This window comes from Micromonospora hortensis (genome assembly GCF_022230935.1).
In the GTDB taxonomy this organism is placed as follows: Bacteria; Actinomycetota; Actinomycetes; order Mycobacteriales; family Micromonosporaceae; genus Micromonospora; species Micromonospora hortensis.
This window is the reverse complement of record NZ_JAKKFE010000029.1, coordinates 1-41,974: the sequence shown is the minus strand read 5'-3', so window position 1 is coordinate 41,974 and position 41,974 is coordinate 1. Positions and strand designations below refer to the sequence as shown.

Genomic DNA, 41,974 nt, shown 5'->3' with positions numbered 1-41,974 from the left:
CCTGGCCGGGATCTGGCGGGAGGTGCTGCGGGTGCCGTCGGTGGGTCCGGAGGACAACTTCTTCGCCCTGGGTGGGGACTCGCTGCACGTGATCCGGGTGGTGGACCGTGCCCGTAAGGCGGGTGTGGTGATCACGCCCGCGCAGTTCATCGCGCACCCCACCATCGCCGGCCTCGCGTCCGTTGCCGGTGGGTCGACGACCGCCGGTGCGGGTGGTGACGAAAGCCGCCGTACGCACCCCGGTGGGGTGCCGCTCGTCGCGTCGCACGTGGCCTTCGCCGAGCGGAACTTCGCCGACCCGCACAAGTACACGCACATCTTCATGTTCGAGGCGATGCGGTCACTCGACCCGGCGCTGCTGGAGCGGGCCGTGGCGGCGGTGATCACCCATCACGACTCGCTGCGGATCAGCTTCCCCCGGGCCGGTGGCCGGTTGTCGGTCCGGGTCAACGAGGCGTACCAGCCCACGCCGTTCACCAGCGTGGACCTGTCCGCCCTCGACCCGGCGGACCAGGAGGTCGCCTTCCGGCGCCTCGATCGCACCCTGCACCGCAAGCTCGACATCGAGAACGGGCCGCTGCTCCAGGTCGCCCTGGTCCGCTTCGGGGCCGACCGTCCCGAGCTGCTCGTGGTGATCGTCCACCACCAGTTGATGGACAACAGCTCCTGGGACGTCCTGATGGCGGATCTCCAGACCGCGTACCAGGCGGTGGAGGCCGGCGAGGAGCCGCGCCTGCCGCTGTCGACGGCGTCGTTCGCCGAATGGTCCCGCAACCTGGACGCGCTCGCCCGTGGCACGGAGTTGACCGAGGACATCGCGTACTGGACGGCGCTTGCCAAGGAACCTGTCCCGACCTGGCCGCTGGACCACCCCGACGGAGACGACTGCATGTCGTCGGAGGAGACGGTGGTGGTCGGGCTCGACGCGGAGGAGACCGCCGCGCTGCGCCGGCTGGTGCCGCAGGAGTACGGCCTGAGCGTCAACGACGCGCTGCTGGCCGCCACCCTCCAGGGCTTCACCGACTGGTCCGGTCAGTCGTCGATCCTGGTCGACCTCGTCGCCCGGGGTCGGGAGATGGGCGGTCAGGACCTCGACCTGTCCCGTGCCATCGGCCGGTTCTCGATGACCTCACCCCGGCTCGTCCGCCGACCCGAGAAGCCCGGCCCGAGGGCGCTGCTGGAGTCGGTCCGCGAGCAGATCGAGGCGGTGCCCCGGCGCGGCCTCTCCTTCGGCCTGCTGCGCTACCTCGGCGGGCATCCGGACGTGGCGGACGCGCTCGCCCCGCTCGGCAAGCCGGACATCCTGCTCAACAACTGGGGCGAGTTCGCCCACGAGCCCGAGGAGTCGCCGCTGCTCGGGCCGGCCATGGACGACTTCTGGCCGATGCCGAAGCTGCAACGCATGCACCGGCTCCAGGTGTTCGCGCGGTTCGCCGACGGTGAGCTCAGCCTGCACCTGAAGTACAGCAGCAACCTCAACGAGCGGAAGAGCATCGAGCGGCTCGCCGCCCTGACCCTGGCCGCCCTCCGGTCGTTCGTCCGGCCGGACGCCGACTGACCCGGACCAAGACCCGACGTACGCGGAAGGACCTCCGACATGGACCACGTGAAAGAGAGCTGCCTGTTCCCGGAGCGCAACCGGGTGGCCTGCATCGAGGCCACCTCGCCCGGCATCTCGCCGGCGGGATGGGCCACCGAGCACCTCGACCTGATCAACGACCGACTGGACAGCCACGGCGCTGTCCTGCTGCGCGGGTTCGACGCCCCGGACGCGCCGGCCTTCTCCGCCTTCGTCAAGGTCTTCGGCGAGGAGATGGCCGAGTACACCTACCGGTCCACGCCGCGCAGCAAGGTCGGCGACGTGTACACCTCGACCGAGTACCCGGCCAGCGAGGTCATCCCGCTGCACAACGAGATGGCGTACACCAGCGTGTGGCCCCGGCGGTTGTTCTTCTACTCGAACATCCCGGCCCAGACCGGTGGGGAGACCCCGCTCGCCGACAGCCACGCCGTCTGGCAGCGCATCCCCGCCGAGGTGCGCGAGCGCTTCGAGCGGCACGGTGTGCGGTACGTGCGCAACTACCGGGTCGGTCTCGGGGTGTCCTGGCAGGAGACGTTCCCCGGGATGGACCGGGAGGCCGTGCAGGAGTTCTGCCGCGAGCGGGGCATCACCTACGAGTGGTTCGACGACGGCGCGCTGCGGACCACCGAGACCTGCCAGGCCGTCACCGTGCACCCGGTGTCCGGGCGGACGGTCTGGATGAACCAGGCCCACCTGTTCCACGTCTCCAACCTGCCCGAGGCCACCCGGGAGGCGCTGCTGGAACTGCTGGCCGAGGAGGACCTGCCGCGTAACGCGTACCTCGGCGACGGCAGCCCGATCACCGACGCCGACCTCGCGGCCATCCGCGCCGCGTTCGACGCGGAGTCCCTGGCCTTCCCCTGGCAGCAGGGTGACCTGCTGGTCGTCGACAACATGGCGATGGCGCACGGCCGGTCCAGCTTCACCGGGTCGCGCAAGACGTTGGTGGCGATGACCGGGTCGTACGGCAGTCGGGAGGGGGCGTGAGCGGGCTCGCCGAGAAGATCGCCTTCCTGGAGTCGCACGGGGTGGCCGAGTTGGCGCACTCGGAGGCCAACCTGCTGGCGCACCTGCGCGGCGTGCACGACCTGCTGGCCCAGTGGGGGTCGCGGCAGGAGCTGTGCGACGCGGGGTTGTTCCACTCGGTGTACGGCACGGAGATCTTCCCGACCGGCGCGATCCCGCACGAGCTGCGGCCCGCCGTGCGGGAGCTGATCGGTGCGGAGGCGGAGACGCTGGCGTACCTGTTCGGCACCGTCACCCGCAGCGCCCTCTTCGACGCCGCCTTCGACGGCCCGCCGTTCCTGCTCGAGGACCGCTCAGGCGGTTGCGTCGGTGTCAGCGCCGGCCAGTACGCCGACCTCGCCGCCCTGACGGTGGCGAACTGGCTGGAGCAACGTCCCCGGTTCGCCGAGTCCAGCAAGTTCAGCCGCGCCCGCGAGTTCGACGCCATGCGCCGCTATCTGCCGGACAGTGTCCGTACCGCCCTGGAGCGCGCCTACGGGTTCGCTCCGCTCGCCCTCGCTGGAAACGAGTAGACGCACCGTGTCGACAACCACCACACCGGTCCGCCCGAGTGCCGAACAGGACGCGGGAGTGCTGTCCCGACTCTTCGTCCAATGGCCCTCGATCCTGGTGAAGGCGTCCCTGCGCCGACCACTGAAGCTGTCGGACAGCCTGACGCCGCCCCGGTACGACCACCTGGAGCGGGTGACCCCGGTCTTCGAGCGTGCCTGGGCCGCCCGGCGGGACCGTCCGGACGGGCTGCGGGGGGCCCTCTACCAGACCTACCGTCGGCGGTTCTGGTGGGCGGGCCTGATCTTCCTGGCCTACCAGACCTGCGCGACCGTCGGGCCGCTGCTGGTGCGGGAGCTGATCGCCTGGTTCGAGGGCGACGGCCGGGGCCCGGTGGTGGAGGGTCTGCTGATCGCCGCCGGCCTGGCCGGCTTCTACGTGTTGGACGCGTTGAGCCACAAGCACCAGTGGTCCGAGGTGTGGAAGACCGCGCACTCGATCACCGCGCTGCTGCGGACCGAGATGCTGCGCAAGTACCTGCGGATGGATCGCGGTGCCCGACTGGCCCACCCCTCCGGGGAGGTCATCACCCTCGCGTCGTCCGACGCCCGGAGGGTCGGGCGGGTCGCTTTCACGCACATGGCGTGGGCGGTGCCGCTGGGCATCGCCGGCTCCTGCGTGGTCCTCTGGGTGCTGCTGGGCTGGGCGGCGCTGGTGGGCATCGTCATCCTCATCGCCGGTCTGTGGCTGTCGCACGTGGCCAACGAGAGGGTCTTCGCGCTGGTGCCGGCGATCCGGGACGCGAACGGCGTCCGGATCGGGCTGGTCGGCGAGTACCTGGGGGCCATGCGGACGCTGCGCACCCACGGCTGGGAGGACGTCGCCGAGCGGGCTGTCGGCCGGGAACGCGCGACGCTCAACGCGTTGCTGGTCCGCCGGCAGAAGCGGCTCGCCACGCTCTACCTGGTGAACGCCGCCGCGCCGGTGCTGATGGTGATGGCCACCCTGGTCACGTACGCGGCTCTGGGCAACGAACTGAAGGCGGCGGACGTGTTCGCGGCGATCGCCGTGCTGACCGTCCTCCGGTCCCAACTGCCCGAGCTGGTGCGCTACCTGGACATGCGCAACGAGTGGCGGGTGGCGTTCGGGAAGGTGACGACCTTCCTGCGGGCCCCGGACACCGCCGAGGCGTCGACGGACGGCGACGCGCCGGCCGGGGCGGTCGACCTCGACGGCGCGTCGTTCACCTGGCCGGGGGCCGACGCGGACGCCCGGCCGGTCCTGACCGGCGTCGACCTGCGGGTCGCGCCCGGTGAGTTGATCTGCGTGCTGGGTCGGGTCGGCAGCGGCAAGTCCGCGCTGCTCGCGGCGCTGGCCGGGGCGCTGCCGACGGTCGCGGGTACCGCACGGGTCGGCGGCAGCGCCGTCTACCTGCCGCAGCGCCCCTGGATCATGCAGGGCAGCGTCGTCGACAACATCCGCTGCTTCTCGCCCGACGATCCGGACCGGTACGCGGCGGTCGTCCGCGCCACCGCCCTGGAGGCGGACCTGGCGGCGATGCCGGCCCGCGACGGCACGGCCATCGGCGAGCGGGGCGTCAACCTCTCCGGCGGGCAACGGCAGCGCATCGCGTTGGCCCGCGCCGCCTACGAGGACGCCGACGTCTACCTCTTCGACGACCCGACCAGCGCCGTCGACGACGCGGTCGCCGGCACCATCCTGGAAGCGCTGTTCGACGGGGTGCTCGCCGGGCGGACCCGGATCGTTGCCACCCACCGCCTCGACGTGGCCCGGCGGGCCGACCGGGTGCTGGTCCTCGACGGCGGCCGGGTGGTCGCGGCGGGCCGGTTCGCAGATGTCGCCGCGCAGATGCCCGACCTGCTGCCGGCCGTGGCCGCCGAGGCCGCGACGCCGTCCGACCCGGACGGCGCCGGGCTGGACGAGGTGGCCGAGGAGGTGGCTGCCGAGGAGGAGGAGACGGTCCGCGCCGGTCGAGTCGGTTCCGCCACCTACCGCCGTTACCTGCAGGTGCTGACCCCGGGCCTCCTCGCTGTCGTTCTGCTCGGCCTGGCCGTCGGCGGGCAGGCCGTCCTGGGCGGCTCGTCGTTCTGGCTCGGCCACTGGACCGAGCACGCCGGGCAGGACACGCTGTACTACGCGGGGGTGTTCGCCGCCATCGGTCTGGTGGCGCTCGTGCTGGATCGCGGGCTGTTCAGCTTCGCCTTCGCCCGAGGTGTGTCCGCCGGCCAGAACCTGCACGCGTCGATGTTGCACCGGGTCTTCCGGGCCCCGCTGTCGTTCTTCGACCGCAACTCCTCAGGACGCGTCCTGGCGCGGTTCTCCGGTGACATGGAGACCATCGACCTGGAGTTGCCGGAGACCACAATGGACACCCTCCGGGTCGCTGTCGGCCTGGTCGTGCCGTTGGCGGCGCTGGCCTTCACCAGTCCACTGATGCTGGTGGCGGCCCCGCTGCTGCTGGTGGTCTACCTCCGCTGGCAGCGGCTCACCAGGGCCAGCACTGTCGAGGCGTCCCGGCTGTCGAAGCAGGCGAACGAGCCGATGCTCGCGCTGCTCAACGAGGCGGTCGACGGGGTGACCTCGATCGAGGGCCGGAACAGCCGGGTGCGCGGCTACCAGGCCGCGTTCGGTGACCGGGTCCGCGTCGCGCACCACGCCGACTACACGGTCAACGCGCTGTCGCGGCACTTCAACCTGAAGCTCGACATGCTCGGCGCGGTCGTCCTGTTGACGTACGGGGTGCTGATCGTCGCCGTGGGCGGGATCGGCGCCGGGCTGGCCGGCGTCGGGATCAGTTTCGTGTACGCGCTGATGGAGGCGCTGGCCATGAGCCTGATGACGGTGCAGATGATGGACCTGTCGCTGGCGAGCTTCGAACGTGTCGACGACTACACCCGGCTGCCGGTCGAGCCGACCGACGGGCGATCGGCCCCGGCCGGCTGGCCCACCGCCGGCGAGGTCCACTTCGAGAACGTCACCCTGCGCTACGCCGAGGGCGGCCCGGCCGCGCTGAACGGCGTGTCGTTCGACGCCCCGGCGGGCAGCAAGATCGGCATCGTCGGCCGGACCGGCAGCGGTAAGTCCAGCCTGTTCACCGCGCTGCTGCGGTTCGTGCCGGCCGAGCACGGGCGCATCCTCGTCGACGGGGTGGACACCGCCACGCTGCGGCTGGCCGACCTGCGGGCCGCCGTCGAGGTGGTACCGCAGGATCCGGTGCTGCTGCCCGGCACCCTGCGGGACAACATCGACCCGACCGGTGCGTACCCCGACGCGGCGGTCACCGCCGTCCTCACCAAGGTGGGCCTCGCCGACCGGCTGCTCGGCGTGGGCGGTGGCGGTCTCGACGCGGCCCTGTCCGCCGACGGCGGGCAGCTCAGCGCCGGTGAACGGCAGCTGCTCTGCCTGGCCCGGGCGTTGCTACGGGACGCGAAACTGGTCCTCATCGACGAGGCCACGTCGAGCCTCGACGCCGAGACCGACGCCCGCATCCAGCGGCTGCTGGCTGTGGACCTCGCCGACGCGACGGTGCTCACCATCGCCCACCGCAGGGAGACCCTGGCCGGCGCCGACCGGGTGGTGACGCTCGACGGTGGGCTGGTGGCCCGGGTGACCGACCGCGATCCGGCCGGGGTGCTGGCCGGGGCGACGAGCCCGGTCGGGCAGCGAGCCGGCCAGCCGAGTCTCGGGGAGCCGGTCCAGTGACCGGATCGCGTGCGGTGGCCCCGGAGATGGACGCGTTCGTCCACTGGCGGGCCGCGCTGGCCGGCATACCCACCCTGGACCTGGTCACCGACCGGGTCCGCCCGGCCCGTCGACGCCAGCACACCGATCGGGTGACGCTCACCGTCGGCCCGGACACCACCCGACGGCTGCACGCGGTGAGCGCGGCGGTGGGCGTCGCACCCTCCGTGCCGTTGCTCGCCGCGGGGCAGGTGGTGCTGGGCCGGCACGCCGGCACCCGGGACCTGGCCACCGCGACGCCGCTGGACGGCGCCCTGGTGCCGTTGCGCGGCAGGTGGGACGACGACCCGTCGGCCGCCGACCTGTTCGCGCGGGTCGCCGCCGGGTTGCGGGCGGCCTCGCCGTACACCGGCGTCCCGCTGCACCGGGTGGCCGAGGCGCTCGGCCTGCCCCACGACCCGAGTCGTGCCGCGCTCTGCCCGGTCGTGCTGGGGGTGGGAGCGGCCCCCGCCACCACCGGCGCGGTGCCGCCCGACCTGAGCGTGCTCTGGGACGAGCCGCGGCCCGACGGGGCGTTCGGCGTCCTCGCCTACGACCCGGACCTGTTCGACAGCGCGACGGTGCGCCGGTTCGCCGACCACTACCTGACGTTGCTCGACAACGCCCTGACCGACCCCGAGGCGCCGATCTCCACCCTCGCGCACACGTCGGCGCAGGAGCGCGCGCTGATCGTCCGGTGGGGCACCGGCGGCGGTACGGCAGGTCCGCCGAGTGTGCCGGCGGCGTTTCTCACCCAGGCCGAGGCGACACCGGACGCCGTCGCTCTGGAGTACGACGGCACCACCCTCACGTACGCCGAGGTGCGCGCCCGGGCCGACGCCCTGGCGACCGTCCTGACCGGACACGGGGTCACCCCGGGCAGTGTCGTCGGCCTGGCGATGGGCTCGTCCGCCCAGTTCGTCGTGGCGATGCTCGCGGTGCTCGCCACCGGGGCGGCGTACCTGCCCCTGGACCCGTCCTACCCCGAGGCACGGCGGGAGTTCATGCTGCGCGACAGCGGGGCGCGACTGCTGCTCGCCGACGGTCCGGTGGCCGTTGTCGACGACCTGCCGGTGCTGCGGCTCGACCGGCTGGTGCTGCCCTCGGGACGGCCCGCGCCGACGTGGCCGCTGACGTACCCGACCCAGCGGGCCTGCGTCCTGTACACCTCCGGGTCGACAGGGCGGCCGAAGGGGGTCGAGACCACCCACGGCGGGATCGTCCGGCTGGTTCACCGTGCCGACTACTTCCCCGTCGGGCCCGCCGACGCGGTCGCACAGGCGGCCAACGTGTCGTTCGACGCGGCGAGCTTCGAGGTGTGGGGTGCGCTGCTCAACGGTGCGCGCCTGGTGGGCATCCCCAAGGACGACGTGCTCACGCCGTCCCGGCTGGGTCACCGACTCGCCGAGCACGGCGTCACGGTGCTGATGCTCACCACCGCCCTGTTCCACAGGTGCGTGGACGCCGACCCGGCGATGTTCGCCCCGCTGCGCGCCCTCTACTTCGGCGGCGAGCCGGCCGACGCCCGCCGGGTCGCCGCGCTGGCCGCCGCGCTGCCGGGGTTGCGCCTCGTCAACGGGTACGGCCCGACCGAGTGCACCACGTTCTCCAGCACCTGGGACGTGACCGACCTGCCCGGCGACGCGGCGCGGACCCCGATCGGTCGACCGATCGGTGGGGAGCTGCTCTACGTCCTCGACGACCACGGCCGGCTGACCGGCATCGGCGCTCCGGGGGAGCTGTTCATCGGCGGCGCCGGTCTCGCGCACGGGTACGTCGGCAGGCCCGACCTGACCGCCGAGCGGTTCGTGCCGAGCCCCTTCGAGCCCGGCGCCCGCGTCTACCGCACGGGTGACGTGGTGCGGTGGCGCGAGGACGGTCAACTGGAGTGCCTGGGCCGGGCCGACCAGCAGGTCAAGATCCGTGGTGTCCGGATCGAGCCGGACGAGATCGCCAGCACCCTCACCACCTGCCCGGGCGTCCGGGCCGCCGCCGTCACGGTGCACGGGGACGGCGACGAACGTCGGCTCGTCGCCTACGTCGTCCCGGACGACGCCGCGGTCCCGGCGGGTGAGCTGCGCGCCCACCTCGCGGCCCGGCTGCCCGAGGCGATGGTGCCGACCTGGTACGTGCCGCTGGCGGCGTTGCCGGTCACCCCCAACGGCAAGGTGGACCGCCGGGCGCTGCCCGCCCCCGACGCGGACCACGGCGTCCGGGCCGCCGACGGCGTGCCGCCCAGCGGCCCGATCGAGGAACTTGTCGCACGGACCTGGCAGGACCTGCTCGGCGTGCCGGTGGTGTCCGCCGCCGACGACTTCTTCGCCCTCGGCGGCCACTCGTTGCTCGCGGCGCAGATGGTGGCGCGGATCGCCGCCGCCGCCGGTGTGCGGCTGGGTGTCCGCGCCGCCTTCGAGGCGCCCACCGTCGCCGCGCTCGCGGCACGCGTCGCCGACGCCGGCCCGGACGACGCCCGCCCGCCGGTGCCGGCCGCCGGCCCCGGGCCGCACCCCCTGTCGTACGCCCAGCAGCGGCTGTGGTTCCTCGACCAGCTCGACCCTGGTCAGGCGGTCTACTCGGTGCCGCTGGTGCTCACCGTGGACGGCCCGCTCGACGTCGACGCCCTCGACGCCGGCCTGCGGGGGCTGGTGACGCGGCACGCGGCGCTGCGGACCCGGCTGGTGACGATCGACGGCGAGCCCCGGCAGGTAGTGGACGACGAGCCACCGGTCGCCCTCACCGTGGACGACCTGCGCGACCGGGCCGACCGTGACGAGCAGGCCGACGCCCTGCTGCGCCACGCCGCCGCCCGACCCTTCGACCTCGCCACCGGGCCGCTGGCTCGCTGGCATCTGATCCGGCTGACCGACGAGCACGCGATGCTCCTGATGACGTTGCACCACGCGGTCTGTGACGGCTGGTCGATCGGTGTGCTGATCCGTGACCTCGGCGCGTTCTACGGCGCCCGGACCATCGGCACGCCCGCACCGGTCCCGCTCACCGTCGAGTACGTCGACTACACCCGGTGGCAGCGCGCGCTGCTGGCCGGCGCCGCGCGGACGACCCAGCTCGCGTACTGGGTGGACCGGCTCGCGGGTGCGCCCGTGGCACTGGACCTCCCGACCGACCGTCCCCGCCCGGCCACCGTCCGGCACCGGGGGGAGACGTTCGACGTACGGCTGCCCGCCGCCCTGGTCGAACGCCTCGACGCGGTGGGACGGCGGCACGGCGTCACCCGGTTCATGGTGCTGCTCGCCGTGTTCCAGCTGGTGCTGGGCCGGTACGCGGACGTTCGCGACGTCAGTGTCGGCAGCCCGGTGTCCGGGCGCACCCGCTCCGAGTTCGACGACCTGGTGGGTTTCTTCGTCAACACGGTCGTGCTGCGGACCCGTTGGCAGGACACCGAGTCGTTCGTCGACGTGCTGGCCCGGGTGCGGGACGCGGTGCTCGGCGCGTACGAGCACCAGGACGTTCCGTTCGAGCAGGTCGTCGAGGCGGTCCGGCCACCACGCGACCCCAGCCGTACCCCGCTGTTCCAGGTCATGCTGTCGGCACAGAACCTGCCCGAGCGGACCGACGCGGTGCCCGGCCTGTCGGTCGGGGTGACCGAGTCACCCGGCCGGGTGGCGAAGTTCGACCTCACGGTGGCCTGGGACGAGGTGCCCAGTGCCACTGGCGAGCTGCGCGGCACCGTGGAGTACGACGTCGACCTGTTCGACAGGGACACCGCCGAGCGGCTGGCGCACAGTTACCGCACCCTGCTGGAGTCGGCGCTGAGCACCCCGGACGCCCCGGTGTCCACACTGGACCTGCTGCCCGGCCCCGAGCCGATCCCGCCGGTCGGCGGGGCGACCGACGCGCCGACCGCGTCGACTCTGCACGGCCTGGTCGCCGTCGCCGCGGCGCGCTGGCAGCAGCGCCCGGCGCTGGTGCAGGGCGACCGGCAGGTCAGCCACGCCGAGCTGGACAGCCGTGCCGCCGCAGTGCAGGCCCACCTGACCGCCCGGGGTGTACGCCCCGGTGACACCGTCGCCGTCCTGCTGGAGCGCAGCCCTGACTGGCCGGCGGCGCTGCTCGGCGTCCTGCGCGCCGGGGCCGCGTACGTGCCACTGGACCCGGCGATCCCGCCGAAGCGGTTGGCGCACATCCTCGCCGACTCGTCGGCGGTGTTGCTGCTCGGCTCCCGCGAGAACCACCCGCCCGCCGCCGACCTGCCGTTCGTCGCGATCGAGGACGCGTTGCTCGCCGCCCCGGCAGCCGCCGGCACGCCGGTGCCCCCGTCGGCGGCGGCGTACGTGCTCTACACCTCGGGCACCACCGGGCAACCCAAGGGCGTCCGCGTCAGCCACGGCAACCTGGTGCACACCCTGGAGGCGGTCGCCGGGCACTACGCGCTCACCCCCGCCGACCGGGTGCTCCAGTTCGCCGCGCTCGGCTTCGACGTGGCCGCCGAGGAGCTGTTCGGGACGCTGATCCGGGGCGGGGCCGTGGTGTTGCCGCCGGCCGGGCCGGTGCCCGGTCTCGACGAGTTCACCGCGATGGTCCGCCGGGAGCGACTCACAGTGCTCAACCTGCCGGCGTCGTACTGGCACGAGTGGGTGGCGGTGCTTGACCGTCACCCGCCCGCCTCCTGTCCGGACCTGCGGCTCGTCGTGGTCGGCAGCGAGCGGGTCGACGCGGGGCGGCTCGCCCAGTGGCGCGCCGCCGCGCCGGAGGTGCGCTGGCTCAACGCGTACGGCCCGACCGAGGCCACCATCACCGCCACCGTGCACGAGCCGGGCGGCGACCGGGAGCCGGTCACCGGCAGCGTCCCGGTGGGGCTGCCGCTGCCGGGCGTCCGGGCGTACGTCCTCGATCGTGGACTGCGGCCGGTGCCGCGCGGGGTCCCGGGGGACCTGTGGCTCGGCGGACCGGGGGTGACGCAGGGCTACGTCGGGGACCCGGCCCGCACCGCCGTCAGCTTCCTGCCCGACCCGTGGGGCCCGCCCGGCGGCCGCATGTACGGCACCCGGGACCGGGTCCGCCTCGGTGTCGGCGGGGTGCTCGAGTTCCTCGGCCGGGAGGACGGCCAGGTCAAGGTGCGCGGATTCCGGATCGAGTTGGGCGAGATCGAGGCGGCGCTCGGTGCCCACCCAACGGTAGGAGAGGCGGCTGCGGTGCTGCGCGAGGACGTGCCGGGCCGACCCACGCTGGTCGGCTACGTGACGCCCAGCGACGTGGACGTGGCGCTGCTGCGCGCGCACCTGGCCGACCGGCTGCCCGGGTACATGGTGCCGGCCACGATCGTCACGCTGGACCGGCTGCCACGCAGCGACCGCGGCAAGGTCGACCGGAACGCCCTCGCGCCGCCCGCCGCCCCGACCCCCGCCGGGGTGGGTGTGCCCGGCAGCGAGTTGGAGCGCGCGGTGGCGGCGATCTGGCGCGACGTGCTGGTGGTCGACGAGGTGGGCGTCGACGACAACTTCTTCGATATCGGTGGGCACTCGCTGCTCGTGATGCGGGTGCAGACGCGCCTGTCCGAGCGGCTGGGTCGCACGGTGCCGGTGGTGGAGCTGTTCCGCCACCCCACCGTGCGGGCACTCGCCCGGCACCTGGCGTCCGGGGACCGGACGCCGGCGATGTCTGCGGGGCACCACCGCGCCGAGACACGCGCCGCCATCCAACGGGCGCGCACACCGCGACGTCGGCCGGGCCGGCATCACGACAGGGGGGACGCATGATGACCGAGGAACGTACGCTGCCGAACACCGCCATCGCCGTCGTCGGAATGGCGCTCCGGGTTCCCGGGGCCGCCACCCTCGACGCCTTCTGGAGCAACTTGCGCGACGGGGTCGAATCCCTCACCACCCTCGACGACGCCGACCTGATCGCCGACGGTGTCGCACCCGAGGAGTTCAACCACCCCGACTACGTCCGTGCCCTCGGCGTCCTCGACGACCCGGCCGGCTTCGACGCCCGCTTCTTCGGGTTCTCGGCCCGTGAGGCGCAGCTGCTCGACCCGCAGCACCGGATCTTCCTGGAGTGCGCCTGGGAGGCGTTGGAGCACGCCGGTCACCCGTTCGACTCCACGACACCCGTGACAGGTGTCTACGCCGGGGTGGGGGAGAGCTCCTACCTGCTGCACAATCTGCTGCCCAACGCGGACCTGGTGGCCCGGGTCGGGGCCTTCCAGACCTCCATCGGCAACGACAAGGACTTCCTGCCGACCCGGGTGTCGTACAAGGTCAACCTGCGGGGCCCCAGCATCAGCGTGCAGACCGGCTGCTCCAGCTCCCTGGTCGCCGTGCACACGGCCGCGCAGGCGCTGCTGGCCGGCGAGTGCGACGTCGCGCTGGCCGGCGGCGCGACGGTCATCGCCCGCCGCCGTGGCTACCGGCACACCCAGGGCGGCATCCTCTCCGCCGACGGCCACTGCCGGGCGTTCGACGCCGAAGCGACCGGCGCGGTGGCCGGCAGCGGCGCCGGCGTCGTCGTGCTCAAGCGGCTCGCCGACGCGATGACGGACGGCGACCTGGTGCACGCCGTGATCCGGGGCTCGGCCGTGAACAACGACGGCGACCGCAAGGTCGGCTTCACCGCCCCGAGCGTGGACGGGCAGGCTGACGTCATCGCCGAGGCGCTAGCCGTCGCCGGGGTCGACCCCGGCACGATCGGTTACGTCGAGGCGCACGGCACCGGCACCCCGCTCGGTGACCCGATCGAGGTCGCCGCGTTGACGAGTGCCTTCGGTGACCTGCCGCCGGGCCGCATCGGGCTCGGCTCGGTCAAGACGAACGTCGGGCACCTCGACACCGCAGCCGGGGTCGTCGGTCTGATCAAGACGGTGCTGGCACTGCGGGCCGCCGAGATCCCACCGTCGCTGCACTTCCGCACCGCCAACCCCGAGCTGGCTCTGGACGCGAGTCCCTTCCACGTCGTCGCGGCCCGCACCCCATGGCCCGGCGGGGTGCGCCGTGCCGGGGTCAGCTCGTTCGGCATCGGCGGCACCAACGCGCACGTCGTCGTGGAGGAGGCCCCGACCCGCGCGGCGGGCCAGGAGAGCCGCCGGCGGCACGTGCTGCCCCTGTCCGCCGCCACACCCACCGCCCTCGACATGGCTGCCGACCGACTCGCCGCGCACCTGAGCGCCCACCCGGACACGCCGCTGGCCGAGGTGGCGTACACCCTGCAACGCGGCCGACGGACCCTGCCGTACCGCCGGACGGTCGTCGGCGGCAGCCCCGCCGAGGTGGTCGAGGCGTTGCGGCAACCGGCGGCCCGGCCGGCCGAGACCGCCACCGACCGCGCGGTGCTGTTCACCTTCCCCGGTCAGGGCGCGCAGCGCACCGGCATGGCCCACGCCCTCTACGTCGCTGAGCCGGTGTTCCGCTCCGAGGTGGACCGGGTCGCGGACCTCCTGACGCCGTTGCTCGACACGGACATCCGGGACCTGCTGTTCCCCGCCGACCAGCGGGAGACCGCTGCGGAACAGCTCCAGCAGACCCGGTACGCCCAGCCGGCGCTGTTCGTCGTCGAGTACGCGCTGGCGAAGCTCTGGGCGCACTGGGGCGTACGACCGGCGGGGCTGCTCGGGCACAGTGTGGGTGAGCTGGTGGCCGCCTGCCTGGCCGGGGTGTTCGCGCTGCCCGACGCGGTGCGCCTGGTCGCGGCACGCGGTCGGCTCATGCAGGCGGCCGAGCCAGGCGTGATGCTGGCGGTGCCGCTGGCCGAGGCCGAGCTGCTGCCGCTGCTCGACGATGTGCTGGACCTCGCCGCCGTCAACGGCCCCCGGCAGTGCACCGTTGCCGGGCCGCCCGAGGCCGTGGCGGCTCTCGAGGCCCGGCTGCGCGAGCGGGGGGTGGCCTCGACCCGGCTGGCCACCTCGCACGCGTTCCACTCCCGGGCCATGGCCGCCGCCGGGTCGGCGTTCGAGGCGGAGGTGGCCCAGGTGCCGCGCTCGGCGCCGGAGATCCCCTTCGTGTCCAACGTGACAGGTGCCTGGATCACCGCCGAGTCGGCCACCAGCCCCGCGTACTGGTCCCGGCAACTGCGGTCGACCGTCCGCTTCGGCGACGGCCTGGCGGCGCTGCGCGACGCTGACGCCGACGCCGTGGTGCTGGAGATCGGCCCCGGGCGGGTGTTGACCCGCCTCGCCGGTGGGTCGGCCGCCCGCGCGGTGGCGTCGCTGCCGTCGGCCGGTCGGGACGCCGACGCCGAGACGGAGCTTCTCGCCGCCGCCGGTGCGCTGTGGCGGATGGGCGTCGCGATCGGGTGGGAGGCGCTGCACGGTGACGTGCCGCCCGGGCGGACCGTCCTGCCGGCCTACCCGTTCGAGCGGGAACGCTGCTGGGTCGATCCTCCCCAGGACGCGGTGACGAGCCGGGCGGGTGCCGACGGGCTCGTCGTGCGCGGCTATCGCCGGGCCGGCGGTGCCGGGCCGGCGACCACCGGGACCGGTGCCTGGCTGGCCGTTGACGCTGGTCTGCCGGACGGCGTCGTCGACGAGCTACGCGCGGCGGGGGGCCGGGTGGTCGCCGCTGACCTCGATCCGGCGACCGGCGCGCTCCGCACGTCGCTGTCGCCGCAGGAGCGGATCAGCGGGGTGCTGCTGGCGGTTCCACAGAGCGACCCGGCACCCACGCTCGCGGCCCTGGGTGACGCGCTCACCAGTCGCGGCGACGCGTACGCCAGGGTGGTCGTCGTCACCGACGGCGCGCTCGACGTGACCGGCGCCGAGACGCTGGTGCCGCCGCGCGGCGTGCTCGCCGGTTGGGCGACCGGCGGCGTGCCCGGCACCCGGACGCTGCTCGACGTGCTTCCGGCCACGACGCCGGTGGCCGCCCGCCGCCTCGCCGCCTCGGTGGTGCGGGAGGTCAGGTGCGCGCACCCCGAGCCGGTGGTGGCCCTGCGTGGCGGGCACCGCTTCCTGCCGCACGTCACCGCAGCTCCGGCTGCCGCCCCCGAGCGGCACACCGGCGCCCGATACCAGCTCGCCGGCGACACGGTGGTCGGTGCCGCGTTCCGGCGGGCCCTCACCACCGCCGGTGCGAGCGTCGACGACCCGGGGGGTGCCGGTCAGCCCGGTCCGGTGACCGTGCTGGTGCCGGTGGACGCCCGCACGTCCGCCGACGAGGCCCTGGCCACGCTGGCCGCCGTGGGCGTCAGCGCGCGGGAGCCGGTCACCGCCGTCGAGGTGCACCTCCTCGGCGGTACGCCGGACAACCCGCTCGCCGGCCACCTCGTCGCGCAGGCGGCGGCACTGGGCCGGGAGTCCGACGCGGAGTGGGTGACCTACGGGTGGCCGGTGGCGGACCTGTCGGCCGTCGAACGGACAGCCGCCCGGGTGGTGGGCGGGGCGGCCTCCACCGGCCACGTGGTGGTCACAGTGCTCGACGAGACCGAGGACGGCGCGGCGGAGGACCCCGCCGAGGTCCACGCGGTCGAGGACCCCACCGAGCGTGAGGTGGCGGCGATCTTCGCCGACCTGCTCGGCGAACGGGACGTCGCGCCCACCGTCGGCTTCTTCGAGCTGGGTGGACACTCCCTGCTCGCCGCTCAGCTCGTCGCCCAGATCCGCCAGGTGTGCGAGGCGGACATCCCGCTGCGCGCCTTCGTCGCCGACCCAACGGTCCGTGGTCTCGCCGCCGCGGTACGCGCGGCCCGCGCCGAGGCCGGTGTCAGCGGCCCCGAGTCGTTGCCGGCCGTCGTGCCGGACCCGGCGTCGGCGCACCTGCCGTTCCCGCTGACCGATGTGCAGCAGGCGTACTGGATCGGCCGCACCGGCGTGTTCGAGCTGGGCAACGTCGGCATGCACGGCTACGAGGAGTTCGACGTCCCCGAGCTGGACGTGTCGCGGTTGCAGCGGGCGCTGCGCCGGCTGATCCGGCGGCACGGGTCGCTGCGTACCGTCGTGCTGCCGCACGGCGAGCAGCAGGTCCTCGACGAGGTACCGGACTACGTCGTCGTCACCGAGGACGTGCGGGGTCGCCCGGCCGCCGAGGTGCACGCGAGCTTCGAGCGGACCCGCGCCGCCATGTCGCACCAGGTGTTCGTGCCGGACCGGTGGCCGCTGTTCGAACTGCGCGCCACACTGCTCGACGAGGGTCGTGGGCGGGTGCACTACAGCATCGACGGCCTGATCACCGACGCCTGGGCGTCGAGCATCGTGATGCGTGAGTTGACCCTGCTCTACCACGAGCCGGACGCGACCCTGCCCGAGCTGGAGTTGAGCTTCCGCGACTACGTGCTCGCCGCGCGGGCCGCGGAGTCCACCGAGCGGTACCAGCGCGCCGCCGCGTACTGGCAGGAGCGGGTGCCGACACTGGCCCTCGCCCCGGAGTTGCCGCTGGCGGCCGACCCGCACACCATCGCTTCGCCCCGCTTCGCCCGGCTCACCGGGCAGGTGCCGGCGGACGAGTGGGACACCGTCAAGGCCGCCGCGTCCCGGCGCGGCCTCACTCCGACCGCGCTGCTGCTGGCCGCGTACGGCGAGGTGGTCGCCACCTGGTCGAAGAACCAGCGGTTCAGCCTCAACCTGCCGATGGCGCACCGGTTGCCGCTGCACCCGCAGGTCGACGCGATCCTGGGTGACTTCACCTCGGTGACGCTGTTGGAGATCGACGCGGGCGGTGCGGCGTCGTTCGAGAACCGCGCCCGGACGATCCGGGACCAACTCCTCGCCGACCTCGACCACGGACTGTTCAGCGGCGTGCGGGTCGCGCGGGAGCTGAAGCGGGTACGCGGTGACGCCGCCGCCGTCATGCCCGTCGTGTTCACCAGCCTGTTCGAGGGCATCGGCGGGCACCCGCAGATCGGCGAGGTGGTCTACTCCATCTCCCAGACACCGCAGATCTGGATCGACACCCAGGTGTACGAGATGAACGGCGCCCTGGTGCTGGACATCGACGCCGTCGAGGGTCTCTTCCCCGAGGGCATGGTCGCCGCCATGCACGCGGCGACGCTGTCGGTGCTGCACTGGCTCGCCGCCGACGAGGCGCACTGGGCCGACCCGGTGCCGTCGCTGGTGCCCCGCGCGGAGCTGGCCGCCCAGGCGGCGTACAACCGCACGGAGGCGCCGTTGCCGGTGGGCATGCTGCACGAGCCGTTCTTCGCCACCGCCGCCCGGGTGCCCGAGCGCCCGGCCGTGATCACGCCGACCCGGACGCTCACCTACGGCGAGCTGGCGGACCGCGCCCGCACGATCGCCGCCCACCTCGTCGGTTTGCGGGTACGCCCCGACGAGCTCGTCGCGGTGGTGATGGACAAGGGCTGGGAGCAGTGCGCCGCCGTCCTCGGTGTGCTCGCCGCCGGGGCCGCGTACCTGCCGATCGACCCGGACCTGCCGGACGAGCGGGTGCGTTTCCTGCTGACGCACGGCCGGGTGCGTGTGGTGCTGACCCAGGGGCGTCTGGCCGGTCCCGGGGCGCACCGGTTCGGCGACGTCGAGGTGTTGCGGGTGGACGAGCTGCGGGTCCTCCCGGCGGGCGCGCTGCCGGCGATCGACACCACGCCCCACAACCTCGCGTACGTCATCTTCACCTCCGGGTCCACCGGCCTGCCCAAGGGCGTGATGATCGAACACGAGGGCGCGTTGAACACCGTCGTCGACATCAACGAGCGCTTCCGGGTGGGCGAGGACGACCGGGTCCTGGCGCTGTCGTCGCTGAGCTTCGACCTGTCCGTGTACGACGTCTTCGGTCCGCTCGCCGTCGGCGGAGCGGTGGTGCTCCCGGAGGCGGCGGCACACCGCGATCCGGCCGCCTGGCTCGACCTCCTCACCAAGGCCAACGTGACGATCTGGAACTCGGTGCCGGCCCTCATGGAGCTGTTCGTCGAGCACCTCACCGTCCGGGAGGCCACCGGCGGCCTGCGACTGGTCATGCTCAGTGGTGACTGGATCCCGGTCGCCCTGCCGGACCGGATCCGGCAGACGCTCGGCGGGCCCGAGGTGGTCAGCCTCGGTGGCGCGACGGAGGCGTCGATCTGGTCCATCCTCTACCCGATCGGCGCGGTCCCGGCGGAGTGGACGAGCATCCCGTACGGGCGGCCCATGGTGAACCAGACCTTCCACGTCCTCGACGACGCGTTGCGACCCCGACCCACCGGGGTTCCCGGGCACCTGCACATCGGTGGTGTCGGCCTGGCCCGCGGCTACCTGCACGATGAGGCGCGGACGGCGGCGAGCTTCGTTGCGGACCCGGCCACCGGAACCCGTCTGTACCGCACCGGTGACCTCGGCCGGTTCCTGCCGAGCGGAGAGATCGAGTTCCTGGGCCGGGAGGACTTCCAGGTCAAGGTGCAGGGTTACCGCATCGAGCTGGGCGAGATCGAGACCGCCCTCGCCCAGCACCCCGAGGTGCGCGGCGCGGTGGTGGTGGCGCAGGGCGATCCGCGTGGCGCGAAGCGTCTCGTCGCCTTCGTCGTCCCCCGGGTCGCCGGTGCCGCGCCGACGGACGTGCGCGAGTTCCTCACGGGCAAGCTGCCGGGGTACATGGTGCCGGCGGCGTTCCACGAGATCGACGATCTGCCGCTGACCGCCAACGGGAAGGTCGACAGGCGACCACTGGTGGAGTTGGCCGACGCGGTCGAGGCGGACGACGTGCCGTACGTGGCACCCCGCTCCACCCTGGAGGAGACCATCGCCGAGGTCTGGGCCGGCATCCTGCGGGTCGACCGGATCGGCGTGCACGACAACTTCTTCGCCCTCGGCGGAGACTCGTTGCTGGCGATGCGGGCGGTGGTGCACCTGCGCAAGGCGTTCGACGTGCAGGTGCCGATCCGGGTGCTGTTCGACAGCCCCACCCTGGAGGCCGCCGCGTTCGCCATCGAGGACCACCTGCTCAGTGAGCTGGAGGAGATGTCCGACGAGGAGGCCAGCGCCCTGCTGGCCGACGAGCCGACGTACTAGGAGAGCCGTTCCGTGAACCGCCTCACCACCCACCCGCCCGGCCGCGCCCAGGGCTGGCTGGCCGCCGGGCCGCGCCGCCGCGTCACCCCCGCCGTCCGACTGATCTGCCTGCCGTACGCCGGTGGTGGGTCCTCGGCGTACCACGGGTGGCAGGAGCTGCTCGGCGACGACGTCGAGGTCTGCCCCGTCGAGCTGCCCGGGCGGCAGTCCCGCTGGCGTGAGCCGGCGTACACCGGGGTGCGGCAGCTGGTGGAGGCCCTCGCCCCGGCGCTGGCACCCGAGCTGGGGGTGCCCTACGCCCTGTTCGGGCACAGTATGGGGGCGCTGGTCTCCTTCGAGCTGGCCCGCGAACTGCGCCGCCGCGCGGTGCCGCCGCCCCGGGTTCTCTTCGCCGCCGGTGGCCTCGCGCCGACGCTGCGGCGTACCTTGCCGAACATTCACGACCAACCGGACGCGGTGGTCGTCGAACGGCTGCGTGAGCTGGGCGGTCTGGACGAGGAGATCCTGGCCGAACGCGAACTGCTCGACCTGCTCCTGCCCGCCATCCGCGCCGACTTCGCGCTCTGCGAGACCTACGAGTACCGGCCGGAGCCGCCGCTGAGCTGCCCGATCGTCGCCTTCGCGGGGGACCGGGACCGGGAGGTGCCGCCGGATCGGGTCGCGCCGTGGCGGGAGCAGACGTCTGCCGGGTCCACCCTGCACGTGCTGCCGGGCGGGCACTTCTTCCCGATGACGGCCCGGGACGCCCTGCTGGGCACCGTCCGGGCCACCCTGGCGGCGGGGAGTTAGACGGAGGGCGGGCCGGTCACCCGGCCCGCCCCGGCGATCAGCGGATCTCGGTGGTGTCCTCGGGGCGCGGTTGGCCGCGCGGTGGGGCGGACCAGGGTGATTCGCCACCCACCCGGCGGGGCAGCGGCTCGGTCGGTGTCGAGTCGGCCGGGTAACCGAGAGTGAGGGGCGCGGTGTCGCGCTCCGCGGGGGTGGGGGCCGGCCAGTCGGTCAACGTGAAGTCGTCGTTGCGGGGGCCTCCGTCCGACGCGGGGGTGGGTGCCGCGGCCGGTTCGGTCGCCGGGCTCGGCCACTGCCGCCAACGCTGTTGGCTGAAGGTCGCCATCAGCAGTAGCAGGCCGAGCAGGAAGAGCGTGCCGTTCTCGACCGGCAGTCGCAGCGGCAGAGGATCGCCGAACACCTTCCACTCGTGCGGGATCGCATCCCGCACCGAGAAGGGCGCCACGAACATCCCGACGTACGGGGTGACCAGCAGCGCACCGGCCACCAACGGGCCCAGCGGCGAGAAGCGCAGCGTGCCGAGCAGGCCCAGCAGGACACCGCCGACACCGAGGTACACGGCCGGCTCGATCAGGTTGGCGGTGTTGAACGTGCCGATCTCCACCCAGCGGTCGACCGTCCGGCTCGACCCGTCCTGCCCCAGTGTGACCAGCACCCAGGTGATGGGCGCCACCACCAGCCCGGCGAGGAAGCTCCAGAGATGTCGCATCCGCGCACCGTACCGTTTTCGACATGACTGAGCACCTCTCCGCCGCTCCAACCGGCAAGCCGACGTCGTACTCGCGCGTCACTCTCAGCAAGATCATGACCGCGGTGGACGTCAACCTCTACGGCACCGTGCACGGCGGAGTTCTGATGAAGTTCGTCGACGATGTGGCCGGTGCCGCTGCCGCCCGACACAGCGGCGGGACCGCGGTGACCGCGGCGATCGACGAGATCGTCTTCTCCGAGGCGGTCCGGGTCGGCGACCTGGTGCACGCGCACGCCCAGGTGAACTGGACCGGCCAGACCTCCATGGAGGTGGGCGTGCGGGTGGTCGCCGAACGGTGGGACTCGGCCGAGGACGCGCCGGTCCGGGTCGCCACCGCGTACCTGGTGTTCGTTGGCGTGGACGTGGGTGGGGCGCCTCGCACGGTCCGCCCGGTGCTGCCGGAGACCGCTGAGGACGAGCGCCGGTACAAGGAGGCGGAGATCCGCCGCGCGCACCGGTTGGCCCGCCGCCGCGCCATCCAGGCCCACCGCGCCGGCTGACCCACATGAGGTGGCGGGTTGGAGTGTGGGACGGGCACGCGTCGGTTGGCCTACCCGGTGCGCAGAATGGCGCTTCGAGGTAGGGCAAGATGGCGCCACGGCCCAGTCACAGTGTCGTGTCGGGCCAGGGGGAGGGTGGAGCAGTGGGTGACATGCTGTGGACGCCGCCGGCGGACGTACGTGAGCGGTCCCGGATCGGTGCCTACCTGCGCTGGCTGCGGGAGCACCGCGGGTTGGACTTCGCCGACTACGACGCGCTGTGGCGCTGGTCCACCACCGACCTGGACGGGTTCTGGCGTTCGATCTGGGACCACTTCGAGGTGATCGCGCACACTCCGCCGTCCGCCACCCTGGCCGAGCGGGGGATGCCCGGCGCCCGTTGGTTCCCCGACGCCACCCTCAACTACGCGGAGAACGTGCTGCGGATGCCGGGGCGGGCCGACGACGACCCGGTGGTGATCTCCCACGGGCAGACCCGCCCGCCGGACACGTTGAGCGCCGGTGAGCTGCGCGAGCAGGTCCGCCGGGTGTCGGCCGGGCTGCGCCGGCTCGGCGTCACCGCCGGTGACCGGGTGGCGGCGTACGCCCCGAACATCGCCGAGACGTACGTGCTGCTGCTGGCCACCGCCAGCCTGGGAGCGATCTTCTCGTCCTGCGCGCCCGAGTTCGGCACCCGCAGCGTCACCGACCGTTGGCAGCAGATCGAGCCGACGGTGCTGGTCGCGGTGGACGGCTACCGGTACGGCGACAAGCCGGTGGACCGGCGCGCCGAGGTCGCCGCGATCCGGGCCGCCCTACCGTCGCTGCGTCACACCGTCAGCATCGGCTACCTCGACCCGACGGGTCCCGCGCCCGAGGGCGCGCTGGGCTGGGCCGAGCTGGCCGCACCCACCGACGAGCCCTTGACGTTCACGCCGGTGCCGTTCGACCACCCGCTCTACGTGCTGTACTCCTCGGGCACCACTGGGCTGCCGAAGCCGATCGTGCACGGCCACGGCGGCATCCTGCTGGAGCACCTGAAGATGCTCGCCCTGCACCACGATCTGGGCCCGGCCGACCGGTTCTTCTGGTTCACCACCACCGGCTGGATGATGTGGAACTTCCTGGTCTCCGGCCCGGCGGTGGGGGCGGCCATCGTGCTCTTCGACGGCAACCCGGGGGTCCGTGCTGAGCCGGGCCGGCCGGCCGAGCCTGACCTCGGCGGGCTGTGGCGGCTGGCGGCGGAGACCGGGACGACGTACTTCGGCACCTCCGCGCCGTACCTGTTGGCCTGCCGTAAGGCCGGGTTGGTCCCCCGGGAGGTCGCCGACCTGTCGACGCTGCGGGGCGTGGGTTCCACAGGTGCGCCGCTGCCCGCCGAGGGCTTCCGCTGGGTGTACGAGACAGTGGGCGACCACGTCCAGCTCCAGTCGCTCTCCGGTGGCACCGACGTGTGCACCGGTTTCGTCGGCGGGGTGCCGCTGCTGCCGGTGTACGCCGGTGAGATCGCCTGCCGGGCGTTGGGCGCCAAGGTGGAGGCTCGTTCCGCCGACGGCACGCCGGTCATCGGTGAGCTGGGCGAGCTGGTGATCACCGAACCGATGCCGAGCATGCCGGTGGGCTTCTGGAACGACACGGACGGCACCCGCTACGCGGAGGCGTACTTCGGCGTCTACCCGGGCGTCTGGCGCCACGGTGACTGGATCACCATCAACGAGCGGGGTGGCTGCGTGATCACCGGCCGCTCCGACGCCACCCTCAACCGCGGTGGGGTGCGGCTCGGCACCGCCGAGTTCTACTCGGTGGTGGAAGGGCTCGACGAGGTGGTCGACTCGGTCGTCGTGCACCTGGAGGACGACGAGGGCGGCGCCGGTGAGCTGCTGCTCTTCGTGGTGCTGGCGGAGGGTCTGGAGTTGGACGACCCGATGCGCGCGAAGATCTGCCGTGAACTGCGCACGGCGCTCTCACCCCGGCACGTGCCCGACGAGATCCACCAGGTGCGTTCGGTGCCCCGCACCCTCTCGGCGAAGAAGCTGGAGGTGCCGGTCAAGAAGATCCTCACCGGCACCCCGGTAGACCAGGCGGCGGCCAAGGGTGCCCTGGTCAACCCCGAGTCCCTCACCGCCTTCGCCGCCCTGGCCCAGTCCCGCGCGACGTCCTGACCCCCGTCCCCCCGCGATCTTGCACTTTCTGTCCCGACCTAAGGGGCATCCCACCCATCTCGACAACCGAAACTGCAAGATCGCCGGGGCGGGGCGGGGCGGGGGCGGTTACGGGAGGGTTTGGGTGACCTTTTCGGTGGCTTGGCGGCTGGCCAGGCGGGCCGGGTCCTGGTTGGCGCAGAGGACGACTGTGGCGGCCCGGGTCAGCGGGGCCAGCAGCCAGTCGACCGGGTCGGGATAGCGGGTGGCGTCAACCAGGACCCGCGCGCCGGGCTCGATGCCCAACTCGGTGGCGCGGGCCTCGGCGCGACTCAGCAGGTGCGCGTCGGTGGGGCCACTGCCGGACTGCGGCGTGAAGTGGTCGCCGTGGGCGCGTACCTCGACGACGTAGTCGGCGAAGCCGGGCGGCACCTGCCGAAGCGGGGCGGCGAGCGGGGCCAACCCGAGGGCGTACCGCTCGTCGGCGGACCAGGACTGCGCCTCGTCGAACTGGTCGGCGGCGGCGAAGAGCACCCCCACCTCGCCCGGCGTGTCGACGACGCTCAGCTTGGCCGACCAGCAGGCCAGCAGCACCGCCGCGGTTTGCCAGTGTGGCGGCAGCAGCACCCCGGCCGGGGTGCCCGGCGCGAGGCCGACCTCGTCGACGAGGAGATTCGCGGTCTTCGCCACCCAGTTCGCCACTGTGACGCCGGAGAGTTCGGTGCGGTCGCCGGTGGCGTCGTCGTACCAGGTGAGCAGCGGTCGGGTCGGGTCGGTCGCGATCGCGTCGGCGAACACCCGGGCAATGTTGTCGGCCATCGGCGCGAACGATACGCCAGTGCGGGCCGTACTCGATGACGATGACAAGTCGGCGTACCGTCGGGTCGCAGTCAGCGTCGGCCCCGCGCCCCGGCGTAGGCTTTACCCCCGGAGTGTTGTTCCCCACAGGCCCGCCAGTTCAAGGAGTCGCCCCGTGACCGCCGGTCGCCCGCCCCGCGTGCTCATCGACGCCACGAGTGTCCCCACCGACCGTGGTGGTGTCGGTCGATACGTCGACGGTCTGCTCGGTGCCCTCGGCAAGGTGTGCGGGTCGGGGGTGGAGCTGGCGGTGGTCAGTCTCCGCACCGATCTGGAGAGGTACACCCGCATGCTGCCGGGCGCGGAGATCATCCCGGCCCCGGCCGCCGTGGCGCACCGCCCGGCCCGGCTCGCCTGGGAGCAGACCGGCCTGCCGCTGCTCGCCCAACAGGTGGGCGCAGAGGTGCTGCACTCGCCCTTCTACACCTGCCCGCTGCGGGCCGGGTGTCCGGTCACGGTCACCGTGCACGATGCGACGTTCTTCACCGAGCCGGAGCATTACGACAAGTCGCGCCGCACGTTCTTCCGCAGCGCCATCAAGACCTCGTTGCGCCGCGCCGATCGGGTGATCGTGCCCAGCAAGGCCACCCGGGACGAGCTGATCCGGCTGCTCGACGCCGACCCGACGCGGATCGACGTGGCCTACCACGGCGTCGACCAGGCTGCCTTCCACGCTCCCACCGAGGAGGAGAAGGCCCGGGTACGCGCGCGTCTGGGGCTGGGCAACAGCAGCTACGTCGCCTTCCTCGGTGCCAAGGAGCCTCGAAAGAACGTGCCCAACCTGATCCGTGGGTGGGCGCGGGCCGTGGCTGACCGGGTCGACCCGCCGGCCCTGGTGATCGCCGGTGGGCAGGGGCACGACGAGGACATCGACCGGGCGGTGGCCGAGGTGCCGTCGCACCTGCGTCTGCTGCGCCCCGGCTACCTGCGCTACGCCGACCTGCCGGGTTTCCTCGGCGGTGCCCTGGTCGCCGCGTACCCGTCCTACGGCGAGGGGTTCGGGCTGCCGATCCTGGAGGCGATGGCGTGCGCCGCCCCGGTGCTCACCACGCCCCGGCTCTCGCTGCCCGAGGTGGGCGGCGACGCGGTCGCGTACACCTCGGAGGACCCGGAGCAGATCGGCATCGACCTGGCCGCCCTGCTCGACGACGAGCAGCGGCGGTTGTCGCTGGCGAAGGCGGGGTTCGATCGGGCCAAGGAGTTCACCTGGGAGTCCAGCGCCGAGGTGCACATCGCGGCGTGGAGTCGCGCCCGTTCCTGACCCTCCGCGCCGTCGCGGGTGACCCGTGCCACTTTGGGCAGGTACGTCGGGCATGATGTGCGGATGCTCTATGCGGTCATTCCGGCAGGTGGCAGTGGCACGAGGTTGTGGCCGTTGTCCCGCGCTGGCCATCCCAAGTTCCTCCACCCGCTGACCGGCACCAGCGCCTCGCTGCTCCAGGCGACAGTCGAACGGCTCGCGCCGCTGACCACACCGGATCGGACCCTTGTGGTCACCGGTGCCGCGCACGTCGCGGCGGTGGCGCGGCAGCTGACGGTGCTGCCGGAGGAGAACATCCTGGTCGAGCCCTCCCCCCGGGATTCCTGCGCGGCGATCGCGTTGGCTGCCGCGGTGATCGCGGCGCGTGACCCGAACGCGGTGATGGGCAGCTTCGCTGCCGACCATCTGATCCGCGACCCGGACAGCTGGGTCCGCACTGTCCAGGAGGCGGTCCGCGGGGCAGAGCAGGGCATGCTGATGACCGTCGGGATCACTCCGACCCGTGCGGAGACCGGTTACGGCTACCTCGAGACCGGCGATCCGACCGAGGGTGTGCCGTGGCGACAGGTGGCCGAGTTCAAGGAGAAGCCGGCCGCTGAGGTCGCCGAGGCGTACGTCCGTTCGGGCCGGCACCTGTGGAACGCGAGCATGTTCGTGTGGCGGGTGGACGTCTTCCTCGCCGAGCTGGCCCGCCAACAGCCGGCGCTGCACGCTGGCGTCGCCGCCATCGCCGCTGCCTGGGGCACCCCGGAACAGGACGACGTCCTCGGCGCGATCTGGCCGACCCTGCCGAAGATCTCCGTCGACTACGCGGTGATGGAGGGCGCGGCCACGGCGGGTCGAGTCGCGACGGTGCCGGGCGATTTCGGCTGGAACGACGTCGGTGACTTCCACACCCTGGGCGACGTGCTGCCGGCCGACGACGCGGGCAACGTGGTGCTCGGCACGGAGGCCAAGCCGGGCGTGCTGCTACGAGACAGCAGCAACCTCGTTGTCGTTCCGCAGTCGGGTCGGTTGGTGGCAGTGCTCGGTCTGCGCGACCTGATCGTGGTGGACACCCCGGACGCGGTGCTGGTCTGCCCGCGCGACCGGGCGCAGGACGTCAAGGCCCTGGTCGACGAGCTCAAGGAGCGAGGCGAAGAGGGCTACGTCTGAGCGCGGCGAGTGCCGGCGCGACCTGTTGCGCGGTCCCGCCGGCCAGTGGTTCGGGGAGCTGGTCCGGTGGGAACCAGCCCAGCGCCTCGGCCTCGTCGCTGACCTGCTCCACCGCCGAGGGCGGAGCGATCACCGCGAACCGTACGTCGTGGTGCGCCGAGCCGCCCTGGCACTGAACCGGGTGCACGTCCACGTCGATCGGCACCGGGTCGATGCGCAGGCCGGCGATTCCGGACTCCTCGGTGGCCTCGCGGAGGGCGGCGGCGACAAGGGTCTGGTCGACCGGCTCACAGTGCCCGCCGAGCTGCACCCACCACCCGAACTTGACGTGCAGGCAGAGCAGCACCCGCGAGCCGGTGGAGTCCAGCACCAACGCGCTGGCGGTGACGTGCCCGGGCCGGTGCTGCCGACTCATCGCGATCGGACCGGCGGCGAGCAGCGCGAGGGTCCGGTCCCGCGCTTCGGCAGCACCCGGGCTGGTGGGCTGCCAGCCCTCCAGCAAGGCGACGGCGTCGGTGTGCAGCGCCCGGTACGTCTCGGGGTCGCTCGTCTGGGCGGTCGGGCCGGTGATCACGGTGTCGGGCACCCCGCCACTGTACGAGCGTGTGCTCCGTACGCTGGCTCGGTGACAGTGCGACTCGTCGAATTCGTGGTGGCCGGTAACGAGGCCAGCGATCTGCTGCCGGTGCGGTCGGCGGCGCTGCTGCGCGCGTACGGTGCCCGGCGGGGCTTCTGGACGGTGCTGGACGAGGGGCCGGTGGAGCGCTGCCTCGCGCTGCTGTTGGAGCGCGACGCCGGGGAGTGGACGGCAGTGCACGTGCGGGCGGATGCCGGTGTGGAGAACGGGCGAACCGAGGACGGTGAGGCGCTCGCCCATCACGACGGCTGGGTGTACGTCTTCGGTTCCCACTTCGGCTCGAAGGCTGGCCCGCTGCGACCTCGGCGCGCCTTCGTGGCCCGGTTCCGCGAGGACGACGCGGCGGTCGGGCCGGTGCCGGTGCACGTGGTACGCAACTCGTTTCGACTGCACCGGGTGGTGAACGACGCTCTCGCCGCGGCGCCGCTGACCCTCCTGCCGGCGGGGGAGCGGGTGCGGGAACGGTTCATCGTGGAGACGCTGGCCCGGGGGACCGTCCGGGAGAAGAGCTGGGTGAGCCGGTTGGCCCCGGACGACCTGCCGTTGAACGTGGAGGCGGCGGCGTTCACCCCGGCCGGGACGGTGCTGCTCGGGCTGCGTTTTCCGGTCACCGACGCCGGTGAGCCGATCCTGGTCGAGGTGGCCGGTGTGCCGGGCATGTTCACCGCCGAGCGGGCGTGGCCGCGGGCGTTGGGCGCGTACGTGTTGACAGGTGTCACCCCGCCAGGGCAACTGACCGGCTTCCGCGCGATCACCCCGACGGCGGACGGCGGGTACGCGGCCGTGATCGGCTCGATCGACGCGCTGGGCAAGGGGTCGGTCCTGCTCGACGACCATCCGGGCGGGGGCGAGGTCACCTCGCGGCACGTCCGCTTCCGGCTCACCGGTGGCGAGGCGGACGCCGGGCGGCGGCTCGTCGGGGAGCAGGTGGCGGACCTGGCCCCGTTTCACCACGTCGAGGGGGTGGCGGAGCTGGACGGACTGTCGTTCTACGTCACGGACGAGGACCATCGGGTCGCGCTCTGGGTCGGCTGAGCCGGCACCGGGGGCGGGATGACCGGACGGCACCTCTGCGGAACAAGGGCCGCAGACCCTCGTGGTGCCGTCCGATCACCGGGGCCTCCCCGGTCCCGGTGCCCGGCAGCACGGGCGTCAAGGACGCACGGCGCCGTGTTCGGGCATGGGAAGCATGCCGAACCGGCCCCGGAGGCGTCGAGGTTTTTCAGTCCAGGCTTAAAGATGGAGGTTACTGCCAGCCAGGTAGAGTCGAACGGTCATCCGGCATCCCCCTGCCGGCGACACAGGAGCGCTCCATGCTGAAGATCCACTTTTCTGGGGAGGACATCCTCCGGACCCGGGTGGCGCCGGCGGCGGACCCGGTCTGGGAGCTGGTCCTCAGCCTGCACGTGCTTCGCGGCCGCACCCGCGACCCGCTGACGGCCAACTGGCGGCGCAGCGTGGCCCGGGACCTGCGCCAGGACTCCGCGTCCGAGCAGCTCCGCCTGCTCTTCGCGCTGAACCCGCCGCGTGGCTACTTCCCGGACTTCCTCACCCCGTACGCCAGCGTCGAGGGCTTCGAGGCCGGGCTGGACGCGCTCCGCCGTACCCCCACCGAGTTGCTGCACCGGGACCTGAGCGTGCTGGCCGCCGAGAACCAGCTGCCTTCCTCGGCGGCCGCGCTCGCTCGCGGTGAGGTGTCGGCGTTGCACCACCTGGCCGAGTCGATGGAGCAGTACCGATCGCTGGCGATCAGCCCGTACTGGGGCCGGATCCAGGCCGCGGTTGCGGCGGACCGCACGCGGCGGGCGCGGGCGCTGCTCGACGGCGGCGTCGAGGGCCTGCTCAGCAGCCTTCGGCCGACGATGCGCTGGGAGAGCGGGGTGCTGGAGGTCCACAGCTACCCGCACAGTCGGGAGCTGCACCTGGACGGCCGTGGGCTGCTGCTGGTGCCGTCGTTCTTCTGCGCGGCCACCCCTGTCGCACTGCTCGACCCGGCGCTGCCACCGGTGCTGGTCTACCCGGTGGACCGGCTGGGTGCCCTGGTCTCCGCCGACGCCGGCGCCGCGTCCGGTGCTGCCCGCGAATCACTCGCCGCGCTGCTGGGCCGCACCAGGGCAGCGGTCTTGCAGGCCAGCGACGAGGGCTGCACCACCGGCGAGGTCGCCCGCCAGCTCAACATCTCACCGGCGGCGGCGAGCCAACACGCTACGGTGCTGCGCAACGCTGGTCTGCTGGTCAGCCACCGCGAACGCAACAGCGTGCTGCACACGTTGACCCCGCTCGGCCGGGCCATGCTGGACGCGTGACCCGGCCGTTCGTACCGGCCGAGGGCGGTTCTACAGGGCGAGCGCGGCGCTCGCCGGGCTGCCGGGCGGTGGCGGCAACAGAGTCGACCCGACGCCCTGGGCGGCCAATGCGACGCGCAGTCGGTGCAGGTCGGCGCCGAAGCGGACCAGACCGAACGGCTCGACGGGCGTCGGGGCCGAGCCGAGCAGCAGGTCGGCGCCATCCGGCCACCCGGGCATCTCAGCGACCAGGCCGGCGCGTACCTCGGCCTCGTCGACCAGTGTGAAGACCGTGCCGGGGGCGACCAGCCCGGCGACCTCGTCGATTGCCCGTCGCACCGCGGTCAGGTCGGCCGGTGTCGGGCCGGGGCCGTCGGTCAGGGTCGCGGCGTCGGAGAGCCCGGCGGCGTGGGCCTCGGCGGTACCGAGCGAGAACAGGTCCTGTGCCGCGTCGCGGATCAGCGCCCGCGCGCCACCGGCGTCGTCCGAGACGGTGGCCGGCAGGTAGCCCCGCACCACCGCGACGGGGACCTGATCGCACTTGCCCTTGATCAGTTCGCCGGCACCCGCCAGCTCGTCCACCACTGCCATCTGGGTCAACTGCAACTCGTTGCCGTACGGGTCGACCTCGCCCCGGTGGTCGCGGATGGCCGGCATCCCGGCCACCCCGAGCGCCACGTCGGTGAGCCCGTTGCGCCAGGGCCGGCCCATCGTGTCGCTGATGATCACGGCCAGGTCCAGGTCGTATCGCTCCCGCAACGCGTCGCGCAGAGCCCGTGCCGAGGCGTCCGGGTCGACCGGCAGCAGCACCAGTTGGGTCTTGTCCACGTTCGACGCGTCGATCCCCGCCGAGGCCATGACGAAGCCGTGGTGGGTCTGCACGATCCGGGTAGCCCCCCGGCTGGCGACCACCCGGGCGGTCTCACCGGCCAGGACCTCGTCCCGGGCTGCCAGCCGTTCCGGCCCGTCCGCCGGCACGTCGACCAACCGCCCCTCGGCCTTGGAGACGATCTTGCTGGTCACCACCAGCACGTCGCCGTTGCGCAGCCACGGCGCGGCGGTAGCGATCACCGCGGCCAGGTCGTCACCCTCGGTCACGTGACCGATGCCGAGCACCGGCAGGATCTCCAGCCTCACGTCAACTCCACCGCGGCGCGGACCATGGCCGCCGTCGCCGCCTCGTCGGTCATCCGCAGCGGCACCGCGCGGACCGTCACCTCGGGCACCACAGTGCCCGCGTCCTCCTCGGCCACCAGCCAACCGTCGAGCAGGCCGCCGCTCGCCCGACCGCCGTAGAGCCGGCCAACCCCGGCCGCGCTGCACTCCGTACCGAGCACGGCCAGGCAACGGTCGGCCATCCCCCGCACCGGCGCGCCGCCGATGATCGGCGAGACACCCACCACCGGCGCCGGGCCGTCCGCCACCGCCGCACGCAGCCCCGGTACGGCCAGCACCGGCGCGACGCTCACCACCGGGTTGCTCGGCGCGATCAGCACCAGGTCGGCCGAGGCGATCGCGTCCAGCACCCCGGGGGCCGGCTTCGCCGTCTCCGCGCCGACGAACACGAAACGGTGGGTGGTGATGTCGGCCCGGTACCGCACCCACCACTCCTGGAAGTGGATCGCCCGCTGGCCCTGGTCGTCCTCCACCACGGCATGGGTCTCCAGGCGGTCGTCAGTCGCCGGCAACAGGCGTACGCCCGGCTCCCAGCGGCTGGCCAGCGCCTCGGTCACCGCGCTCAACGGGTAACCGCCGTTGAGCATGGTGCTGCGGACCAGGTGGGTGGCGATGTCCTTGTCGCCGAGGCCGAACCAGGTCGGCTCCGCCCCGTACGCGGCCAACTCCTGTTTGACAGTCCAGCTCTCGCCGACCCGACCCCAGCCCCGTTCCGGGTCGGCGCCCCCGCCGAGGGTGTACATGACGCTGTCCAGGTCGGGGCAGATCTTCAACCCGTGTAACCACAGGTCGTCGCCGACGTTGACAACGGCGGTCACCTCCGCGCCGACGTCACGGGCGTACGCCCGGACCCCGAGCAGGAACCGGGCGCCGCCGATGCCGCCGGCCAGAACCACGATGCGCATGTCGACCATCCTCGCGCACGTGACGCCTCCGATCCGTCGGTGGCCCCAGAGACTAGGCTCACGTGCGCCCTGTCCGTTGATGCCCCGAGGGGGAGCTCGTGACCAGCCCCGCCGAGCCCGCGTCCGCCGACGCGACGCAGGCCCGCCAGCTGACCAAGCCGCTACGGGAGCTCGCCGCGCTCGCGCTGCTTGGCGCCAACGCCGTGTTCCTCTTCGTGGGCCTGCTCCGGCTCATCGCCCCGAACGACTACGGCTCCTTCACCGACCGCGCGGGCAGCGCCTTCTCCGCGTTCGTCGGGGTGGAGGCGGTGGGCCTCCCGCTGCTGGCGGTGCTGCTGGCCACGCACATCTCGCCGGTGCTGGCGAAGGCGAAGCTGATCACGCAGACAGCCGTCGTCGAGTACGCGGTCAGCGCACTGTTCGGCACGCTGACCATGCTGATCTGGACGGTGGGCCGGCTGGCCGAGGCCGAGGTGCTCGATGCGCTGCTCGGCGTGCTCACCCGGTTCGCCTGGATGGTGATCTTCGCGATCGCCGCCTGGGTGGTCTACACCATCTGGCGCGCCCACTACTACGTGCCGCGGCCCAAGCCGCAGCCTGGCGTCTACGGCCAGCCCCAGCCGGGCTGGCCGCAGCAGCAGGGCGGTTGGCCTGCCCCGGGTCAGCCCGGCGGCCAGCCGCAGGGCGGATGGCCCGCTCCCGGCCAGCCTGGCGGACACCCGCAGGCTGGTCAGCCTGGTGGCTACCCGCAGGCTGGTGGTTACCCGCAGGCCGGTGGCTACCCGCAGGCCGGCCAGTACGGCCAGCAGTCGCCGCCGTTCCAGGCCCCGCAGTCGGCTCCACCGCACCCGCAGTCCGCTCCGCCGCACCCGCAGTCGGCTCCACCGCACCCGCAGTCCGCGCCGCCGTTCTCGCAGTCCGCGCCGCCGTTCCCGCAGTCCGCGCCGCCGACGAACCCCGCCCCCCAGTCGGTGCCGCCGTCCCCGGCCGCGCCGCCGCCGTTCGGGCAGCCTCCGTCGGCCGACCCGACTCAGGCGATCCCGCGCCAGTCCGCAGACCCGACCGAGGTCATTTCCCACCCGGCCGACCCGGACACCGACCGTACCCAGCACATCAAGCCCAACGACCACCCCGACCAGCCCCGCTGATTCCGCCAACCCCGTCGGCCCCCACCAACCCCCGTCGATCATGAAGTTATTGCCCGATCACGCGGCGTGTCGTGGCAATAACTTCATGATCAACCGGGAGGGCGGCCGGGAGGTCGGCCGGGGGGTGCCGTTTCCCACGGTGCGGGCTGGGACTGGTTGGGTCGCGTCGGGCTGCGCATAGGGTGAGTGGATGGTTGATCGCACCCACTCCGGCCCGAGCGATGCGAGCGTGCGGCGGGCCCTGGGCCGGGCCGCGAACGGGCGGGCGCTTGATGTCGACGAGGCGACCGCGCTGCTGTCCGCTCGTGGCGACGCGCTCGACGAACTGCTCCGGCTCGCCGGGGGAATCCGCGACGCCGGGCTGCGCGAGGCCGGGCGGCCGGGTGTGGTCACGTACTCCAAGAAGGTCTTCATTCCGCTGACCCGGCTCTGCCGGGACCGCTGCCACTACTGCACCTTCGCGACAGTGCCGCACCGGCTGCCGGCGCCGTTCCTGGACCGCGACGAGGTCCTCGCGATCGCCCGGGCCGGTGCCGCGCAGGGCTGCAAGGAGGCGCTGTTCACACTGGGTGACCGGCCGGAGGAACGCTGGCCGGCGGCCCGGACCTGGTTGGACGAGCGCGGTTACGACTCCACCCTGGACTACCTGCGCGCCTGTGCGGTGGCGGTGCTGGAGGAGACAGGTCTGCTGCCGCACCTCAACCCCGGGGTGCTGTCCTGGTCGGAGCTGCAACGGCTCAAGCCGGTCGCGCCGAGCATGGGCATGATGTTGGAGACGACAGCGACCCGGCTCTGGTCCGAGCCGGGTGGCCCGCACTTCGGCTCGCCGGACAAGGAGCCGGCGGTCCGTTTGCGGGTGCTCGAGGACGCGGGGCGGGTCGGGGTGCCGTTCACCACCGGCATCCTGATCGGCATCGGGGAAACCTCGGCGGAGCGGGTGGACGCGCTCTTCGCGATCCGCCGCGCCCACCGGGAGTACGGGCACCTCCAGGAGGTGATCGTGCAGAACTTCCGCGCCAAGCCGGACACGGCGATGCGCGGCATGCCGGACGCGGAGCTGCACGATCTGGCCGCCACTGTGGCGGTGGCCCGGCTGCTGCTCGGCCCGAAGGCCCGGATCCAGGCCCCGCCGAACCTCATCGCCGGCGAGTACGACCTGCTGTTGCGCGCCGGCATCGACGACTGGGGTGGCGTCTCCCCGCTCACCCCCGACCACGTCAATCCGGAGCGCCCCTGGCCGCAGATCGACGAGCTGGCCCGGCACACCGAGCTGGCCGGGTTCACGCTGCGGGAGCGGTTGACGATCTACCCCGAGTACGTGCGCGCGGGTGACCCGTGGCTCGACCCACGGTTGCTGCCGCACGTCGGCGCCCTGGCCGATCCGTCGACGGGCATGGCTGTCGAGTCGGCGATGCCGCAGGGACGACCGTGGCAGGAGCCGGAGGAGGTGTTCGGCGGGCGGGTCGACCTGCACGCCACCATCGACACCACCGGCCGCACCGACGACCGGCGCGGCGACTTCGACAGCGTCTACGGCGACTGGGCCGAGGTCGCTGGCAAGGTCACCCCGGAGGCGACCGCCCGCCGGGCTGGCGTACCCGTGGCACCGGCCGGGAGTGGTGCGGACCGTGACCTGGCGGCCGGTCTGCGGCTCGCCGCCGACGACCCGGCGGCCCTGCTCGACCCCGCGCACACCGAGGCCGCGCTGGCGTTGTTCGGCGCGGACGGGCCGGCGCTCGACGAGGTGTGCCGCCTCGCCGACGACGTGCGCCGCGCGGTGGTCGGCGACGACGTCACCTACGTGGTCAACCGCAACATCAACTTCAGCAATGTCTGCTACGTGGGCTGCCGGTTCTGTGCGTTCGCGCAGCGTGAGCGGGACGCCGACGCGTACCGGCTCTCCGTCGAGCAGGTCGCGGACCGGGCCGAGCAGGCGTGGGCCGCCGGCGCCAGCGAGGTGTGCCTCCAGGGCGGCATCGACCCGAAGATGCCGGTCACCGGGTACGCCGACATCGTGCGCGCGATCAAGGCCCGGGTGCCCGAGATGCACGTGCACGCGTTCTCGCCCATGGAGATCGTCACCGCCGCCGCGAAGGCCGGGGTGCCGATCCGTGAGTGGCTGCTCCAGTTGCGTGAGGCCGGGCTGGACACCATTCCGGGCACCGCCGCCGAGATCCTCGACGACGACGTGCGCTGGGTGCTGACCAAGGGCAAACTCCCGGCCGCCGCCTGGGTCGAGGTGGTCAGCACCGCGCACGAGCTGGGCATCCGGTCCAGCTCCACGATGATGTACGGCCACGTCGACCACCCCGGGCAGTGGCTGGCGCACTTCCGGGTGCTGGCCGGGGTGCAGGACCGCACGGGCGGGTTCACCGAGTTCGTGGCGCTGCCGTTCGTGCACACGAATGCTCCGATCTATCTGGCGGGTATCGCCCGACCCGGGCCGACCTGGCGGGAGAACCGGGTGGTGCACGCCATGTCCCGGCTGCTGCTGCACGGCCGGATCGACAACATCCAGTGCTCCTGGGTGAAGCTCGGCGACGAGGGCACTGTCGCGATGCTCCAGGGCGGCTGCAACGACCTCGGCGGCACGCTGATGGAGGAGACCATCTCCCGGATGGCCGGTTCCGACAACGGTTCGGCGCGTACCGAGGAGCAGTTGCGGGCCATCGCGAAGGCCGCCGGTCGTCCGGCGCGCAAGCGGTCGACTGCGTACGGTCACGCCCGCCCCTGACGTCGAACCTTTCCCCGCCCCCGGCCGTACCACGCGATGCCGGTGGCGGTCGCGGCGAGGACCGCCGCCGGTGTCCCCTCAGGGGCCCGGCGGCGTCGCGAGACGGCACCGGACCCGTCCGTCTCCGCGGGCGCGCTCGCGCCACCGCCGGAAAGGTTGCCCATGACCAGTGATCAGCGGAAGCGGCAGTGGCCGCGACTGACCCGCCGGCAGACGTTGACCGCCGCGGCCAGCGCCACCCTCGGCGCCGCCGCGCTCACAGTGCCGGGCCTGTCGGCCGCGCAGAACGCCCCCGGCGCGGCCGGACGAGCCGACGAACCGATCGTCGTGCACCTGCGTGACGCCGCCTCGGGAACGATGGACGTCTTCGTCGGTGAGACGCGCATCGAGGTACGCGACCGCGGCCTGGCGGACCGGCTGCGGCGCGCCGCCCGGCGCTGACCCGACCCTCCGCCCCGCCATCCTGTCCCCGCCCAGTGAGGTTGGTCCGTCATGTCTTCCCACCGCGAGGCCCCGGAGATAGCCAAGGATCCGGTCGCCGACAGCTCCGACCTGTACGCGTTCGTCAGCCCCGACAAACGCGACACGGTCACGTTGATCGCCAACTACGTGCCGTTGCAGCTCCCCTCCGGGGGCCCGAACTTCTTCGAGTTCGGCGACGACGTGCGGTACGAGATCCATATCGACAACGACGGTGACGGTCGTCCGGATGTCACCTACCGGTTCGAATTCACCACCGAGATCACCAACCCGAACAGTTTTCTCTACAACACCGGTCCGATCGATTCGCTGGACAGCAAGAACTGGAACCGGCGGCAGTTCTACAGCCTGACCAGGGTGGCCGACGGCCGCGAGCACCGGTTGGCGCACAAGCTGCAGTGCCCGCCGTGCAACGTCGGCCCGCTGTCCACCCCGAAGTACGCCGACCTGGTGCGGCAGGCCACCTACTCGCTGTCCACGGGGGAGCGGGTCTTCGCCGGGCAACGCGCCGACGGGTTCTTCGTGGACCTCGGGGCGATCTTCGACCTCGGCACGCTGCGGCCGTTCCAGCAGCTGCACGTCGCCGGGAAGAAGATCTTCAAGGCCGAGGGGGAGCCGGTAAACGCCACCGACCGGATGAACGTGCACAGCATCGCGGTGCAGGTGCCGCTGGAGCGGGTACGTCGGCGCGCCAACCGCTACGGTGCCGCCGATCGGGCGTCGGTGATCGGGGTGTGGACGTCGGCGTCACGTCGGCAGGTGCGGGTGCTCGGCGACCGGGGCGGAGCGGACACCAGCACCGGCCCGTTCACCCAGGTCTCGCGGTTGGGAAATCCGCTGTTCAACGAGGTCATCGTGCCGATGTCCAAGAAGGACCTGTGGAATTCGCTGCCACCGTCGGAGGACAAGCGGTTCGCCCAGTTCGTCGAGCAACCGGAGCTGGCCGCGTTGCTGCCGGCGCTCTACCCGGACGTCTTTCCCAACCTGGACAAGCTCACCAAGGCGAAGAAGGCCCGAGCCGACCTGGTGGCGATCCTGCTCACCGGCGTGCCCGCCGGGCTGATCGACGGCTTCACCAACGCCACCGGCGACGTGCAGGCCGACATGCTGCGACTGAACACGGCGATCCCACCGACCAGGCGGCCGGACCGGTTCGGGGTGCTCGGTGGCGACCTGGCCGGGTTCCCGAACGGGCGGCGGGTCGGCGACGACGTGGTCAGCATCGCGTTGCGGGCCATCGCCGGGGTCACCGTCCCGCTGGTGGACAAGACGTTCAAGCCGGACGCGGCGGCCGCCGCTGTCACCCCTGGGCTGAGCGCCGCCGACGTGACAGCGCCGTTCCTCGGAAACTTCCCCTACCTGGGTACGCCGTACGACGGGTTCAACAACCCGCCGGCGGCGTCCTGATCGGGCCGGGGGCGAGCGAATGCACGAGCACGCGTACGGGCCGTCGGAGACCGGGACGGTCGTCCTCGATCTGGGCGGTGACACCGGTGCCCTGATCGTCTACACGGGCCCGGATCTGCACGGCCGGGAGATCGAGATCAGTCGCGACGACGACCGGCGGGTCCACTCGGCGGTGCGTGAGCGTCGGGTGCGGGACGGCTCGTTCCACAGTGCGGTCTATCCCGATCTGCCGAGCGGAATGTATACCGTCTGGTGGGACGATCGTACGCCCGCCGGCACGATTTCTGTCCATGGTGGAGAGATAGCCGAGTTTGCCTGGCCCAGCAGTAGTTTTGGGGTCGCCGGCTGACCCCGGAACCTCGTTTTCACCACCGCGCCCTGTCCACATTGTGGACGGGGCGCGAGTGCTGTCCGCGGCTTGACGGGCAGTCTGCGCCGCGCCGCGTTAACCTGTCCCCCACCAAGATCAGCTTAGGGGTGGAGGTCTCTGGTGCCGTCCGGTCGGCGACTCGTCGGAGAAGCGCCACGGCAGAAAAGTCGGGCAACTCGCCGGAGAGGGCGTTACTCGGCCGGGGTCTGAATCGATAGGGCAGGTTGCGAGGCTGGACGGCCCGAGTGGCCGGCCGGGGGTGTCGGGAGGGCGACTCCATTATCAAGTTTGGCTTGACGGCGCACGCATTACACGCGTGTAATTTGAATGGGGTTGTTCGCACGGAACGCAACAAAACGGGACCGGACGGACAAGCACGCCTTTCGCGTGGGGGGTTGCAGCGGCGATGACGCCGGTGCGCGACAAGGAGGCATTTGATGGACGGCCAGCTTGAGGTGGCCGACCTGCTCGGAAACGCGCCGGAGTGGCAGGAGCGGGCGTTGTGCTCGCAGACCGACCCCGAGGCGTTCTTTCCCGAGAAGGGCGGCTCGACCCGCGAGGCGAAGCGGATCTGCTCGCGTTGCGAGGTCAAGACCGAGTGCCTCGAATACGCACTGGGTCACGACGAGCGGTTCGGCATCTGGGGTGGGCTCTCCGAGCGGGAGCGGCGCAAGTTGAAGCGGCGGGCCGCCTGAGCGGTGCAGGTCCGGGCGGTGTGGGTCTGCGCGGGGGGCCGCCTGAGCGGTGTGAGGTCGAGGCGGTGGGGGCCGCCCGACTCTCCGCTCGGGGGTTGGCTCAGGCTCGGGGGTTGGCTCAGGCGAGCTCGTCCGGGTCTACCCCGAGAAGGTTCGCCACCTGTTCGATGATCACGTCATGGACGAGATCGGCGAGGTCCTCACGGTCCATCGCCCGGAACTCCAGGGGCCGCCGGTACAGCACGATCCGCGGCGGCACCTCCTGCCGGCCCGGGCGGCCGGGCAGCAGCCGGGCCAACGGGACCTCGCCGTCCTCCAGCACGTCCGAGTCGTAGACGTTCAGGTCCGGCGGGACGTCCTCGACCGCGAACTCGACCCCGGCCAACTCCTTGGCGAACCGACGCTCCAGCGTCTCGACGGTGTCCAGGACCAGGTCGTCGAAGACCTCGGCCTTGGTTCGCGCCAACGGTACGGTGGCCGGAACCAGCCGCCCGCGCAGGCCGCGCCCGTGCCGGTCACGATGCGCACGCCGGCCGGAGCCGGGGCGGCGGTGTTCCGGGCTCGTCATGAGGCAAAGGGTAGCGCCCGCGTCGGGCTGGTCAGCGGCAGCGCCGCTCTCGTGGCGCGGCGCGCCCAGGACGGTCGACTGTGATCACCATGACGGGCGTGTCGCAACGCGAAGCGATGCGCCGGACCCGGTAATGGAGATACCCTGCCGCACGTGAGGTCACCACGGCGCTGCTCCCGTAACGGCTGCCCCCGGCAAGCGGTCGCCACATTGACCTATGTCTACAACGAGTCGACAGCGGTGGTGGGGCCGCTGGCGGCGTTCGCCGAGCCGCACACGTACGACCTGTGCGAGCCGCACGCCCGCAGCCTGACCGCGCCGCGGGGCTGGGACGTCGTCCGGCACGAGGGCGAGTTCGAGCCACCGCCGCCCACCACTGACGACCTGGTCGCGCTCGCCGAAGCGGTCCGCGAAGCCGCCCGCCCGGCCCCCCGCCCCCCGGAGCCGGACCAAAACCGTCCCGAGAACCCCCACCAGACCGGCCGCCGAGGCCACCTCCGGGTAATCCCCCCCAACCACTAACCCCGCACCCCCCAGCCCCCGGCCCCCGCCCCCCTCGCGCCCCCGCCCCGCCCCCTTCCCGGGGTTGATCAAGAGGTTTCGGTCATTAGCCGGCGCGTTTTTGACGCAAACCTCTTGATCAACAGCGGTGGGTGGGTGGGTGGGTGGGGTTAGAGCTTGGTCCAGGCCTCGGTTAGGACCGTGCGGAGGATCTGCTCGATCTCGTCGAAGTGCTGCTGCTCGGCGATCAGGGGTGGGGCCAGCTGGATGACCGGGTCGCCCCGGTCGTCGGCCCGGCAGTAGAGACCCGCCTGGAACAGGGCGGTCGAGAGGAAGCCGCGTAACAGGCGCTCCGACTCGGCCTCGGTGAAGGTCTCCCGGGTGGTCTTGTCCTTGACCAGCTCGATGCCGTAGAAGTAGCCGTCGCCGCGGACGTCGCCGACGATCGGCAGGTCGTACAGCTTCTCCAGGGTGGCCCGGAAGGCGTCCTCGTTGGCGCGTACGTGCCCGACCAGGTCCTCGCGGGCGAACACCTCCAGGTTGGCCAGGGCCACCGCGCAGGAGACCGGGTGCCCGCCGAAGGTCACCCCGTGGGCGAACATGCCGGTCTCGGTGAGGAACGGTTCCATCAACCGGTCGCTGGCGATCATCGCGCCGAGCGGGGCGTAGCCGGAGGTGATGCCCTTGGCAGTGGTGATGATGTCCGGCTGGTAGCCGTAGCGCACCGCGCCGAAGTACTCGCCCAACCGCCCCCAGGAGCAGATCACCTCGTCCGAGACGAGCAGCACGTCGTACGCGTCGCAGATCTCCCGTACCCGCTCGAAGTAGCCGGGTGGTGGTGGGAAGCACCCGCCGGAGTTCTGCACAGGCTCAAGGAAGACCGCGGCGACAGTGTCCGGCCCTTCCCGTTCGATGGCCCTACCGATCTCGTCGGCGGCCCAGCGGCCGAACGCCTCGGCGTCGTCGCCATGCTCGGGCGCCCGGTAGAAGTTCGTGTTCGGCACCTTGATCGCGCCCGGCACCAGTGGCTCGAAGTCGCTCTTGATGCCGGGCAGGCCGGTGATCGACAGGGCGCCCATGGAGGTGCCGTGGTAGGCGATGTACCGGCTGATCACCTTGTACTTGTTGGGCTTCCCGGTGCGCTTGAAGTAGGCGCGGGCCAGCTTCCACGCCGCCTCGACGGCCTCGGAGCCGCCGGTGGTGAAGAAGATCCGGTTGAGGTCGCCGGGGGTGAGCGCCGCGATCCTCTCGGCAAGCTCGATGGCCTTCGGGTGCGCGTACGACCAGAGCGGGAAGTAGGCCAGCTCGCCGGCCTGCTTGGCGGCGGCCTCGGCCAGTTCGGTACGGCCGTGGCCGGCGTTGACAACGAAAAGCCCGGCGAGCCCGTCCAGGTAGCGGCGACCCTGCGCGTCCCACACGTACGCTCCCTCGCCGCGCACGATGGTCGGCACCTCACCGGCGGAGTAGCTCGCCATCCGGGTGAAGTGCATCCAGAGGTGGTCGGTGGCGTTGGCCATGTCAGCCCCATCGGTCGTCGGGCCGGTCAAAGGGGTGAGGCCGGCCGCTCTGCCAACGGTTATCGCACAGTCTCAACCTCGGAAGCAAGTGTTATCGGCGGTATCACGGTCGGTTGGCGACGGATTTAGCGCACAGGCGTCATGGATGCAACGGAATCCGTACTGCCGCGGACTGGTTGATCGACGGCCGGCTGGAGGCGGAGGTGTGCTGGTGGCTGCCTTTGGAGCTGAATCGTTTGCGGCATCGCGGCCGTCCTGTCGAGGCCGCGCCATGTGCCCTCCCGGATTCGCGCCTCCCGGCTCGCGCCTCCCGGCTCGCGCCTCCCGGCTCGCGCCTCCCGGCTCGCGCCTCCCGGCTCGCGCCTCCCGGCTCGCGCCTCCCGGCTCGCGCCTCCC

The 41,974-nt window shown here is 72.5% G+C and carries 27 protein-coding genes; 20 read left to right on the top strand and 7 right to left on the bottom strand.

The window, feature by feature from the left end:
- The 7 genes from NIE111_RS21485 to NIE111_RS21455 all read left to right on the top strand — a co-directional run.
- On the top strand, positions 1–1,558 hold a 1,558-nt coding region (locus tag NIE111_RS21485), incomplete at its 5' end, for a condensation domain-containing protein (protein ID WP_238686091.1).
- 39 nt (positions 1,559–1,597) lie between these two features.
- Positions 1,598–2,569, top strand: a complete 972-nt coding sequence (locus tag NIE111_RS21480) for a TauD/TfdA family dioxygenase (RefSeq protein ID WP_238686090.1) — start codon at positions 1,598–1,600, stop codon at positions 2,567–2,569.
- The gene (locus NIE111_RS21475; RefSeq protein WP_112582443.1) at positions 2,566–3,120 is read left to right on the top strand and encodes a DUF6817 domain-containing protein; all 555 of its coding nucleotides are present in this window, start codon (positions 2,566–2,568) and stop codon (positions 3,118–3,120) included. The genes NIE111_RS21480 and NIE111_RS21475 overlap by 4 nt, the downstream gene beginning before the upstream one ends.
- Before the next feature lie 7 nt (positions 3,121–3,127).
- Positions 3,128–6,820, top strand: a complete 3,693-nt coding sequence (locus NIE111_RS21470) for an ATP-binding cassette domain-containing protein (RefSeq protein ID WP_238686089.1) — start codon at positions 3,128–3,130, stop codon at positions 6,818–6,820.
- Positions 6,817–12,555, top strand: a complete 5,739-nt coding sequence (locus NIE111_RS21465) for a non-ribosomal peptide synthetase (RefSeq protein WP_238686088.1) — start codon at positions 6,817–6,819, stop codon at positions 12,553–12,555. The genes NIE111_RS21470 and NIE111_RS21465 overlap by 4 nt, the downstream gene beginning before the upstream one ends.
- A complete protein-coding gene (locus tag NIE111_RS21460) occupies positions 12,555–19,721 on the top strand; it encodes a hybrid non-ribosomal peptide synthetase/type I polyketide synthase (RefSeq protein WP_238686087.1) in 7,167 nt (2,388 codons plus the stop codon). The genes NIE111_RS21465 and NIE111_RS21460 overlap by 1 nt, the downstream gene beginning before the upstream one ends.
- A 12-nt stretch (positions 19,722–19,733) precedes the next feature.
- A complete protein-coding gene (locus tag NIE111_RS21455; protein WP_238686086.1) occupies positions 19,734–20,510 on the top strand; it encodes a thioesterase II family protein in 777 nt (258 codons plus the stop codon).
- 37 nt (positions 20,511–20,547) lie between these two features.
- Here the strand turns inward: NIE111_RS21455 and NIE111_RS21450 are convergent, their stop codons facing one another.
- Positions 20,548–21,219 (bottom strand): hypothetical protein, encoded by a 672-nt coding sequence (locus NIE111_RS21450; protein ID WP_238686085.1) that lies wholly within the window; start codon positions 21,217–21,219, stop codon positions 20,548–20,550.
- Between the two features lie 23 nt (positions 21,220–21,242).
- On the opposite strand from NIE111_RS21450, the gene NIE111_RS21445 reads away from it, so the two are divergent.
- Together NIE111_RS21445 and NIE111_RS21440 are read left to right on the top strand one after the other, a co-directional pair.
- Positions 21,243–21,761, top strand: a complete 519-nt coding sequence (locus NIE111_RS21445) for an acyl-CoA thioesterase (protein WP_196928284.1) — start codon at positions 21,243–21,245, stop codon at positions 21,759–21,761.
- A 143-nt stretch (positions 21,762–21,904) separates the two neighbouring features.
- Positions 21,905–23,902: an acetoacetate--CoA ligase gene (locus NIE111_RS21440; RefSeq protein ID WP_238686084.1), complete on the top strand. Its 1,998-nt coding sequence runs from the start codon at positions 21,905–21,907 to the stop codon at positions 23,900–23,902.
- 108 nt (positions 23,903–24,010) lie between these two features.
- On the opposite strand, the gene NIE111_RS21435 is transcribed toward NIE111_RS21440, so the two are convergent.
- On the bottom strand, positions 24,011–24,700 hold the full coding sequence (locus NIE111_RS21435) for a TIGR03089 family protein (RefSeq protein ID WP_238686083.1): 690 nt from the start codon (positions 24,698–24,700) through the stop codon (positions 24,011–24,013).
- Positions 24,701–24,854: 154 nt separating this feature from the next.
- Here NIE111_RS21435 and NIE111_RS21430 point away from each other — a divergent pair, with 154 nt between their 5' ends.
- Both NIE111_RS21430 and NIE111_RS21425 read left to right on the top strand, forming a co-directional pair.
- Entirely contained in the window at positions 24,855–26,000 is a 1,146-nt protein-coding gene (locus NIE111_RS21430) for a glycosyltransferase family 4 protein (RefSeq protein WP_238686082.1), read from the top strand.
- A 63-nt stretch (positions 26,001–26,063) separates the two neighbouring features.
- Positions 26,064–27,155 (top strand): mannose-1-phosphate guanylyltransferase, encoded by a 1,092-nt coding sequence (locus NIE111_RS21425; protein ID WP_238686081.1) that lies wholly within the window; start codon positions 26,064–26,066, stop codon positions 27,153–27,155.
- Here the strand turns inward: NIE111_RS21425 and NIE111_RS21420 are convergent.
- The gene (locus NIE111_RS21420) at positions 27,124–27,741 is read right to left on the bottom strand and encodes an NUDIX hydrolase (RefSeq protein WP_238686080.1); all 618 of its coding nucleotides are present in this window, start codon (positions 27,739–27,741) and stop codon (positions 27,124–27,126) included. The genes NIE111_RS21425 and NIE111_RS21420 overlap by 32 nt on opposite strands.
- Before the next feature lie 39 nt (positions 27,742–27,780).
- On the opposite strand from NIE111_RS21420, the gene NIE111_RS21415 reads away from it, so the two are divergent.
- Complete coding sequence (locus NIE111_RS21415) at positions 27,781–28,827, top strand: DUF4185 domain-containing protein (protein ID WP_238686079.1); 1,047 nt, start codon at positions 27,781–27,783, stop codon at positions 28,825–28,827.
- Positions 28,828–29,105: 278 nt separating this feature from the next.
- Complete coding sequence (locus NIE111_RS21410) at positions 29,106–30,098, top strand: ArsR/SmtB family transcription factor (protein WP_238686078.1); 993 nt, start codon at positions 29,106–29,108, stop codon at positions 30,096–30,098.
- A gap of 30 nt (positions 30,099–30,128) precedes the next feature.
- On the opposite strand, the gene NIE111_RS21405 is transcribed toward NIE111_RS21410, so the two are convergent.
- Positions 30,129–31,214 (bottom strand): coenzyme F420-0:L-glutamate ligase, encoded by a 1,086-nt coding sequence (locus tag NIE111_RS21405; RefSeq protein ID WP_238686077.1) that lies wholly within the window; start codon positions 31,212–31,214, stop codon positions 30,129–30,131.
- Positions 31,211–32,158, bottom strand: coding sequence for a 2-phospho-L-lactate transferase (cofD, locus tag NIE111_RS21400; protein ID WP_238686076.1), 948 nt, complete (start codon positions 32,156–32,158; stop codon positions 31,211–31,213). The genes NIE111_RS21405 and cofD overlap by 4 nt, the downstream gene beginning before the upstream one ends.
- Before the next feature lie 98 nt (positions 32,159–32,256).
- Between cofD and NIE111_RS21395 the strand changes: the two genes are divergently transcribed.
- The 6 genes from NIE111_RS21395 to NIE111_RS21370 all read left to right on the top strand — a co-directional run bounded on the left by NIE111_RS21395 (position 32,257) and on the right by NIE111_RS21370 (position 38,992).
- Entirely contained in the window at positions 32,257–33,306 is a 1,050-nt protein-coding gene (locus NIE111_RS21395) for a hypothetical protein (RefSeq protein ID WP_238686075.1), read from the top strand.
- A 190-nt stretch (positions 33,307–33,496) separates the two neighbouring features.
- Positions 33,497–36,040 carry a bifunctional FO biosynthesis protein CofGH gene (locus tag NIE111_RS21390; protein ID WP_238686074.1) on the top strand — a complete coding sequence of 848 codons (2,544 nt, stop codon included), beginning with the start codon at positions 33,497–33,499 and terminating at the stop codon, positions 36,038–36,040.
- Between the two features lie 162 nt (positions 36,041–36,202).
- Complete coding sequence (locus NIE111_RS21385; RefSeq protein ID WP_030486799.1) at positions 36,203–36,481, top strand: hypothetical protein; 279 nt, start codon at positions 36,203–36,205, stop codon at positions 36,479–36,481.
- Positions 36,482–36,532: 51 nt separating this feature from the next.
- Complete coding sequence (locus NIE111_RS21380) at positions 36,533–37,927, top strand: DUF4331 domain-containing protein (RefSeq protein ID WP_238686073.1); 1,395 nt, start codon at positions 36,533–36,535, stop codon at positions 37,925–37,927.
- 19 nt (positions 37,928–37,946) lie between these two features.
- Positions 37,947–38,276 (top strand): phospholipase, encoded by a 330-nt coding sequence (locus NIE111_RS21375; protein ID WP_238686072.1) that lies wholly within the window; start codon positions 37,947–37,949, stop codon positions 38,274–38,276.
- Between the two features lie 458 nt (positions 38,277–38,734).
- Entirely contained in the window at positions 38,735–38,992 is a 258-nt protein-coding gene (locus NIE111_RS21370) for a WhiB family transcriptional regulator (RefSeq protein ID WP_007455784.1), read from the top strand.
- A gap of 118 nt (positions 38,993–39,110) precedes the next feature.
- Here NIE111_RS21370 and NIE111_RS21365 read toward each other — a convergent pair whose 3' ends face one another.
- Positions 39,111–39,560, bottom strand: a complete 450-nt coding sequence (locus NIE111_RS21365) for a metallopeptidase family protein (protein WP_074316962.1) — start codon at positions 39,558–39,560, stop codon at positions 39,111–39,113.
- A 153-nt stretch (positions 39,561–39,713) separates the two neighbouring features.
- Here NIE111_RS21365 and NIE111_RS21360 point away from each other — a divergent pair, with 153 nt between their 5' ends.
- On the top strand, positions 39,714–40,082 hold the full coding sequence (locus NIE111_RS21360) for a DUF3499 domain-containing protein (protein ID WP_091394110.1): 369 nt from the start codon (positions 39,714–39,716) through the stop codon (positions 40,080–40,082).
- A gap of 149 nt (positions 40,083–40,231) precedes the next feature.
- Here the strand turns inward: NIE111_RS21360 and NIE111_RS21355 are convergent, their stop codons facing one another.
- On the bottom strand, positions 40,232–41,578 hold the full coding sequence (locus NIE111_RS21355) for an aspartate aminotransferase family protein (protein WP_238686071.1): 1,347 nt from the start codon (positions 41,576–41,578) through the stop codon (positions 40,232–40,234).
- Positions 41,579–41,974: the final 396 nt, after the last annotated feature.

Excerpts from the sequence above, each read along its gene's own strand:
- NIE111_RS21480 (WP_238686090.1), top strand. The coding sequence starts at position 1,598 with ATGGACCACGTGAAAGAGAGCTGCCTGTTCCCGGAGCGCAACCGGGTG.
- NIE111_RS21460 (WP_238686087.1), top strand. The coding sequence starts at position 12,555 with ATGACCGAGGAACGTACGCTGCCGAACACCGCCATCGCCGTCGTCGGA.
- NIE111_RS21450 (WP_238686085.1), bottom strand. The coding sequence starts at position 21,219 with ATGCGACATCTCTGGAGCTTCCTCGCCGGGCTGGTGGTGGCGCCCATC.
- NIE111_RS21445 (WP_196928284.1), top strand. The coding sequence starts at position 21,243 with ATGACTGAGCACCTCTCCGCCGCTCCAACCGGCAAGCCGACGTCGTAC.
- NIE111_RS21435 (WP_238686083.1), bottom strand. The coding sequence starts at position 24,700 with ATGGCCGACAACATTGCCCGGGTGTTCGCCGACGCGATCGCGACCGAC.
- NIE111_RS21425 (WP_238686081.1), top strand. The coding sequence starts at position 26,064 with ATGCTCTATGCGGTCATTCCGGCAGGTGGCAGTGGCACGAGGTTGTGG.
- NIE111_RS21410 (WP_238686078.1), top strand. The coding sequence starts at position 29,106 with ATGCTGAAGATCCACTTTTCTGGGGAGGACATCCTCCGGACCCGGGTG.
- cofD (WP_238686076.1), bottom strand. The coding sequence starts at position 32,158 with ATGCGCATCGTGGTTCTGGCCGGCGGCATCGGCGGCGCCCGGTTCCTG.
- NIE111_RS21390 (WP_238686074.1), top strand. The coding sequence starts at position 33,497 with ATGGTTGATCGCACCCACTCCGGCCCGAGCGATGCGAGCGTGCGGCGG.
- NIE111_RS21385 (WP_030486799.1), top strand. The coding sequence starts at position 36,203 with ATGACCAGTGATCAGCGGAAGCGGCAGTGGCCGCGACTGACCCGCCGG.
- NIE111_RS21380 (WP_238686073.1), top strand. The coding sequence starts at position 36,533 with ATGTCTTCCCACCGCGAGGCCCCGGAGATAGCCAAGGATCCGGTCGCC.
- NIE111_RS21375 (WP_238686072.1), top strand. The coding sequence starts at position 37,947 with ATGCACGAGCACGCGTACGGGCCGTCGGAGACCGGGACGGTCGTCCTC.
- NIE111_RS21370 (WP_007455784.1), top strand. The coding sequence starts at position 38,735 with ATGGACGGCCAGCTTGAGGTGGCCGACCTGCTCGGAAACGCGCCGGAG.
- NIE111_RS21365 (WP_074316962.1), bottom strand. The coding sequence starts at position 39,560 with ATGACGAGCCCGGAACACCGCCGCCCCGGCTCCGGCCGGCGTGCGCAT.
- NIE111_RS21355 (WP_238686071.1), bottom strand. The coding sequence starts at position 41,578 with ATGGCCAACGCCACCGACCACCTCTGGATGCACTTCACCCGGATGGCG.